The 41,936-nt window shown below is 69.2% G+C and carries 41 protein-coding genes (1 of these 41 cut by a window edge); 21 read left to right on the top strand and 20 right to left on the bottom strand.

Annotated elements, in window-relative coordinates; translation table 11 throughout:
* Window positions 1–341 precede the first annotated feature (341 nt).
* The 5 genes from ACIQF0_RS43250 to ACIQF0_RS43230 form a co-directional block, all read right to left on the bottom strand.
* Entirely contained in the window at window positions 342–1,469 is a 1,128-nt protein-coding gene (locus ACIQF0_RS43250; RefSeq protein WP_401040033.1) for a sensor histidine kinase, read from the bottom strand.
* A 3-nt stretch (window positions 1,470–1,472) separates the two neighbouring features.
* The gene (locus tag ACIQF0_RS43245; protein WP_330277978.1) at window positions 1,473–2,156 is read right to left on the bottom strand and encodes a response regulator transcription factor; all 684 of its coding nucleotides are present in this window, start codon (window positions 2,154–2,156) and stop codon (window positions 1,473–1,475) included.
* 124 nt (window positions 2,157–2,280) lie between these two features.
* A complete protein-coding gene (gene dxs / locus ACIQF0_RS43240; protein WP_360043550.1) occupies window positions 2,281–4,185 on the bottom strand; it encodes a 1-deoxy-D-xylulose-5-phosphate synthase in 1,905 nt (634 codons plus the stop codon).
* Window positions 4,186–4,247: 62 nt separating this feature from the next.
* Complete coding sequence (locus ACIQF0_RS43235) at window positions 4,248–5,453, bottom strand: class I SAM-dependent RNA methyltransferase (RefSeq protein ID WP_401040029.1); 1,206 nt, start codon at window positions 5,451–5,453, stop codon at window positions 4,248–4,250.
* On the bottom strand, window positions 5,450–7,435 hold the full coding sequence (locus tag ACIQF0_RS43230) for an APC family permease (protein WP_401040026.1): 1,986 nt from the start codon (window positions 7,433–7,435) through the stop codon (window positions 5,450–5,452). The genes ACIQF0_RS43235 and ACIQF0_RS43230 overlap by 4 nt, the downstream gene beginning before the upstream one ends.
* 82 nt (window positions 7,436–7,517) lie before the next feature.
* On the opposite strand from ACIQF0_RS43230, the gene ACIQF0_RS43225 reads away from it, so the two are divergent.
* A complete protein-coding gene (locus tag ACIQF0_RS43225) occupies window positions 7,518–8,180 on the top strand; it encodes a TrkA family potassium uptake protein (RefSeq protein ID WP_360043541.1) in 663 nt (220 codons plus the stop codon).
* A complete protein-coding gene (locus ACIQF0_RS43220) occupies window positions 8,180–8,836 on the top strand; it encodes a TrkA family potassium uptake protein (protein ID WP_093599449.1) in 657 nt (218 codons plus the stop codon). Before ACIQF0_RS43225 ends, ACIQF0_RS43220 begins: the two co-directional genes overlap by 1 nt.
* On the opposite strand, the gene ACIQF0_RS43215 is transcribed toward ACIQF0_RS43220, so the two are convergent.
* Window positions 8,833–9,327, bottom strand: coding sequence for an RICIN domain-containing protein (locus tag ACIQF0_RS43215; RefSeq protein ID WP_360043537.1), 495 nt, complete (start codon window positions 9,325–9,327; stop codon window positions 8,833–8,835). The two genes, ACIQF0_RS43220 and ACIQF0_RS43215, sit on opposite strands and share 4 nt — an antisense overlap.
* 89 nt (window positions 9,328–9,416) lie before the next feature.
* Here ACIQF0_RS43215 and ACIQF0_RS43210 point away from each other — a divergent pair, with 89 nt between their 5' ends.
* Window positions 9,417–11,963: an AAA family ATPase gene (locus tag ACIQF0_RS43210; RefSeq protein WP_401040022.1), complete on the top strand. Its 2,547-nt coding sequence runs from the start codon at window positions 9,417–9,419 to the stop codon at window positions 11,961–11,963.
* Window positions 11,964–12,006: 43 nt separating this feature from the next.
* Window positions 12,007–14,553 carry a LuxR C-terminal-related transcriptional regulator gene (locus tag ACIQF0_RS43205; RefSeq protein ID WP_401040019.1) on the top strand — a complete coding sequence of 849 codons (2,547 nt, stop codon included), beginning with the start codon at window positions 12,007–12,009 and terminating at the stop codon, window positions 14,551–14,553.
* A 155-nt stretch (window positions 14,554–14,708) separates the two neighbouring features.
* Here ACIQF0_RS43205 and ACIQF0_RS43200 read toward each other — a convergent pair whose 3' ends face one another.
* The 3 genes from ACIQF0_RS43200 to ACIQF0_RS43190 form a co-directional block, all read right to left on the bottom strand.
* Window positions 14,709–15,128: a DUF4259 domain-containing protein gene (locus ACIQF0_RS43200; protein WP_401040017.1), complete on the bottom strand. Its 420-nt coding sequence runs from the start codon at window positions 15,126–15,128 to the stop codon at window positions 14,709–14,711.
* A 102-nt stretch (window positions 15,129–15,230) separates the two neighbouring features.
* Window positions 15,231–15,995 carry a DUF3159 domain-containing protein gene (locus ACIQF0_RS43195; protein WP_401040014.1) on the bottom strand — a complete coding sequence of 255 codons (765 nt, stop codon included), beginning with the start codon at window positions 15,993–15,995 and terminating at the stop codon, window positions 15,231–15,233.
* Entirely contained in the window at window positions 15,992–16,372 is a 381-nt protein-coding gene (locus ACIQF0_RS43190; protein WP_030474780.1) for an OB-fold nucleic acid binding domain-containing protein, read from the bottom strand. The genes ACIQF0_RS43195 and ACIQF0_RS43190 overlap by 4 nt, the downstream gene beginning before the upstream one ends.
* A 69-nt stretch (window positions 16,373–16,441) precedes the next feature.
* On the opposite strand from ACIQF0_RS43190, the gene ACIQF0_RS43185 reads away from it, so the two are divergent.
* Window positions 16,442–17,098, top strand: coding sequence for an alpha/beta fold hydrolase (locus ACIQF0_RS43185; protein WP_401040011.1), 657 nt, complete (start codon window positions 16,442–16,444; stop codon window positions 17,096–17,098).
* On the opposite strand, the gene ACIQF0_RS43180 is transcribed toward ACIQF0_RS43185, so the two are convergent.
* Window positions 17,095–17,712 carry a DUF3710 domain-containing protein gene (locus ACIQF0_RS43180; protein ID WP_360043519.1) on the bottom strand — a complete coding sequence of 206 codons (618 nt, stop codon included), beginning with the start codon at window positions 17,710–17,712 and terminating at the stop codon, window positions 17,095–17,097. The genes ACIQF0_RS43185 and ACIQF0_RS43180 overlap by 4 nt on opposite strands.
* A gap of 4 nt (window positions 17,713–17,716) precedes the next feature.
* The gene (gene dut / locus ACIQF0_RS43175; RefSeq protein WP_319978224.1) at window positions 17,717–18,190 is read right to left on the bottom strand and encodes a dUTP diphosphatase; all 474 of its coding nucleotides are present in this window, start codon (window positions 18,188–18,190) and stop codon (window positions 17,717–17,719) included.
* 24 nt (window positions 18,191–18,214) lie between these two features.
* Between dut and ACIQF0_RS43170 the strand changes: the two genes are divergently transcribed.
* Complete coding sequence (locus tag ACIQF0_RS43170) at window positions 18,215–18,676, top strand: DUF3093 domain-containing protein (RefSeq protein ID WP_401040008.1); 462 nt, start codon at window positions 18,215–18,217, stop codon at window positions 18,674–18,676.
* Window positions 18,677–18,739: 63 nt separating this feature from the next.
* On the opposite strand, the gene ACIQF0_RS43165 is transcribed toward ACIQF0_RS43170, so the two are convergent.
* Window positions 18,740–19,039, bottom strand: a complete 300-nt coding sequence (locus ACIQF0_RS43165) for a DUF4193 domain-containing protein (protein WP_030474775.1) — start codon at window positions 19,037–19,039, stop codon at window positions 18,740–18,742.
* A 422-nt stretch (window positions 19,040–19,461) separates the two neighbouring features.
* On the opposite strand from ACIQF0_RS43165, the gene cei reads away from it, so the two are divergent.
* The gene (cei, locus tag ACIQF0_RS43160) at window positions 19,462–20,187 is read left to right on the top strand and encodes an envelope integrity protein Cei (protein WP_401040006.1); all 726 of its coding nucleotides are present in this window, start codon (window positions 19,462–19,464) and stop codon (window positions 20,185–20,187) included.
* 103 nt (window positions 20,188–20,290) lie between these two features.
* On the opposite strand, the gene ACIQF0_RS43155 is transcribed toward cei, so the two are convergent.
* Window positions 20,291–21,085, bottom strand: a complete 795-nt coding sequence (locus ACIQF0_RS43155) for an inositol monophosphatase family protein (RefSeq protein ID WP_401040004.1) — start codon at window positions 21,083–21,085, stop codon at window positions 20,291–20,293.
* A 115-nt stretch (window positions 21,086–21,200) separates the two neighbouring features.
* Here ACIQF0_RS43155 and ppgK point away from each other — a divergent pair, with 115 nt between their 5' ends.
* The 5 genes from ppgK (at window position 21,201) to ACIQF0_RS43130 (ending at window position 25,452) form a co-directional block, all read left to right on the top strand.
* Window positions 21,201–21,962, top strand: a complete 762-nt coding sequence (ppgK, locus tag ACIQF0_RS43150; RefSeq protein ID WP_401040001.1) for a polyphosphate--glucose phosphotransferase — start codon at window positions 21,201–21,203, stop codon at window positions 21,960–21,962.
* Between the two features lie 218 nt (window positions 21,963–22,180).
* Window positions 22,181–23,503, top strand: coding sequence for an RNA polymerase sigma factor (locus ACIQF0_RS43145; RefSeq protein WP_360043505.1), 1,323 nt, complete (start codon window positions 22,181–22,183; stop codon window positions 23,501–23,503).
* A 68-nt stretch (window positions 23,504–23,571) separates the two neighbouring features.
* A complete protein-coding gene (locus ACIQF0_RS43140; protein WP_401039998.1) occupies window positions 23,572–24,198 on the top strand; it encodes a nucleotidyltransferase family protein in 627 nt (208 codons plus the stop codon).
* A gap of 113 nt (window positions 24,199–24,311) precedes the next feature.
* A complete protein-coding gene (locus ACIQF0_RS43135) occupies window positions 24,312–24,854 on the top strand; it encodes a helix-turn-helix domain-containing protein (RefSeq protein ID WP_401039995.1) in 543 nt (180 codons plus the stop codon).
* 418 nt (window positions 24,855–25,272) lie between these two features.
* Complete coding sequence (locus tag ACIQF0_RS43130) at window positions 25,273–25,452, top strand: hypothetical protein (RefSeq protein WP_231642793.1); 180 nt, start codon at window positions 25,273–25,275, stop codon at window positions 25,450–25,452.
* 71 nt (window positions 25,453–25,523) lie between these two features.
* Here the strand turns inward: ACIQF0_RS43130 and ACIQF0_RS43125 are convergent, their stop codons facing one another.
* From ACIQF0_RS43125 to ACIQF0_RS43110, 4 genes are all read right to left on the bottom strand, one after another.
* On the bottom strand, window positions 25,524–26,678 hold the full coding sequence (locus ACIQF0_RS43125; RefSeq protein ID WP_401039991.1) for an ROK family protein: 1,155 nt from the start codon (window positions 26,676–26,678) through the stop codon (window positions 25,524–25,526).
* A 4-nt stretch (window positions 26,679–26,682) separates the two neighbouring features.
* A complete protein-coding gene (locus tag ACIQF0_RS43120) occupies window positions 26,683–28,110 on the bottom strand; it encodes a sugar ABC transporter permease (RefSeq protein WP_401039989.1) in 1,428 nt (475 codons plus the stop codon).
* Between the two features lie 23 nt (window positions 28,111–28,133).
* Window positions 28,134–28,907: an ATP-binding cassette domain-containing protein gene (locus ACIQF0_RS43115; RefSeq protein ID WP_360043496.1), complete on the bottom strand. Its 774-nt coding sequence runs from the start codon at window positions 28,905–28,907 to the stop codon at window positions 28,134–28,136.
* A 76-nt stretch (window positions 28,908–28,983) separates the two neighbouring features.
* Window positions 28,984–30,108 (bottom strand): substrate-binding domain-containing protein, encoded by a 1,125-nt coding sequence (locus ACIQF0_RS43110; protein ID WP_401039986.1) that lies wholly within the window; start codon window positions 30,106–30,108, stop codon window positions 28,984–28,986.
* A 246-nt stretch (window positions 30,109–30,354) separates the two neighbouring features.
* Between ACIQF0_RS43110 and ACIQF0_RS43105 the strand changes: the two genes are divergently transcribed.
* Window positions 30,355–31,143, top strand: a complete 789-nt coding sequence (locus tag ACIQF0_RS43105; RefSeq protein ID WP_401039983.1) for a class I SAM-dependent methyltransferase — start codon at window positions 30,355–30,357, stop codon at window positions 31,141–31,143.
* A 45-nt stretch (window positions 31,144–31,188) separates the two neighbouring features.
* Here ACIQF0_RS43105 and ACIQF0_RS43100 read toward each other — a convergent pair whose 3' ends face one another.
* Window positions 31,189–32,874 (bottom strand): DEAD/DEAH box helicase, encoded by a 1,686-nt coding sequence (locus ACIQF0_RS43100; RefSeq protein ID WP_401040047.1) that lies wholly within the window; start codon window positions 32,872–32,874, stop codon window positions 31,189–31,191.
* 141 nt (window positions 32,875–33,015) lie between these two features.
* Here ACIQF0_RS43100 and ACIQF0_RS43095 point away from each other — a divergent pair, with 141 nt between their 5' ends.
* The gene (locus ACIQF0_RS43095; protein WP_401039980.1) at window positions 33,016–34,119 is read left to right on the top strand and encodes a YihY/virulence factor BrkB family protein; all 1,104 of its coding nucleotides are present in this window, start codon (window positions 33,016–33,018) and stop codon (window positions 34,117–34,119) included.
* A gap of 76 nt (window positions 34,120–34,195) precedes the next feature.
* Here ACIQF0_RS43095 and ACIQF0_RS43090 read toward each other — a convergent pair whose 3' ends face one another.
* Window positions 34,196–34,447 carry a DUF3039 domain-containing protein gene (locus ACIQF0_RS43090; protein ID WP_090006425.1) on the bottom strand — a complete coding sequence of 84 codons (252 nt, stop codon included), beginning with the start codon at window positions 34,445–34,447 and terminating at the stop codon, window positions 34,196–34,198.
* Window positions 34,448–34,478: 31 nt separating this feature from the next.
* Here ACIQF0_RS43090 and ACIQF0_RS43085 point away from each other — a divergent pair, with 31 nt between their 5' ends.
* Window positions 34,479–35,369 carry a pseudouridine-5'-phosphate glycosidase gene (locus tag ACIQF0_RS43085; protein ID WP_401039976.1) on the top strand — a complete coding sequence of 297 codons (891 nt, stop codon included), beginning with the start codon at window positions 34,479–34,481 and terminating at the stop codon, window positions 35,367–35,369.
* Window positions 35,366–36,244 (top strand): carbohydrate kinase family protein, encoded by an 879-nt coding sequence (locus ACIQF0_RS43080; protein WP_401039974.1) that lies wholly within the window; start codon window positions 35,366–35,368, stop codon window positions 36,242–36,244. The genes ACIQF0_RS43085 and ACIQF0_RS43080 overlap by 4 nt, the downstream gene beginning before the upstream one ends.
* Window positions 36,245–36,526: 282 nt before the next feature.
* Here ACIQF0_RS43080 and ACIQF0_RS43075 read toward each other — a convergent pair whose 3' ends face one another.
* A complete protein-coding gene (locus ACIQF0_RS43075) occupies window positions 36,527–36,841 on the bottom strand; it encodes a DUF3099 domain-containing protein (protein WP_401039972.1) in 315 nt (104 codons plus the stop codon).
* A gap of 77 nt (window positions 36,842–36,918) precedes the next feature.
* Here ACIQF0_RS43075 and ACIQF0_RS43070 point away from each other — a divergent pair, with 77 nt between their 5' ends.
* From ACIQF0_RS43070 to ACIQF0_RS43050, 5 genes are all read left to right on the top strand, one after another.
* Window positions 36,919–38,415, top strand: coding sequence for a PucR family transcriptional regulator (locus tag ACIQF0_RS43070; protein WP_401039969.1), 1,497 nt, complete (start codon window positions 36,919–36,921; stop codon window positions 38,413–38,415).
* A 10-nt stretch (window positions 38,416–38,425) separates the two neighbouring features.
* The gene (locus tag ACIQF0_RS43065) at window positions 38,426–39,913 is read left to right on the top strand and encodes a methyltransferase (protein WP_401039967.1); all 1,488 of its coding nucleotides are present in this window, start codon (window positions 38,426–38,428) and stop codon (window positions 39,911–39,913) included.
* Complete coding sequence (gene dtd / locus ACIQF0_RS43060; protein WP_093599539.1) at window positions 39,910–40,335, top strand: D-aminoacyl-tRNA deacylase; 426 nt, start codon at window positions 39,910–39,912, stop codon at window positions 40,333–40,335. Before ACIQF0_RS43065 ends, dtd begins: the two co-directional genes overlap by 4 nt.
* Window positions 40,336–40,585: 250 nt before the next feature.
* Window positions 40,586–41,575, top strand: a complete 990-nt coding sequence (locus ACIQF0_RS43055) for a sigma-70 family RNA polymerase sigma factor (RefSeq protein WP_090073384.1) — start codon at window positions 40,586–40,588, stop codon at window positions 41,573–41,575.
* Window positions 41,576–41,848: 273 nt separating this feature from the next.
* Window positions 41,849–41,936, top strand: the beginning of a protein-coding gene (locus ACIQF0_RS43050) for a fumarate hydratase (protein WP_401039963.1). It continues 1,577 nt past the right edge of the window; only the first 88 of its 1,665 coding nucleotides appear in the window; its start codon is at window positions 41,849–41,851; its stop codon lies beyond the right edge, outside the window.

Below are 41,936 nucleotides of genomic sequence, written 5' to 3'. Positions count from 1 at the left end.
CAAAGGAACTACCTCGACGAGGAGGTAATTCATATATTACTGGCTGTGTTTCGGCACGCTGTTGAGTTCTCAAAGAACACGCGCACACCGCAGCTCATCTCCGAGGAGAGTCACTTCCGGGGCTGTGTCAGGCTTAGAAGTCTTTCGCCGCACTCCGTTCCGGCTGTGTTTCCCGGCCCGTTCCGTGCTGGCATGGAGAAATTTACACGGGCGCCCCAGGAGATCCAAATCGGGGGTCACTAACGGCGTAACCGCAGGTCAGACACTACGCGGACGGCCCAAACCCGCCAAGATCGACGCACAGTGTGACCGGGGCCACGCCGACAATCTTGGATCCGGCATCAGCGGGGTGCGGCCGGCAGGTGCACGGAGACCGACAGACCACCGGTCGGCACGGCCACTGCCTGCGCAAACCCGCCATGCGCGGCCACCGCGGCACGCACGATCGAGAGCCCGAGCCCCGTGCCGGACTGACTGGTCCGGTCCTTCCCCCCGCGGCGGAACGGCTCGAACAGCTCCTCCACGCGGTCAGGGGGGATCAGCTGACCCGACGACGACACCCGCAGCACCGACCACTGCGGCCCCGTCTCCACCACGGTCTCGATCCATCCGCCGACGTGGTTGTGCCGGATGGCGTTCTCCAGCAGGTTGCCGGCGATGCGCTCCAGCAACGCGGGATCCCCGACCGCCAGCGCCGGCACGCACCGGAACACCGCGCGCAGGTTGCGTGCCTCGGCCTCGGCCCGTGTCGCCTTCCACGCGGACTCGACCACCGCCGACAGGTCGACCGGCTCACGAACAGCGAGCCCGAGGCCGTCCGTGCGCGCGAGCAGCAGCAGCGCCGACACCAACTGTTCGGCACGCTCCCCCGCCGCGCGCACGACACCGGCCATGCGTCGCAGCTCTTCCACGTCAGCGTCCGGATCGGACAGAGTCACGTCGAGCTCTGTGCGCACCACCGAGAGAGGAGTGCGCAGTTCGTGCGATGCGTTCGCCACGAACCGGCGCTGCGAGTCGAAGGCCGCTTCCAGCCGGTCGAGCATGGAGTCGAACGTGTCCGCGAGCTCCGCGACCTCGTCACGCGGGCCCTCCATCCGCAACCGCGACCCCAGCGACTCCGCCGACAACCGGCGGGCGGCACCCGTCACGTCGTGCAGAGGCTTCAGGACACGGCCGGTGAACGTCCACGCCAGGACAGCAGCAGCTACGACCATGCACGCGAACGCGATCAACCCGGCGCGCAGCAGGTCCTCACGCGCGGTGGCCGTCAACGCGTCGGTCAGCACCTTCACGGTGACGTTGACCCCGTCCACCGTGACCTGGGTGTCGGAGGGGAACGACGGTGACGAGTCGAAGACCCGCCCGACCAGCGTCCAGCCGAGGAAGAGCAGGACAGCACTCACCACGGCGACGAGCGCGGTGGTGAGCAGCGTGATCCGGAGACGCAGTCCTGGCCCGCGTCGTCGCACAGGTCAGTCCTCTGCAGAGCCGTTCGAGGCACTGGGGACCCGATAGCCCGAGCCCACGACGGTGTCGATGATGCCCGGCTCGCCCAGCTTCTTGCGCAACGTCATCACGGTGACGCGCACGGTCGTGGTGAACGGATCGGCGTTCTCGTCCCACACACGCTCAAGCAGCTCTTCACTGCTGACGACCGACCCCTTGGCCGCGAGCAGCACTTCGAGGACCCCGAACTCCTTGCGGGTCAGCTCGATCGGCTGCCCGCCGCGCGACACGGTGCGCCGCGCCGGGTCCAGTTCCACGTCCTGAGCGGCGAGCACGGGCGGCGTCGCCGGGGTCGCCCGTCGGGCCAGCGCCCGCACCCGCGCGACCAGTTCGGGGAACGCGAACGGCTTCGCGAGGTAGTCGTCCGCGCCGAGCGACAGGCCGGACACGCGGTCCTCGATGGACCCGCTCGCCGTCAGCATCATGACCCTGGTGAGCGCGCCGGAGCTGAGGATCTCCTTGCACAGCTCGTCGCCTGACATCCCGGGGAGGTCGCGGTCGAGCACGACCACGTCGTACCGCGTGACGGTCGACTTCTCGTGCCCGGTCTCGCCGTCATAGGCGACGTCCACGGCCATGCCTTCGCGCCTCAGGCCGCGAGCGATCGCGTCGGCCAGAGGCGCCTCGTCCTCGACTACCAGAATCCGCACGCCTCAAAGGTGCCACATTCACCTGAGAAGGCGCTTAACGACACCTTCACAAGCTGTTTTGACCACGTCCGGACGCACGACGACCCCGGTCGCCAGGCGGCCGGGGTCGTCGTGTTCAGCCGAACTACTTCTCCGCGGGAGCGTCGATCTCGACGGGCAGGCATTCCAGGCGAGCGGCCCACTCCGTCACGCGCCGTGCGACGTCCTGCGCGGTGATGCCGCACAACGCCAGCACCTCGCCACGGTCACCGTGGTCGTGGAAGCGTTGCGGCAGAGCGATGTCGCGCAACGGCACCTCGACGTCGGCATCGCGCAGCGCGGCCGCGAGAGAGGAACCGAAGCCACCGTGGCGGCCACCGTCCTCGACCGTCACGACGAGCTTGTGCGACGCGGCCATCTCCACGAGGTCCACCGACATCGGGTAGATCCACCGCGGGTCGACGACCGTCACGCCGATGCCCTGGTCCTCCAGCCGTTGCGCGGCCTCGAGACCAAGCCCGCCCAACGCGCCTACGGTCACCAGCAGAACGTCGTTGCCCGAGCGCCGAAGCACGTCCACGGAACCCACGCGCTCCAACGCGGGCAGGTCCGGGCCGACCGAGGCCTTCGGGTAGCGGATCACCGACGGCGCGTCCGAGATCGCCACGGCCTCACGCAGCTCCTCGACCAGCGTGCCGGCGTCACGCGGCGCCGCCACGTGGACGCCGGGGATGACGCCGAGGATCGACATGTCCCACATGCCGTGGTGCGACGCGCCGTCCGGGCCGGTGACACCGGCACGGTCCAGCACGACCGTCACGCCCTGCTTGTGCAGCGCGACGTCCATCAGCAACTGGTCGAACGCGCGGTTGAGGAACGTCGCGTAGACGGCCACGACCGGATGCAGACCACCGATCGCCAGCCCGGCGGCGGAGGTCAGCGCGTGCTGCTCGGCGATGCCGACGTCGAAGAACCGCTCCGGGTACGCCTTGGCGAACGGGTCGAGGCCGGTCGGCCCCTGCATCGCGGCGGTGATCGCCACGATGTCGGAACGCTCGCGGCCGACCTGCACCAACGCGTCGGAGAACACGTGCGTCCAGGTCCGGCTGGACGGTTTGACGTCCTCGCCGGTGATCGGGTCGATGACGCCGGTGGCGTGCATCTGGTCGGCCTCGTGGTTCTCGGCCGGCGCGAACCCCATGCCCTTGCGGGTGACCGCGTGCACGATCACCGGGCCGCCGAACGACTTCGCGCGCTGCAGTGCGGACTCCAGCGTCGCGATGTCGTGGCCGTCGACCGGGCCGATGTACTTGAGGCCGAGGTCCTCGAACATCGCCTGCGGCGCCAGCGCGTCCTTGATGCCGCGCTTGGCGGCGTGCAGCGCGGCGTAGAGGGGCTTGCCGAAGAACGGCGTCTGCTGCAGCGCGCTCTTGCCCTTCTCCAGCACGCGCTCGTAGCCGGGGCGCAGGCGCAGGGACGACAGGTGGTCCGCGAGACCACCGATCGTCGGCGAGTAGGAGCGGCCGTTGTCGTTGACGACGATCACGACGGGACGGGTCTTGTCCGCCGCGATGTTGTTCAACGCCTCCCAGCACATGCCGCCGGTCAGCGCGCCGTCACCGACGACCGCGACCACGTGGCCGTGAGCGCCGTTGATCTGCTTCGCCTTCGCCAGGCCGTCGGCGTAGGACAGTGCCGTCGAGGCGTGCGAGCTCTCCTGCACGTCGTGCTCGGACTCCGACCGCGACGGGTAGCCCGACATCCCGCCCTGCTTGCGCAGCCGGTCGAAGCCGTCGCGGCGGCCCGTGACGATCTTGTGGACGTACGACTGGTGACCGGTGTCGAACACGATCGGGTCCTGCGGCGAGTCGAAGACCCGGTGCAGTGCCACGGTCAGCTCGACGACACCCAGGTTCGGGCCCAGGTGCCCGCCCGTCTTGGACACCTTGTCGACCAGGAAACGCCGGATCTCCTCACACAGGCGCGACAGCTGCGCCTCGTCCATCCGTTTCAGATCAGCTGGTCCGTGCACGGACTCCAGCAGGGTCACCACGCCCACCTCACTCCTGAAGACTTCGGCTCAGTCTACGGAGACGCGACTGAGACGCTGCCTCAGCTCGTCTCAGGCACGAGCAGGGCGATGCACTCCACGTGATGGGTCATGGGGAACGCGTCGAACGCCCGCAACTCCGCGAGCCGGTACCCCTGAACTGTGAATTCGGCCAGGTCGCGGGCCAGGGCGGCGGGGTCGCAGGCGACGTAGACGACCCGCTGCGGACGGCGTCGTGCGACTTCAGCCACAACGACCTTGCCCGCACCCTTGCGAGGGGGGTCCAGCACCACGACGTGAGGGTTCTCGACGGGCAGTTTGCGCGTCACGGCGAGCTCGACCTTGTCCGCCACCCACTCCACCTGGGACATGCGGCGGAGGTTGCGCCGGCCGTCCTCCACGGCACCGGGGAAAGACTCCACGACCAGCACGGATCCGTTTTCGCCGACCTGCCGTCCGAGCACGGACGCGAACAGCCCCGCACCGCCGTAGAGGTCCCACGCGCGTTGCCCCGGCTCGGCCGCGGCCCACTCCCCCACGACGGACGCGAACGTGTCCGCGGCGGCCGGGTGGACCTGCCAGAAACCATCCGCCGAAACTCGCCACTTTCGTTGGGCGGCGGTCTCGACGGCCGTACCGGTTCCGGCGCGTCGCGTGGTGTGTCGGCCACGCACCTCACCCACATGACGGTTGCCGTCACCGTCCTGGACGATCGTGAGCTCCTGTGCCCGCCACTTTCGGTCGGTCACCGCCTCGACCATGCCCGGCTTGGAGATCACACAGTGGTCGATCGGGATCACATCGTGGGAACGCAGGCCGCGGAAGCCCGGCCTTCCGTCGCGGCCGACGGCCATCCGGATCCGGGTCCGCCACTCCAGCGGACCGCCCGGCAGCGCCTCCACGACCACGTCGCGTTCGATCTTGGCGAGCCTCGTCAACTGCTCGCGGACGACCTCGGCCTTCAGTTCCCGTTGCGCGTCCCACGAGACGTGCTGGAAGTCGCAGCCGCCGCACAGCCCTGGTCCGCTGAACGGGCACGGCGCCTCGACGCGGTCGGGTGACGCCTCCAGGATCTCCACGGCGTCCGCACGGCAGAACGAGCCGCCGTTGTCCTCGTACACCGACACCACAACGCGTTCGCCGGGCAGCGCGTGACGCACGAACAGAACGCGCCCCTCGTGCCGTGCGACGAAGTGCCCGCCGTGAGCGACAGGCCCCACTTCTACTTCGAACTTGCGTCCGGTCCAGTCTTCCTTGGTGGTGCTCATCGGTCGTCAAGTCCCCTTCGGACAGCGCCGGGCGCGATGACGTCCTTGTCCTTGACCTTCACCGAGGATTCGAGCTGCCACGGGACACTGGTCACCATCACACCCGGCTGGAAAAGCAGCCTTCCCTTGAGCCGCAACGCGCTCTGGTTGTGCAGCAGCTGCTCCCACCAGTGGCCGACCACGTACTCGGGAATGAACACGGTAACAACGTCGCGCGGGTTGTCCGACTTGACGCGCTTGACGTAGTCGAGAACGGGCTTGGTGATCTCCCGGTAGGGCGACTCGATCACCTTGAGCGGGATCTTGAAGTTCTCCTTCTCCCACTCCGCGACGAGCCGGCGCGTGTCGCCGTCGTCGACGTTGACCGTGACGGCCTCCAGCACGTCCGGGCGCACGGCCTTGGCGTAGGACAACGCCCTGAGAGTCGGCATGTGCAGTTTGGACACCAGCACCATCGCGTGGTTGCGCGCGGGCATCGTGCGCACGCGCTCCTGCTTGCGGAGCTCCTCGGCGACGGTGTCGTAGTGCTTGCGGATCGCGGTCATCAACGCGTAGATGGCGGCCATCGCGGCGATGGCGATCCACGCGCCCTTGGTGAACTTGGTGATCAGCACGATGATCAGCACGGTCGCGGTCAGGGCGAGACCGAACGTGTTGATCGCCTGCGAGCGCCGCATCCGCCTGCGCGCCTGCTCGTCGGTCTCGGTCTTGAGCAGCCGGTGCCAGTGCTTGATCATGCCGAGCTGGCTCAGCGTGAACGACACGAACACACCGACGATGTAGAGCTGGATCAGCCGGGTGACCTCGGCGTCGAACGCGATCACCAGCACGACCGCAAACCCGGCCAGGAAGAGGATGCCGTTGGAGAACGCCAGCCGGTCGCCGCGGGTGTGCAACTGACGCGGCAGGTAGCGGTCCTGGGCGAGGATCGAGCCGAGCACCGGGAACCCGTTGAACGCGGTGTTCGCGGCGAGCACCAGGATCAGCGCCGTGACGCCGGCGATGAAGTAGAAGCCGGGCGGGAAGTTGTCGAACACGGCGTGCGCGACCTGCGCGACCATCGTCTTCTGCTCGTAGCCCGCCGGGGCGTTGGTGATCTGGTCCTGCGGGAACTCCGCCATCCGCACGTCGGTCAGCTGGGCGAGGATGATCAGGCCCATCAGCATGACGACCGAGATGGTGCCCATCAGCAGCAACGTCGTCGCGGCGTTGCGGGACTTGGGCTTGCGGAACGCGGGCACGCCGTTGCTGATCGCCTCGACGCCGGTGAGGGCGGCGCAGCCGGACGAGAACGCCCGCAGCACCAGGAACACGAACGCGAGGCCCATCAGGTGGTCCTGCTCGGCGTGGATCTCGAGGCCCGAGCTCTCGGCCCGCATGTCGTCGCCCAGCACGAAGCCGCGGAACAGGCCCCAGCCGATCAGGCCGAAGACACCGATCATGAACGCGTAGACCGGGACGGCGAACGCGCTGCCGGACTCGCGGATGCCGCGCAGGTTCACCGCCGTCAGCAGCACGATGGCCGTGACCGCGAACTCCGCCTTGTGGGTGGCGACGAACGGGATCGCGGAGCCGATGTTCGCCATCGCCGCCGAGATCGACACCGCGACCGTGAGGATGTAGTCGACGAGCAGGGCGCTCGCCACCGTGAGTCCCGCTCTGCGCCCGAGGTTGACGGTCGCGACCTCGTAGTCGCCGCCGCCGGACGGGTAGGCGTGCACGTTCTGCCGGTAGCTGGCCACCACGGTGAGCATCACCACGACGACCGCGACCCCAACCCACGGCGCCATGGCGTAGGCGCTCAGGCCCGCCACCGACAGCATCAGGAAGATCTCCTCCGGCGCGTACGCGACCGACGACATGGCGTCGGAGGCGAACACCGGCAAGGCGATGCGTTTGGGCAGGAGGGTGTGCGCGAGGCGATCACTGCGGAACGGCCGTCCTACCAGGAGGCGTTTGGCAGCGGTGGCGAGCTTGGACACGGCCAGAGCGTAAGGGGTCCACTCACCGGGACGGGCTAATGCTCGGTAGGTTCTGCGGAGAGTTCGCCTGAGGAGGCATGTCGTGCACGTGGTGATCATGGGGTGTGGCCGGGTGGGGGCGTCCCTGGCCAGGGCTCTGGAGCGACTCGAACACCAGGTCGCCGTGATCGACAAGGACCCGCAGTCGTTCCGCAGGCTGGGCAGCGACTTCCACGGGCAGCAGGTCGTCGGCAACGGTTTCGACCGCAATGTCCTGATCGAGGCGGGGGTCGAGCGCGCGGGCGCGTTCGCCGCGGTCTCCAGCGGTGACAACTCGAACATCATCTCGGCGCGGGTGGCGCGCGAGACGTTCGGTGTCGAGCACGTCGTCGCGCGCATCTACGACCACAAGCGCGCGGCTGTGTACGAGCGGCTGGGAATCCCGACCGTGGCGACGGTGCCGTGGTCGACCGACCGGTTCCTGCGGATGTTGTTGCCCGAAGGCGCGGCGACGGCGTGGCGCGACCCGTCCGGGACCGTCGCGGTGCTGCCGATCGAGGTCGCCGAGGAGTGGGTCGGGCGGCCGGTGCGCGAGCTCGAGGAGGCGATCCGGGCGCGCGTGGCGTTCGTGATGCGCTTCGGCACGGGTGTGCTGCCGGACGCGAAGACCGTCGTGCAGGCCGACGACACCATTTACGTGGCGGCGCTGTCCGGCACGATCACCGACGTCGCGGCGGCGGCGCTGCAGGCACCGGAGGAGAGCTGATGCGGATCGCGATCGCTGGTGCGGGAGCGGTGGGGCGGTCCATCGCGCAGGAGCTCGTCTCGGACGGGCACCAGGTCATGCTCATCGAGCGCGACCGCAAGCACTTCGACCCGAACTCGGTCGAGCAGGCCGAGTGGGTGCAGGCCGACGCGTGCGAGCTGTCCTCTTTGGAGGACGCGGGCATGCACCTGTGCGACGTGGTGATCGCCGCGACCGGTGACGACAAGGTCAACCTCGTGGTGTCGCTTCTGGCCAAGACGGAGTTCGCGGTCCGACGCGTCATCGCGCGCGTGAACGACCCGACGAACGAATGGCTCTTCACCGAGTCGTGGGGTGTCGACGTCGCCGTGTCGACGCCACGGCTGTTGGCCGCCATGGTCGAGGAGTCCGTGACGATCGGTGACGTCGTACGGCTGATGACGTTGCGTCAGGGCCAGGCGAACCTCGTGGAGATCACGCTCGACGAGTCGACGCCGTTCGCCGGCCGTGCGGTCTCGGAGCTGACGTTGCCCCGTGACGCCGCTCTGGTGACGATCCTGCGCGGCGGGCGGGTCATCGTGCCGCAGCCGGACGACACGCTCGAAGGCGGCGATGAGCTGTTGTTCGTGACCACCGCCGCCGTCGAGCAGGACATCAAGACCGCGCTGGGGTATTAGGCCCAGAAGTACTGGTGCCCGCCTCCGTGGCAGTCCCAGAGCTGCACGGAGGCGCCCTGCCACCAGTTCGCGCCCGCGATCTCGACGCACCGGTTGCCGCCGAGCCAGGACCGGATCCGCCCGATCTCCGCGTTCGTGGAGGCGGGGCGGTAGAACATCTGGTTGGCGTTGTTGCCCGGCTGGCAGTCGTACATCTGCAGGTGGCCGCCGTTGTCCCCGTTGCCCCAGGCGGCGGTGAGACATCTGCCGCCGTCAGCGTTGCGCAGTTTCAGCCCGTCCCAGTACCAGCGCTGGGTGAGGGCGTTCTGGCAGTCGACCATGATGACGCCGGCGCCGTTCTGCCCGGTCGACGCGGTCACGCACCTGCCGTTGAACTTCGACTGGACGTAGATGGTGTTCTGCGCCTGCGCCACCGAGGACGTGACGAGGACGCCGCCGGCGACGAGGGTCAGTGCGGCCAGGATCGCGGCCTTGCGCTTGAGAAGGTTCATGGCCTTTCGACGCCTGCCGCTCACCGCCTGATACACGGCATGCTCGCCTTGTCCGGTATCTGCGCATCGGAAGCGAGCACTTACTACCTGTGAGCGATCAGCTGCCCCTGGTCGGGCGCGAGAGAGAGCTACGGACCGCTTTGCGGGCGTTGGCCGTGGACGGCGCGGTGCTGCTGTCCGGCCCTCCGGGCGTGGGCAAGACACGTCTGGCCGCTGAGGTACTCGCCGCTGTGCCGCATCCGGTGGTGCGTTGTTACGCCACAGTCGCCACGTCCCGGATTCCACTCGGCGCGCTCGCGTCGCTCGTGCCCACCGACCTGCCTGCCTCGCGGGGATCGATCCTGCCGTCGTCGTCCGTGCGCGCGGCCGCCGAACATCTCTCTCGTGGCGGGCGGCGGGTGTTGTCGGTCGATGACGCGCATCTGCTCGATGACACGTCGTTGTTGGTGTTGCAGCATCTTGTGCGCCACCGGCTGACACGGATCATCTGCACCGCACGGCCCGGTTGGGGCATGAACGGGTTGGCCGTTGTCGGGGTGGACGCGCTGGACCAGGAACGCGCGGACACGTTGCTGGCGACGGCTCTCGGCGGACCGGCCAACGCCTCGACGCGGCACCTGGTGTGGGCGAACAGCCAGGGCAATCCGTTGTACCTCAAGGAACTCGTCGCCGCGGGACGGCATTCGGGCGCGCTGGCCGAGACCGTGGGCGGGTGGAACTGGAGCGGGCCGCTGGAGCTGTCCGGGCGGCTCGCCGAGCTCGTCGACCTGACACTGGGACGGCTCGCGGAACCGCAGCGGCGGGCGATGGAGCTGCTCGCGTACGGCGAACCACTCGAACCCAGGTTGTTGCCCGTTCCTCAAGACCTCGTGGACATGGGGTTCGTGCGCATCGGTGATGACGGACGCGCACGCGTCGCGCATCCGCTCTACAGCGCGCGCCTGCGGGCCACGTGCCCGACTTTGCGGGCACGGGCGCATCGCCGTGCGTTGGCTGATCGGCTGGAAGCGGAAGGCGCGGACCGGCCCGGCGACGCGGTGCGCGTCGCGACGTGGCGGCTCGACAGCGGGACGGCCGAGTCGCCGGACGTGCTGGCGCGGGCGGCCGAGCAGGCACTGTCCGCTCAGGACTGGGAGCTCGCGGAACGGCTCTCGCGCGCGGCCATGGCGCGTGGGGCGACATCACGCGTGGGGCTCGTGCTGGGTCTTGTGCTGATGTACCAACGTCAGTGCGCACAGGCCGAGGAAGTGCTCGCCGAGACCATGGCTGCGGGCGGCGACGTGCTGACGGTGATCCAGGTCGGCTGTACGCGCGCGTTCAACCTGTTCTTCGGCCTCGGTGACGAGGACGCCGCCGTGGCCGTGCTGGATCTCGTCACCGCACGGGAGTTGCCGGCCGAGCTGGAGCACGCGGTGCTGTTCTTCGCGCTGACGTTCGCGCTGGAGGCCGCGCCGCTGGGAATCGCGCGACTCGGCGGTGAGCTGCTGATCGCCGAGGGCGGCTGGGCGGAGACGGCGGGACGGCAGGTGCTGGCGTTCGCCGACCAGTTCGCGGGCCGCTACATCGATGCCATCGCACGGGTCGAGGACAACCATGAGGCCGTGGTAGCGACAGCGGGACGGTTCCCGTCGTTGATGAGCGCGGCGAACGGTGTGCGCAACGAGAGTGCTCTGCGGTGCGGTGATCTCGTGGGGGCGGAGAAGCGGGGCGCGCAGGCACTGGCCGAGCTGATCGAGGAGGACCGCTGGTCGGTCACGCAGGTGCCGCCGCGGGTGTTGCTGAGTCAGAGCGCCCGGTTGCGCGGGAAGGCCGCCGCGGCGGTGCGGATCACCGCCGAGGGCGTTCCGGACCCGGCCACGCTGCCGATGATGTGGGACGTGCTGCTGCTGGCCGAGTTCGCGGCCGGTGCGGCGCTGCAGGGGCAGACGGATCGCGCTTTCCGTGCCCTGGCTCGCGCGGAAGTAGGGTTGCGACCCTCGTGGCGTATCGCGCAGTTCGCCGTGGGAGCCGCACGGTCGTGGGTGCTCGCGGGCGCTGGACGCGTCAACGAGGCGATGCAGGCCGCTCTGGACAACGCCACCTTGGCTCGCGCACATGGCGCGCACTCCGAGGAGATCGGATCGCTGCACGACGCCGCACGGTTCGGTGCGGACACCTCGCCACGCCTTCTGGAGCTCGCGAAGTCGCGCAAGGATCCGCTCACGACCGCGTACGCCTCGCACGCCCAGGCGCGCGCGTTGCGTGACCCGGCGGGGCTGGAGGAGGTGGCGGCGGCGTTCGCGGCGTGCGGTGCCACGTTGTACGCGGCCGAGGCGCTCGCGGAGGCCAGCAGGCTGTCGCGGTTGCACGACCGGCCCCGTGACGCGGACCGGTTGGAACGGCAGGCGGCGGCGCTCGCGGAGTCGTTCGACGGCGCGACCACGCCCGGTCTGGTGGTGACGAGCACGCTCGCCGCGTTGACGCCACGTCAGCTGGAAATCGCGCGTCTGGCCGTGGCCGGGCTGACGAACGTGGAGATCGCCGAACGGCTGGCGATCGCCAAACGCACCGTGGACAACCATCTGCACACGACGTACGCGGCGGTGGGCGTGACGGGACGGGGTGGCTTGCGCGCGTTGTTCGGTCAAGGGGCGTAAATCGATGTGCGCGGTGAGCCGAACCTTCGGCACACTGCGAGCTGTGTGGCCGTTCGTGGGCAGAGTGCGGGAGCTCGGAGACGTGATGTCCGCGCTCACCGAAGCCGACGAAAAGGGCGCCGCGCTCGTCGGCCCCGCCGGTGTGGGCAAGACCCGGCTCACGGACGAGGTCGTGACACGGCTGGAGCGCACCGGTCGGACCGTGCAGCGCTGTTACGCGACGGTGGCGACGTCGACGATCCCGTTCGGGGCGATGGCCGCGATGCTGCCCGCCGACATGCGCACGGCGAACCCGCTCGGTCGCGCCGTGGAGCACCTGCTGGCTTCGCCGCGGCCGTTGACGATCGTGGTGGACGACGCGCATCTGCTCGATGACGCCTCCATCGCGTTGCTGCATCACATGATCCGGCACGGGCACGCACGGGTGCTGGTGACCTCACGGCCCGGTGAGCGCACCGAACTGTGGCAGGAGGGGTTGCTGCGGCGCTATCCGCTGGGCGACCTGTCGCGGACCGAGTCCGACCTCCTGCTCGAACGCGCGCTGGACGGGCCGATCGACACCCGGTCGGCGTCGCTGCTGTGGTCGGGCAGCGCGGGAAATCCCTTGTACCTCAGGGAACTCGTCGTGTCGGGCCGTGCGGTGGGGGCGTTGCGCGCGGAGGACGGCATCTGGTCGTGGCACGGCGCGATCGAGCTCGGCGGGCGGCTCGCGGAACTCGTGCAGGCCAACCTCGGCCGGCTGGAACCGGCGCACCGGCACGCGCTGGAGCTGCTCGCGTATTCCGAGCCGGTGGAACTGGACCTGCTGGCGTCTCTGGTGCGGGAGGAGGCACTCGACGACCTGGAGACACGTGGGTTGATCCGTGTCGTGCCGTCGGGACGTCGCACGGTCGTGCGGCTCGGGCATCCGTTGTACGGCAGTCTGCTTCGTACGACGTGCCCTACGTTGCGCGCGCAGTCGCACCAACGCGCGTTGGCCACCGCTCTGGAAGCAACGGGCGCACGCCGCCGTGAAGACCTGATGCGCATCGCCACGTGGCGACTGGACAGCGGTTCACCCATCTCGGTGAACCTGCTGGCCGCGGCCGCCGAACAGGCCTGGGCCGCACAGGACGTGGCGCTCGCCGAACGCCTCTGCCGCGGCGCCGTCGAGGCGGGCGGGCTCAACCGCGTCGGGCACGTGTTCGGCCAGGTCCTGATGCACGGCCGCGCACCGGACCAGGCCGAGGCGACGCTGGCGGACGTGATGGCGGGCCCGCTGTCGGCGGAGGACCTGAGCCGCCTCGGCGCCACCCGATCGATGAACCTCCACTTCGGTCTGGGCGACGCGGACGCCGCCGCCGCGGTGCTCGACCGCGTCGACGTGCCCGGCCTCCCCGCGGACCTGCGCGACTGGCTTCAGGTGGTCCGGGTGATCGAGGCCGCACAACACGGCCACGTGACGACGGTGCTGGAGAGTACCTATCAGCCCGTGGCGCCGCATCTGACCGTCCATTTGCGACGCACCAGAGCGTTGTGCCTCCTGCACGCGGGCCGCTATCGCGAGGTTTTGGAGGAGATCGCCGTCTACGAGGCGTTGGAGGACCTGTCCGAGCCCGACGACGGCGCACTGCGCATGCGTTGCTTCGCGCTGGCGTTCGCGGGCAACCTCGCCGAGGCCGAAGCCCTCGCGCTCACAATGCACAACAGGACATTCGACGAGCTGGCTTTCACCGGCGCAACATCGCTCTACAGCCTGCTGTCGTTCTGCGCGCGCATGCGAGGCCACGGCTCCCACGCCCTGCGCCTGGCCCGCGAGGGCAGCCCGAAAACCCCTTCGCGTCCCTTGATCTTCGACTCCATCGCGCTGGCGAACCTGGCCGGCTCCGCGGCGATCTGCGGCGACACCACCCTGGCCCAGGAGGCCCTCGCTCGCGCCGAGAAGGCCCGCCGCCCGGCCTGGCGCCTGACCGGCACCACGGTCTCGGTGACCCGTTCCCAGGTGCTCGCGTGCACCGGCGACCTGCGCGCCGCCGCCGACGCCGCGATGGCCGCCGCCGACGAATGCGCCGAACTGGGCGCGCACGGCAACGAAGCCATGGCCCTGCACAACGCCGCCCGTTTCGGCGTGGACACGTCCCAACGCCTAACGGCCCTCACGTCCACGATGGACGACCCGATGACAGCGGCCTACACGGCACACGCGACCGCCCTCGCGCACGCCGCACCGACCGCGCTGGAGGCCACGGCAACGGACTTCCAGCGCTTCGGCGCCACCCTCTACGCCGCCGAGGCCCTGGCCGCCGCCACCCGCCTGCACCGAGCCCAGGGCAACGCCCGCGCCGCCTCCCAGGCCTCCGCCCGCCAGGCCCTCCTGATGCGCGACTTCGACGGCGTCCGCACCCCGGCCCTGTGCGCCGACGACCTGCCCCACCTGACCCGGCGCCAAGCCGAAGTCGCCCGCCTCGCCACGTCCGGGCTCACCAACCAGCAGATCGCCGAACGGCTCCACACGTCCAAGCGCACGGTCGACAACCACCTGCACGCGATCTACGGGATTCTCGGCGTGACGGGGCGCGACGAACTCCGAACCGTGCTCGGCCCGTCCTGACGCCTCGCTAACACCGATATCCGATATATCGCGCCCTCGCCCTGCCTGCAGGCGTGCGCCCACCCTTCGCGACACCTTTGCAATGAGTCGTTTGCGGACGTCCGCAAACGTTTTTTGCATCCGGGAGGGTGGCGGAGTTGCAACGGCAGGGAGGTTCAGCCAGCCGCGGACAGCACCTCGGCCAGTCGCCGCGCGGTCTCCTCGGCGGCGACGGCGTCGTCGGGCGAGGTCCAGTCCCGGCCCCACGGCTCGGCGACGATCGCCAGCACGGCCGTCGCCGCCGGCACCAACCGGATCAGGTCCGGGATGGGCAGAACCGCGGCGGCCTTCCCCGCGACTTCGTCCCACCACGGCTCGCCGGCGCGACGCCCGGCGAGTCCGGACGCGACCACGGCGACCGCCGCGACGACTTCGTCCGCGAACACCTCGCGGCCGATGCTGTCCGGGTCGGCGATCGGCCGGCCGAGCAGGGCGGCGAGCACGTCGGCGCGGCTGTCCGCCGGTCGGGCGGCGAGGTCGTCCAGCAGGTCCAGTGCTCCGTCGCTGTCGAACGGACCGGTGCCGAAGGTGCCCATGACTCCGTCTTCTCCTTGCGTTGTGGCCGACCGTGTCACGCCCAGAACAAACGCGGCCGGCGCCCCGAAAGGAGGCGCCGGCCGCGTTCGAAGTGGAGCGGGTCAGTCTCTGGACTTGTCGCGGGACTCGGCGTCGACGACGCGCTTGAGCTCGTCCATGTCCGGGGTGAGCAGGTCGTCGGCCGTACGTGCGAGCACGTCCTCCGCGTCGGCCTCCGCCTTGACCTTGGCCTCGGCGGCCTCCTCGGCCGCCTTGAGGCGCTTGTCCGCGCGGCGGACCGCCCAGACCGTGGCGAGCAGGGCGATGGCCATCAACGGGTAGCCCATGCCGAGGCGGGCCACGGCGAGCCAGCCGACCTGGTCCTCGTCGTAGAGCCAGCGCTGGACCACGAAGCGGGCGAAGAAGACGAGGGCCCACACGAAGGTCGCGATGTCGTAGTCGCGGACCGAGGCCTTGTCGTCGCGCCAGGAGCGGTCTCTGCCGTTGAGGAACGTCCAGATCACGCCGGCGAGCGGCCAGCGCACGATGATCGACAGCAGGAACGCGCTGCCGTACACGACGCTCTGCCAGATGCCGAAGAGGAAGAACCCCTTGGCCTCGCCTGTCTTGTAGGCGATGAACGCCGCGATGCCCACGCCGAAGACGGCGGAGATCGCGGGCTGGATGGTGCCCTTGCGCACGGCCAGGACCACGCCGATGACGACGGCGGCGGCGAGCGAGCCGATGATCGCGGCCATCAGGTTCTTGGTCGCGAAGTTGATGATCACGAAGACCAGGACGGGCAGCGACGAGTAGAGCATTCCGCTCACGCCGCCCATCTGCTCTAGGACGGTGGGCTGCTTTTCTTCGGTCTCAGCTGAGGTCATGAAGCGTTCTGCAACTCGTAATAGGGGTTGTAGAGCACCTTGCGCCCGTCGCGCACGGCGATGCGGCCCCGGGCCTTGATCGTCCGACCAGGCTCGATTCCCGCGATGCGACGGCGGCCGAGCCAGACGAGCGTGACGCCCTCGGTGCCGTCGTAGAGCTCGGCTTCCAGGGTGGCGGCCGCGTCCCGGGGGCAGAGCTCCACGCTGCGGAGCCTTCCGAGGACGGTGACCTCCTCACCGGACTTGCAGTCGCAGGCCTTCACCGCGCCGACGGCCTCCGCTTTTCGCGAGAGGTCGTCCGCGTCGAGCTCGGTGACGTCGCTGGTCAAGCGACGCACCAAGCGGCGCCAATAGCCGCTCATCCCCGACTCCTGCATTGCTCTGGTGGCCCCGTGGTGTGGGCCGTCTGACAGTGAGGGTACGCACGGGCAACGACAATCTCGGGTGTGCCTGCCGAGACCGTCCTCCTGCTGCCCGGAACCGCCTCCGACGAGGTGTTCGTCCGATCTGTCTTCACCGAGCCGTTGTCGCAGGTCGGTGCCGTTCTTGACGCACCAAGCGTTCGCACACTCAGTGAACGGTTGACGGCCCTCGAAAATGCCCCGGCAGGCCACCCGATCGTGGTAGGCGGCGTCTCACTCGGCGCGCACGTCGCCGCGCGGTGGGCCGTGGCCAACCCGGACCGGTGCGCGGGGCTGGTCCTGGCGCTGCCCGCGTGGACCGGAGCACCGGACGAGGCACCGGCGGCGCTCGCGGCCAGGGCCAGCGCGGAGATCGTCCGCACGCAGGGACTGACGACGGCGCTCGCCGGCACGACCGGCTGGCTGCACGACGAGCTGAACCGGGCCTGGCGCGGCTACGGCGACCAGCTCGTGCCGCACCTCGAAGAGGCCGCCGAGTCGCTCGCGCCGACGCTGGACGAGCTGAAGTCGCTGGACGTGCCGACGGGAATCGTCGGGTGCACAGATGACCCGGTGCACCCGATCGCGGTCGCGCGGGCTTGGGCGGATGCCATCCCACGCGCCGTGCTCGTCACAACGACGCTGAACGCCTACCCGCACGCACTGGGGCGTGCGGTGCAGGCGTGGCAGCGGGCTCGTTAGCCCTCTTGCTGCTGGATGTGCCGGGCGATCGCCTCCGGCAGCTCGACCGGCAGCGGGGTGCGGGGCGGCATCGGCTGCTCGCCGCGCACGACCACGGTGCCGCGCAGCATCTCGCGCAGCGCCTGCGAGTTCTGCTCGAAGTGCTCCTCGGGACCGGCCGCGACGCCGCGCAGCATCCAGCGCGGGCCGTCGACGCCGACGAAGAGGATCTGCACGCCCTGGTTGCGCGCGGTGATCTCCTCGCCCCACTCGCCGTTCTCGCGGTTGATTCGGGCGCCGTCCTCCTTGAGGCCGTCGATCAGCTCGGCGCCGACCTCACGCCAGAGACCGCCCGACTTCGGCGCGGCGAACGCGCTGACCGTCAGCTGGCCGACGGACGTGAGGACGTGCACGGCGCGCACGGAGCCGTTCTGCTGGTCCATCTCGACCTGCAACTGGGCCTCGTCCGGCATCGGCAGTTGCACAGATCCCAGGTCGAGCCGCTCCACGTCGTCCTGGGGCGCGACCGTCGAGTCCCACGGGCCGTCGACGTCGTCGAAGACCTCGTCGTGCTCAGGACCGGTGTCGACCGCCCCCGAGGAGTGACGACCGCGCTTGCGGCGCCTTCCGAACATGCCCCTACCCCTCCGCCTTCATCCGGGCGAGCACCACGTGCCCGCCGGTCGAGCCATAGCCTCCCGCACCGCGTTCCGTTTCCGGCAACTCGGTGACTTCACGGAACACCGCGTGCTCGACGCGTTGCACGACGAGCTGGGCGATCCGGTCGCCACGCGACAGCGCGATCGGCTCACGGAGATCATGGTTCACGAGGCAAACGCGGATCTCACCGCGGTAGCCGGAGTCGATCGTGCCCGGCGTGTTCACCACGCTCAGGCCGACCCGCGCGGCCAGTCCGGACCGCGGGTGCACGAACCCGGCGAACCCGTCGGGCAGCGCGATGGCGACACCGGTGCCGACCACGGCGCGCTCACCTGGTGGAATGACCACGTCCGACGTGGTGACCAGATCAGCGCCCGCGTCGCCATGACGGGCGTAGGCGGGCACGGGAACCCCCGGATCGAGCCGGGTCAGCAACACCTCGACGCTGGACACGGCGGCCGAGATTACCCTGACGACGTGAGTGAGACTGCCGTGACCGCCACTACGACCTTCCGCGAACGCCTGTACGTGACGTGGTGGATCTGGCCGCTGCCGCTGCTCGCGGCCGCGTTGCTGGCCGCCGAGGTGCACATGGGCTTCCCCGGCGTCCGTTCCTGGCTGCCGTACGTGATCCTGCTGCCGCTGACGATCGTGCTGATCGTGCGGATGGGATCGACGAAGGTGGAGGTCGCGGACGGCGAACTGCGCGCGGGTGACGCGCACATCCCGCTGGAGCTGCTCGGCAACGTCGAGATCATCGCCGCCGAGGACCGCCGCAGGGTCATGGGCCGCGAACTCGACCCGGCGGCGTTCGTCGTGCACCGCGGCTGGGTCAAGCCGCTCGTGCGGGTCCGCGTGACCGACCCCGAGGACCCGACGCCCTACTGGGTGATCAGCACGCGGCATCCGAACGAGCTCGCCGCCGCGATCAAGTCCTGAAAGAACACAACTGGGCGCCACCCGTGAGGGTGAGCGCCCAGTTCTTTCTTCGGCGGACTGAACTCAGGCGCAGTCCCGGCAGATGTACGTGCCGCCGTTGTCCTCGGCGAGCCTGCTGCGGTGGTGCACCAGGAAGCACTTCGAGCACGTGAACTCGTCGGCCTGCTTGGGCAGGACCTTGAACGTGAGCTCCTCACCGGACAGGTCGGCGCCCGGAAGCTCGAAGTTCTCCGCGCTCGCGTCCTCGTCGACGTCGACGACGCCGGACTGCGTCTCGTTCCGCCGGGCTTTCAACTCCTCGAGGGAGTCCTCAGCGAGTTCGTCCGCCTCGCTGCGACGCGGCGCGTCGTAGTCGGTCGCCATCTTCTTCACCCCTGCGGTCTACGGAGACTGTTCGTGTCGCTGGTTAACGCTCCAGCGACCTCTTTTGTGCCCCACGTCAAGGTGACGTAGGTCTCGCACACCCGGCGGGCAAGCCAACCCCCTTGACGTGACCGTCGGCTTGATCGAAATGTGTGCGGAGCGCGCAGAGGGTAGCTCATTGCCCAGGTGGCTCGTCATCGGGTTACCCCTTACCGACCGGACGGGTGACACAACCTTTCTACGCTGGACCGATACCCTGTGCGGGAGCACGCGCACTCTGGCGTGCAACCTGGCGCCGGGCCGGTACCGTCCTGACTGTGAGCAATCAGGCCGGTGCGGTCGGTCACGCACGTCGGGGCGCGCAACAGCCGGGCAGGGCCTAGGCTGATCTCAGGGGACGGATCACGGGGAGGGCTTCGAACGTGGGATCCGCATCGGGAAGCTTGACGCCTTACAAGAGGCGTCGGCCCGTGCCCGCGCTCGTCCTGTTCGCGGTGCTGTTGGTCAGTTCCGTGTTCGTGTGGGTGAAGGTGCTCGGCAACGCGGGCGACGTGGACGCGGCCATCAAGTGCAACGCACCCGGCAACGTCGCGACGACGACCTCGGCTGTCGCGGGGGCCGATCCGGCCGCCGATTCGACGGCACCGCCACCGCCGCTGGGCACCGTCCTGGAACACGACGCGCTCGACCGCACGAACCCGGTGCCGGTCGGCGAGGTCAACTTCAAGGTCGTCAACGCCTCGACGCAGCGCAACCACGCCAAGGCCGTCGCGACGATGTTCACCGAGCTCGGCCTGAAGCAGGCGGCCGACCCCGGCAACGACCTGGTCTACCCGGCGGGCGACATGAACTGCCGCGGCCAGATCCGCTTCGGCGCGCCCGGAGCGTCGGCCGCGAGGACGCTGTCGCTGCTGGAACCGTGCCTGGAACTCGTGCGCGACGACCGCCAGGACGCGACCCTCGACATCGCGATCGGCAAGAAGTTCGACGAGGTCAAGCCGAACAGCGACGCCCGCAAGGTGCTCGACCAGCTCAAGGAGTGGGCCGAGCAGCAGCCGGAGCAGCAGGGCGGTCAGGTGGCCGCGGCCGCCCCGCCGACGCTGAGCGCCGACAGCCTGGCCGGCGCGCGCGACGTAACCTGCTCCTGATCTTCAAGCACCGACACCACTGGCTCTTCATGCAAAGAACGTTTGCGGATGTCCGCAAACGTTCTTTGCACAACCAATATATTAGCGCTGTGACCTGCGGTTCTCAGACCTCGCCGTAGCCGGATTCGGCGAGCGCGGTGTACAGCTCGTCGGCGATCCCGGGCGTGGCGGCGAACGTCGCGTCCTCCCCCAGCTCGGGAGAAGAACCAGGCAGCCGCACGACCGCACCGGCCTCCGCGGCGATCAGCCCGCCGGCCGCCCAGTCCCACCGGCCGAGGGCGTGCTCCGTGTAGGCGTCGAGCCGGCCGGCGGCCACCGAGCAGAGGTCGAGCGACGCCGCACCGGCCCGGCGCAGGTCGCGCACCCGAGTCGACATCCGCGCCCACGCGTCGGCCTGCCGCTGACGCCGCTCCGGCCGGTAGGCGAACCCGTACCCGAGCAACGAGAGAGACAGGTCGGTCGTCGCGGAGACGCGCAACGGCGCACCGTCCAAGAAGGAGCCGTACCCGCGTGCGGCGGTCCACACGCGGCCGGTCGCCGGTTCCACCACGGCGCCCGCGACGGACTCGCCGTCGAGCTGCGCTGCGATCGACACCGAGTACCAGGGGATTCCGTAGAGGTAGTTGACGGTGCCGTCGATGGGGTCGACCACCCAGGTCAGGCCTTCGACGACGGTTCCGCCCTCCTCCTCGCCGAGCACCGGCTCGCCGGGGCGCAACTCGGAAAGACGCGTCCGGACGAGTTGTTCTGAGGCGCGGTCCGCGGCGGTCACCACGTCCGTCGAAGTGCTCTTGGTGTCGAACGAGACGACGGCGGAAGCACGCATGCGCTGAACAAGTGCGCCCGCTTCCTGTCCGATGGCCGTCGCGATGTCGACGAGTGGCCGGGGATCGAACACGACCGGTTCCCTCCTGCGTCACTAGCACGGGACTATCGGAGACCGTCAGGCTAATGTCTGCGCACCACAGGTACTGAATCGAAGCAAGCAGGATCGAGTAGGAAGGACCACGGGGATGGGCATCACCCGCGGGTTCGGTGTGGACATCGGCGGCTCCGGCGTCAAGGGCGGCCTGGTCGACCTCGAGGCAGGAACACTGGACGGCGAACGCATGCGGATCCCCACGCCCCAGCCTTCGACACCGGAGGCGGTGGCGGAGGTCGTCGCGGAGATCGTCGAGAAGTTCCAGTGGGACGGCCCGGTCGGCGTCACGCTGCCGTGCGTGGTCAAGCACGGTGTCGCCCTCAGTGCCGCGAACGTGGACAAGGGCTGGATCAACTGCGACGCCCAGCAGCTCTTCGCGGAGCGCCTCAAGCGCAAGCCCGAGGACATCGTCGTGATGAACGACGCGGACGCCGCCGGCATCGCGGAGATGTCGTTCGGCGCGGGCGTCGGCAAGAACGGGACCGTGGTGCTGCTGACGTTCGGCACGGGCATCGGCAGCGCGGTGTTCCTCGACGGCAAGCTCGTCCCGAACACCGAGTTCGGTCACCTCCAGGTCGACGGGCACGACGCGGAATCGCGCGCGGCCGCCTCCGTGAAGGAGGACAAGGGCCTGTCCTGGGAGGAGTGGACGCCCAGGGTGACCCGCTACATCAACGTGCTCGAGGACCTCATCTGGCCCGACCTCGTCATCGCGGGCGGTGGCGTGAGCAAGAAGGCGCACAAGTGGTTGCCGTTGCTCGAGGTCCGCACCGAGGTCGTCGCGGCCGCGCTCAAGAACGACGCGGGCATCGTCGGTGCCGCGTGGGCCGCCGCGCACGGCGTCAGGCCTTGAGAAGCGTTCGACACCGAAACGTGTCCGACTCGATCTAGCTGCGAGAACGCAGGTGAGAGCGCCTCGAAGCACCTCGGGGCGCAACACCGAGTCACGGACGTCGTTACAATGGAACGCACACCCGCCAAGCAAGATCGGCGGGGAGATCCCCCGAACTCTGGCGACCGAGGTTTCGCGCCCTCTGGTTTGCCTTGAACGACCGTCGCGAAAGGGCGTACGTGGCAGCCGCAGAATCCGCAACCCGACGCTCCAGCTCCGCCGCGAGCGCCGCCAGGACCACCAAGGCGACCGCGGCCGGCGAGGCCGAGGAGAAGCCGAAGCGCAAGACGACCGCTGCGGCAGCGAAGAAGCCCGCAGCCGCCGCCAAGGCCCCGCGCAAGACGGCCGGCAAGGCCGATCCTGCCGCGAAGGGCACCGCCAAGAGCGGCGACGAGCCCGAGGACATGGAAGGCGCCCCCGGCGCCGAGGACTTGGTCGAGGACGTCGAGATCGTCGACGAGCCCGTCGTGGACGAGCCCGAGGAGGCGGAGGACACCGCCGACAGCAAGACGGGCGACTTCGTCTGGGACGAGGAGGAGTCCGAGGCCCTGCGCCAGGCGCGCAAGGACGCGGAACTCACCGCCTCGGCCGACTCGGTCCGCGCCTACCTCAAGCAGATCGGCAAGGTCGCCCTCCTCAACGCAGAGGAGGAGGTCGAGCTCGCCAAGCGCATCGAGGCGGGTCTCTACGCCGCCGAGCGCGTGCGCCGCTCCGAGGAGGACGCGGAGAAGCTCACCCCGCAGCTGCGCCGCGACCTGCGCTGGATCGTCCGTGACGGCGAGCGCGCCAAGAACCACCTGCTCGAGGCGAACCTCCGTCTCGTCGTGTCGCTGGCCAAGCGCTACACCGGCCGCGGCATGGCGTTCCTGGACCTGATCCAGGAGGGCAACCTGGGTCTGATCCGCGCCGTCGAGAAGTTCGACTACACCAAGGGCTACAAGTTCTCCACGTACGCCACCTGGTGGATCCGTCAGGCGATCACCCGCGCGATGGCCGACCAGGCCCGCACCATCCGCATCCCGGTGCACATGGTCGAGGTCATCAACAAGCTCGGTCGCATCCAGCGCGAACTGCTCCAGGACCTGGGCCGCGAGCCCACCCCGGAGGAGCTCGCCAAGGAAATGGACATCACGCCCGAGAAGGTGCTGGAGATCCAGCAGTACGCGCGTGAGCCCATCTCGCTGGACCAGACGATCGGCGACGAGGGCGACAGCCAGCTCGGTGACTTCATCGAGGACTCCGAGGCCGTCGTCGCTGTCGACGCCGTCTCGTTCACGCTGCTGCAGGACCAGCTCCAGTCCGTGCTCGCGACGCTGTCCGAGCGCGAGGCGGGCGTCGTCCGGCTGCGCTTCGGTCTCACCGACGGCCAGCCGCGCACGCTGGACGAGATCGGTCAGGTCTACGGCGTCACGCGTGAGCGCATCCGCCAGATCGAGTCCAAGACGATGTCGAAGCTGCGTCACCCGTCGCGTTCGCAGGTTCTGCGCGACTACCTCGACTAGGTCTTACCCAGTCATACGCACACAGCCCCGCACCGGTTCGGTGCGGGGCTGTTGTGTTTTGCTGCGGCATGATCCTCGGCCGGCTCCCGGTGGACGAACAGGTCGACGCGTTGCGCGCGATCCTCGCTCGCAACGACGTCCTGATGGAGGTCCTGCGCGGCGCCGCCGGACTGAACCTCCCGGGGTGGTACCTGACCGCCGGGTGTCTGTTCCAGACGGTGTGGAACGTGGTCACCGGCCGCCCGCCGGCCGAGGGCATCAGGGACTACGACCTGTTCTACTTCGACGACTCCGATCTCGGCTGGGACGCCGAGAACGAGGTCATCCAGGCCGGTGGACGCGCGTTCGCCGAGCTGCCCGCGGTCGTCGAGATCCGCAACGAAGCGCGGGTGCACCTCTGGTACGAGGATCATTTCGGGGTTCCGTGCGCGCCCTACACGTCGACCGAGGCGGCCATCGACTCGTTCGCGGCGACCACGTGCTGTCTGGGCGTCCGCCTTGAGACCAACGGCAAGTGGCGTGTCTACGCGCCGCACGGTCTCGCTGACGTGTTCAACCTCGTCGTCCGCCCCAACCCCGTGCTCGCTCCCCGCGCCGTCTACGAGGCCAAGACCACGCGCTGGCGTGGGCAGTGGCCGGAGCTCACCGTGCTGCCCTGGCCTGAGCAGCCGAGATCGAACGCATCCGAAAGATGAGTACCCCTGTACTCATGTGCCGCCTATGCATCCGCGACAGCATCAAGTGTGCAGCTGTGCCGGAGGGGTGCACAGGGACAGTTCCGGACAACGGAACGAGGGGGCGGGAAAACATGGGCAGGTCGGTACTCGAAGGGGCTTTCTCACTGCTGGACAAGCTGATGGACGAGGGTGAGCTGGGGCTCACGCGGCTCGCCGATCGCTGCGACATGCCGAAGACGACGGTGCACAGGCTTCTGGAGCAGATGGAGGACCTGGGCGCGGTGGAGAACGTGCGCGGCCGCTATCGCATCGGCGCGCAGATGTTCCGGTTCGGGCAGGCCTGGGAACCTGCTCCCGGCATCCTGCGGGTGGCCCGGCAGCCGTTGCGGGCGTTGTCCGCGACGATCAGGACGTCGACGATCCTCACGGTGCCGCGGCGGGACCGGGTGCTGGTCGCGGCGGCGAGCATCGTGCGGGCCGAGGACGTCGCACGGTTGCGGCCGGGGGCGACGGTGCCGGCGGGCATGGAGTTCGTCAGCGCTCCGGTGCGCACGCCGTCCAGCAGCGTCATCGGCACGGTGTCCGCGGTGCTCGACAACGGACGCAGCGCCACGGCCCTGAGGGAGGCCGTGGGGCACGCCGCACGAGCGATCAGCGCGGCCCTCGCGAGCTGATCGGACAGGGCCCGAACAAGCGCTCGACCGGGAGTTTGATCACGGTTCCGCGTCCGAATCGTGGGACGTTCGTGACCTGTTCGCGGAGGGCGGACAAGGGCAACCGATATCACACTCCCGGCCGCACGCAACCGACCGGATGGCCCGAACGTGCTGCTCCACCAGCGGGTTTCTGGTTGCTCAGCGTGCGTGTCAAGACTGTGAACCGGTGGCAAACACATGTGTAGGTCTGCTGCAGCCGGGTAAATCGGATAGTGACGCGAGTCGCCACGTACACGGGAACACTGACTATCGCCGAAACGTCTGTCAGAGTGGAGCCAGCGAGCACCGCGCACCTGCCAGGGGCGCTGTGGTCGCAGCTTGGTAAGAGGGCACCGGAACACCTCAGTTCCGTTGCCGGGACGGAGGGAGATTCATCATGACTGCAGCACTCACCCGCCCCGAGTTGACCGCTGCCGACCGCTGCGACCGCTGCGGGGCTGCTGCCCAGGTTCGCGCTTTGCTCCCGTCCGGGGGCGAGCTGCTGTTCTGCGGGCACCACGCCCGGGCGCACAGTGAGAAATTGCGCGAACTCGCTGCTGAAATTCAGCAGGGCTGACTTCCACCCCACCTAGCCGCTCGGGGCGGAGATCCTCCAGGGATCTCCGCCCCCTTCGCTTTTCCAGGCTCTTACAGGGCGTCCAGGACGGGTTCGAAGGCCAGTTCGGCCGCTCCGACGAGCTTCGCGTCCCTGCCCAGCGGTGAGGTCACGACCTGGGTTCCGCCGACCGCGCGGGAGACCAGGCTGCGCACCTGCACGGCCGCGCTCACCGAGTCGACCACCGACGGCGGCAGCGCCGTGTACAGGTCGCCGAGCACGACGAGCTCCGGGCCGAGGACGTTGACGATGTTCGCGAGCCCCAGTGCGAGCCAGCCGGCGAACTCGTCGAGCACCGACGGGTCGTCGAGCGCCCGCAGTGCCGCGACGACGGCGCCGCGCGGTGCGTCGTCGGGAAGCCCCAGAGCCCGGCACAGCGCCGGTTCGCCCACCTCGGTCTCCCAGCAGCCGTCGCAGCCGCAGTAGCACCGCAGGCCGCGCGGGTTGACCACCATGTGCCCGAGTTCGCCGACGTAGCCGCCGGAGCCGCGCAACGGCTGCCCGGACAGGATCACTCCCCCGCCGACGCCGACGTCCGCGGAGATGTAGACCATGTCCGCCGACTCCCGCGCCGCACCGCGCACGTGCTCCGCGAGTGCGCCGAGCTCCGCGTCGTTGCCGACCTGGACCGGCAGCTTCAGCACCGCCTCCAGGCGTTTGCCGAGTGCCACACCGGTCCAGTGCAGGTTGGGTGCCTCGTGCACGTGCCCGTCGGCGCGTCGCACGACGCCGGGCACCGAGACGCCCACCCCTACCGCGGTGGCGTCGAGGTCGTCGGCCATGAGGCGCGCCGACTCGACGATGTGCGTGATGACCTCCCCCGGATCACGCGTCCGGTGCAGGTTCCAGCTGTCCCGCCCGAGGATCTCCCCACCGAGGCCGACGAACCCCATCGCCACGTGCTCCACCCGCACGTCGATCGCGATGACGACGGCGGCGTGCGGCTGGGGCAGCACCAGAAGGGAGGGGCGGCCCGCTCCGCTGCGCAGAGCGGGCACGCGTTCGGCGACCACACCGGCTTCGGCGAGGCCGTCCACCAGGGCCTTGATCGTGCTGCGGTTGAGACCGAGCTCAGCCGCGAGCGACGCCCTGGTGGACGGTCCGTCGATGTGCAGGCGACGCAGCAGCGCCGTCCTGTTGTGCCTGCGGATCTCGTCGGGACGAGTGCCGGACGTAGGTCCAGTCACCTCGTCAGCGAACCGCGGTGGCCGCCCGGCGGCGGGACAACGCGTCGACGCTCGCGGCGAGCAGCAGGACGAGACCGGTCACCATGAACACGACGGCGGAGGGCTGCTTGAGCAGGCCCATGCCGTTCGCGATGACCGCCAGCACCGCACCACCGATGACGGCGTCACGCAGCCGGCCCTTGCCGCCGAACAGCGACGTGCCACCGATGACGGCCGCACCGACCGACATCAGCAGGGTGTTGCCGCCACCGGCGTTCGGGTCGACGGAGCCGACCTTGGAGGAGTAGACGATGGCACCGATCGCCGCCGCCGAGGAGGCGATGACGAAGACGCTCATCCGGATCTTCTCCACGTTGATGCCGGCGCGGCGCGCGGCCTCCTTGTTGCCGCCGACCGCGTAGAGGTGACGGCCGTAGCTGGTGCGGTCGAGCACGAACGTGCCGATCACCAGCAGGACGAGCACCAGCGGCACGACGTACGGCACGCCCGCGATCACCACGAGGGTGCTGGGCGACCGGTTCTGCGTCAGCGCGAACGTGGCGACCGCGGCCAGCAGCGCGAGGCCGCCGATCTTGGTCAGCACCAGCGCCGTCGGCTGGGCGACGAGTCCCTTGCGCAGCCGGGTGAAGTGCCGGTTGAGCACGAGGGCCGCGTAGCCGCCGACCGCGACCACGCACAGGATCCACGACCCGGCGGTGCCGATGTTGCCGTTGGCGACCTGGAAGATCGTGTCGTCGCGCAGGCCGAGCGTGCCGCCCTGGCCGATGAACTGCAGCACCACACCGCTCCACACGAGGAACAGCGCCAGGGTCACGACGAACGACGGGATGCCGACCTTCGCGACCAGGTAGCCGGTGATGCAGCCGATCGACGCGCCGACGCAGATCGCCAGCAGCATGCCGATCCACGCGTTCGCGGGCACGCCGAGCAGAGCGATGACCAGCGCGATGCCGGACAGCGCGACGCCGGTCCACAGGCGCATCAGCAGCGAGAGGCCGACCGCGAGGACCAGCCAGCCGCAGAAGACGTAGAAGACCCCGTCGCTCATGCCGCCGAGCAGGTTGCCGCCGTGGATCAGGTCCAGCGCCATCACCGAGGCCGTCACACCGGACGCGGTGCCGGCGGACAGGTCGATCTCGCCGAGCAGCAGCACGAACACCAGGCCCATCGCGATGATGGTGATGCTGGCGCCCTGCTGGAGCAGGTTGGCGAGGTTGCCGAGGGTGAAGAACGAGTCGGACAGCGAGCTGAACACGATGAGCAGCACGATCAGTCCGAGCAGAGCGGGCAGTGAGCCGAGCTCGCCGCCGCGGACACTGGACCAGTAGTCCCTGATGGCCTCGCCGGTGGAACGGGAGGTCGTGTCGATGCCGAAGTCGGAGATGGCGCCCTGCGGGGCCTCCGCCTCGTTCGTTTCGGTGGTGTCGGTCATGCTGCTCGCCTCTTCGGTACTCATCAGATCGTCGCCGCCTCGGGGCGCGCGATGCCCAGGTCACCGGAACGGCCGGCGGTGATCAGCTCGACCACCTGTCCGTGCGTGACGTCCTTCGTCGACACGACGGCGGCCATGCGGCCGAGGTAGAGGCACGCGATCTTGTCGGCGACCTCGAACACGTCGTTCATGTTGTGGCTGATCAGGACGACGCCCAGGCCCTGCTCCGCGAGGCGGCGGACCAGGTCGAGGACCTGGCGCGTCTGCGCGACGCCGAGTGCGGCGGTGGGCTCGTCGAGCAGCACGACCTTGCTGTTCCACAGCACGGCCTTGGCGATCGCCACGGTCTGGCGCTGACCACCGGACAGCGACGAGACCTGCGTGCGGACGGACTTGACCGTGCGCACCGACAGCGACGCCAGCGTCTTGCGCGCCGCCTGTTCCATGTCGGACTCGTCGAGCAGACCAGCCTTGGTGCGCTCACGGCCGAGGAACATGTTCTGGACGATGTCGAGGTTGTCGGCCAGAGCGAGGTCCTGGTAGACGACCTCGATACCGAGCTCGGCGGCCTCACGCGGGCCCTTGATGTGGACCGGCTGGCCCTCGAACAGGACCTCACCCGAATCGGTCGGGTGGATGCCCGCGATGCACTTGACCAGCGTCGACTTGCCCGCGCCGTTGTCGCCGACGAGGGCAGTGACCTCGCCTGGGTTGACGTCGAGGTCGATGTCGTGCAGGACGTGCACGGGACCGAAGCTCTTGTTGATGCCGCGCAGCTCGAGAATCGGCTCGCTCACTGGGTTTCCTCCGGGGTAACACGCGGCGAGAGGCGGGGTGCGACAGACGCGCACCCCGCCCTCGTCACGAGCGGTCCTACTTGATGCCGAGCTCGGTGCAGGCAGCCTGGGTGGCGGCCACGCAGACCTCGGAGGCCTTGACGAAGCCGGAGTCCACGACGACCTTGACCTTGTCGCGGGTGATCAGCTGCGACGTGAGGAGAACGGACTTGACGTCGCGGCTCGCCTTGGTGTCCTTGGTGACGCCGGAGGCCAGCTTGTCAGCGCCCGCGGTGTCGCCCTTGGCGAGGAAACCGGCCAGCTTGGCAGCCGCCTCGGCCTCTTCCTTGATCGGCTTGAAGACGGTCATGTACTGGTCCTTGAGCAGAACGGCCTGCAGGCCGTCCGGGGTCGCGTCCTGACCCGTGACCGGCACCTTGCCGTTGAGGCCGACCTTCTTCAGCACGGTGATGATCGCGCCGGCGAGACCGTCGTTCGCGGCGACGACGCCGTCCACCTTGCCGCCGTTGCCGGTCAGGATCTGCTCGAAGACCTGACCACCCTTCTGGTTGTCCCAGTCGTCGATCGGCTGCGACTGGACGAGCTTGAGCTTGCCCGAGTCGTACAGCGGCTTGAGGATCTTCTTCTGGCCGTCCGCGAAGAGGGTCGCGTTGTTGTCCGTCGGCGCGCCCTCGATCTCGATGACGTTCGCGCCCTGCGGGGCGTCCTTGAGCGCGTCGGCCATGCCCTGGCCCTGCAGCTCGCCGACCTTCACGTTGTCGAACGACACGTAGTACGACGAGGAGCCACCGGTGTTCAGGCGGTCGTAGTCGATGACCTGAATGCCCTGGGCCTGCGCCTTCTTGGCGACGGAGGCACCGACCTCGCTGTTGGGCGTGGCGATGATCAGGACCTTGACGCCGTTGTTGATCATGCCGTCGGCGAGGGTGCTGAACTTCTGGACGTCACCCTGGGCGTTCTGGATGTCGGGGTCGAGACCCTCGGCCTTCAGAGCGGCCTCGAGGAGGGGCTTGTCGAAGCCCTCCCAGCGGGCGGAGGTCTTGGTCTCGGGCAGGATCACGCCGACCTTCGCGCCCGTGCCGCTGCCAGTCTTCGTTTCGGTGCTTCCTCCGGTGCTGGAGGACGTGTTGGCGCCGCACGCCGTAACCGCCAGGGCGAGGCCCGCGGTAACAGCGATGGAAGCGAGAGTCTTGCTGCGCATCCGCCATCCCTTTCACTGCGCTGTGTCACAGAGAATGTTGTGGCGCACAACGTATGCCTGACATATGCGTGACCGGAACCACACTGGATCGATTAAGTCGCAACGATGCGGTAACCCTGGCGAAATTTAGTCACTGAGAGTCGTGAGAGCGTTACCACCACGCTACTGATTCCAGCGGCGATATATCGGATATCGCCCGCGGCGAACACTCGCCTGTCACCTCCCGGACACCCCTAGGTTGGGTGCATGACCGTCGACAAGGAAGCCGCCGAAAGGCTGGCGAACTCGTTCGGTGCCGACGCGGCTCGCTACGACCGCACCCGTCCGACCTACCCGGACGAGTTGGTGCGGAAGATCATCGAGGTCAGTCCTGGCCCCCGCGTCGTCGACGTCGGCTGCGGCACCGGTGTCCTGTCCCGCCCCTTGCGTGCGACCGGGTGCGAGGTGCTCGGCGTGGAGCACGACGAGCGGATGGCCGAGTTCGCCCGTGGCACCGGCGTTCCCGTCGAGGTGTCGAAGTTCGAGACCTGGGATCCCGCCGGCCGCGAGTTCGACGCCGTCGTCGCCGGGCAGGCGTGGCACTGGGTCGATGCCGAGGCCGGTCCACGGCAGGTCGCACGGGTGTTGCGGCCCGGCGGGGTGTTCGTGGCGCTCTGGCACGTGTTCGCGCCGCCCGAGCCGATCGCCCAGGCCTTCATGGACGCCTACCGGAAGGCGGCGCCGGACATCCCGTTCCGCGTCGGCCAGAGCCGCGAGGAGGCGTTCGAGGCCTATCAGGCTGGCTGCGTGCGCACGGGTGAGGCGTTCGTCGCCACCGGGGCGTTCTCCTACGCCGACCAGTGGCGCGCGAGCTGGGAGCAGACCTACACGACCGCCGAGTACCTCGACCTCATGCTCACCATGGGCCCGATGGCCCTGCTCAGCGCGGAGCAGGTCACCGGGCTCCTCGACGCCGTCGGCGGCGCGATCGACGCGATCGGCGGCCACTTCACGACGCACTACGACACGCTGGCCGTCGCCGTCACCCGCAGCTGATATATCGGATATCAGCTGCGGGACTCTGGCTCTACCAGGAGCGCCCTACCAGGAACGCAGGGTCGAGATCCGCTCTTCGAGCTGTTCGATGGTGGCCATCGCGGTCGGCGGTCCACCGCAGTACTCGCGCAGCTGGTTGTGGATCTTGCCGTGCGGCTTCTTCGTGCGGTGGTGGTGCATCGCGACGAGGGTGTTGAGCTCCTTGCGCAGCGACGCGAGGCGTTCCTGCACGCCGACGGGCCTCGCCTCCCGCACCGCGACCTCGGGCTTGGGGCGCTTGGCGGCCGTCGCCATCTGCTCCTCCTGCCGCTGCAGCAGCAGGGTGCGCACCTGGTCGGGCTCCAGCAGCCCCGGCAGGCCGAGGTACTCCTGCTCCTCCTCAGAGCCCGCGAGGGTCGGGGCGCCGAATGACGAGCCGTCGAAGATCACCTGGTCGAGCTCGGCGGTGGTGCCCAGGGCCGTGAAGGCGCGTTCGTCCTCACCGGGTTCGTCCTTGGCCTGGTTGGCCGCCGCCATCAGCTCGTCGTCCCAGCCGTCCTTCTCGCGGTGCGGCTTGCCCAGGACGTGGTCGCGTTCGGCCTCCAGCTCGGACGCGAGCTGCAACAGCACCGGCACCGAAGGCAGGAACACCGAGGCGGTCTCGCCGGGCTTCCGGTTGCGCACGAAGCGGCCGATGGCCTGGGCGAAGAACAACGGCGTCGACGACGACGTGGCGTAGACGCCGACGGCGAGGCGTGGCACGTCGACGCCCTCGGACACCATGCGGACGGCGATCATCCAGCGTTCGGTGGTCGCGGCGAACTCGGCGATCTTGCCGGACGCCTTCGGGTCGTCGGAGAGGACGAGCGTGGGGATGTGGCCCGTGACGCGCTGGAGCACCTGCGCGTAGGCCTTCGCGACGGTCTGGTCGGTCGCGATCACCAGGCCGCCCGCGTCGGGCAAGCCGTTCTCGCGCTTCTGGGTGAGTCTTTGATCGGCAGCGCGCAGGACGGACGCCACCCAGTCGCCGGCCGGGTCCAGGGCGGTGCGCCACGCCCGCGCGGTCTGTTCCTGCGTCAGCGGTTCGCCCAGGCGTGCGGTGAACTCCTCGCCCGCGCTGGTCCGCCACGACGCCTCACCGGAGTACGCCAGGAACAGCACGGGCCGCACCACGCCGTCGCGCAACGCGTCGGAGTACCCGTAAGTGTGATCCGCCTTGGACGTCTTGAAGCCGCCGTTGCTCTCCTCGTACTGCACGAACGGGATCGGCGAGTCGTCGGAGCGGAACGGCGTGCCGGTCAGGCAGAGGCGGCGCACGGCGGGCGTGAACGCCTCACGGATCGCGTCACCCCACGACTTGGCATCGCCGCCGTGGTGCACCTCGTCGAGCAGCACGAGCGTCTTGCGGTTCTCGGTGCGCACCCGGTGCAACGTCGGATGGGCGGCGACCTGCGCGTAAGTGACGGCCACGCCGTGGTAGTCGCGGGAGGTCATCGCGTTGGTGTTGCGGAAGTTCGAGTCGATGTGGATGCCCTGTTCGGCAGCCGCTTTCGCCCACTGGTGCTTGAGGTGCTCGGTGGGGGTCACGATCGTGACGGCCTCGATCGTCCGATCGGCCAGCAGCTCCGCGGCGACACGCAGTCCGAACGTCGTCTTTCCCGCGCCCGGCGTGGCGACGGCGAGGAAGTCCTTCGGCTTCACGGCCAGGTACTTGGTCAGCGCGCGGCGCTGCCATGCCCGCAGCGGTCGCATTGCTGCTGTCGCTGTCACAGACGTGTTTCTCCTCATTTATGCAGGTCAAACAAGGCAATACCCTCAGGCGGACGGTGGCCGAGGGCACCGCGACTGTACCTGTTCCGAGCGTCGATGCCGCGAAACGTGGCGGTATGCACCATGCTTGTCACTGCGATGGGTTCGCCTTCCGACAACGACGCACGCAGGTCCGGCCGCAAGGGGCCGCTGCGTCTACTCGCGCGCACGCTGTCGAAGGCGTGGCAGGGCAACATCTTCTCAGAAGCCGCCGAGGCCGCGTTCTGGCAGACGCTGTCGTTCCCGCCACTACTGCTCGGCGTGCTGGGTTCGATGGGCTGGATCGGCACCTGGTTCGGCCCCGAGATCGTCCTCTCCGTCCAGGAGAAGATCATCGGATTCACCCGGACGATCTTCAGCGCGGACGTCGTCAACGGCGTGATCCAGCCGACCGTCGCGGAGATCCTCTCGACCGGCAAGGGCGAGATCGTCTCCATCGGCTTCCTGATCTCGCTGTGGGCGGGGTCGTCGGCCATGTCGTCGTTCGTCGACGCGATCACGGTCGCCCACGGCCAGTACGGCGTGCGCAACGAGCTGTGGCAGCGGATCTTCGCCCTGCTGCTCTACATGATCTCCCTGGTGGCACTGGTGATCGGCCTGCCGGTGCTGGCGCTGGGCCCGGACGTCCTGCCGCAGTTCTTCCCGACGTCCTGGCAGCCGTACATCGCGACGTGGGTCGGCCGGTTCTACTACCCCGGCGTGGCGCTGCTGCTGGTGCTGTCGCTGTCGCTGCTCTACAAGGTCGCGTTGCCGCGAAGGCTGCCGTACCACCGCGTGCTGCCCGGCGCGATCCTCGCGATGGCGGTGTTCATCCTGTCGTCCATCGGGCTGCGCCTGTACATCCAATGGATCACCACCACCGGCTACACCTACGGCGCGCTGGCGACACCGATCGCGTTCCTGCTGTTCGTGTTCTTCATCGGCCTGGCCATCACGATCGGCGCGTACTTCAACAGCGCCATCCAGGACATGTGGCCCGCCCGCATGACCCGCCGCCAGCGCCGCCGCTGGCGCAGGCTCGAGATGGAACGCGCGGCGTCCCGCATCCGCGAGGAGACCGCGCGACCCAAATCGGAAGCGAACGACACGGTCTACTCCGCGCCGTCCCCCGCCGACACGCAGCTGACGACGCCGCTCAAGATCCAGGAGCAGCGGTCCCACTCGGAGGAGGAGAAGCAGCGGGGCTAGCGGGCACGAGAACAGCAGCGCCCGACGTCTCGAGTCGACTCGAGGCGCCGGGCGTGTGAGGTTCTGGGGCCGAGGCTCAGTCGCCGTCTCCGCCGGGAGGCAGGTTCTCGTAGATCTTCTTGCAGTCCGGGCACACCGGCGAACCGGGCTTCGGCGACCGCGTGACCGGGAAGACCTCGCCACACAGCGCGACCACGTGCGTGCCCATCACGGCGCTCTCGGCGATCTTCGCCTTGCGCACGTAGTGGAACATCTTCGGCGTGTCGTCCGAAGACTGGTCGGTCTCGTCCGGCCGTACGTCGACCTCAGGAAGAGTCTGGGTGCTCACGCGCCCAGGGTACCTGGGATGATGTCCCCTCGTGACCACGCTGCACATCGCCGATGAAGTTGCCGCCGCACTGGCCGAGAACCGGCCCGTCGTCGCTCTTGAGAGCACCATCCTGTCCCACGGCCTGCCCGCGCCGCGCAATCTGGCCGTCGCCGCACGCCTGGAGAAGGTCGTGCGGGAGGCCGGCGCCGTGCCCGCGACGATCGCGGTGCTCGACGGCGTGCCCCACGTCGGCCTCACCTCCGCCGAGCTCGACCGCGTCTGCAACGCGGGCGACCTCGTGAAGCTCTCGTTGCGCGACCTGGGCCCCGCCTACGCCCTGGGCCGCAGCGGCGCGACGACCGTGGCCTCGACCACGGCCCTGGCCCACCAGGCGGGCATCCGCGTCTTCGCGACCGGCGGTCTCGGCGGCGTGCACCGCGGCGCGCGCGAGACGTGGGACGTGTCGGCCGACCTCGACGTGGTGGCGACGACGCCGGTGCTGATCGTCTGCTCGGGCGTGAAGTCGATCCTGGACATGGGCGCCACCCTGGAGGTCCTCGAGACCCGTTCGGTGCCGGTCGTCGGCTACCAGACCTCGCGCTTCCCCGCCTTCTACCGCCGCGAGTCGGAGTTCGACGTCCCGTGGCGCGTCGAGACCACTGCCGAGGCCGCCGCCGTCTTCGCGGCCGGTGGTCGCGGCATGCTGCTCGCGAACCCGATCCCCGCCGCGTTCGAGATGGACACCGCCCTGCACGACCGCCTGCTCGCCGAGGGTCTGCGGAAGCTCGTCGACGGGGACGTGCGCGGCAAGGACGTCACGCCCGTCCTGCTGGAGCACTTCCACACCGCCAGCGAGGGCGTCAGCCTCGACGCCAACGAGGAACTCGTCGTCAACAACGCCTCGGTCGCCGCCGCTGTCGCCGTTGAGCTGTTCCGATGAGGCCGATCGTGGTCGTCGGTGACGCGGGCCTCGACGTGGTCGCCCGCCACTCCGGCCCCATCGCCCACGGCGGCGACGTGCGCGCGAAAGTCACCATCGAGCCCGGCGGCGCCGGCGCCAACACGGCCGTGTGGCTGGCCGCGTGCGGCGCCTCACCGGTCCTGGTGGCCCGCGTGGGCGCCGACTCGGCCGGACGCCAGGTCCACGCCGAACTCACCCACGCTGGCGTCCAGTGCGCCTTCGCTGTGGACCAGGACCTGGCGACGTGCTGCGTAGTCGTCCTGGTCGACGAGAACGGCCAGCGCTCGATGCTGCCCGACCGCGGCGCGAACGCCCGCTTCTCCCCCGCCGATCTCGACCCGGGCCTGCTCACCGGCACCGACGGCCACCTGCACCTGTCCGGCTACGTGCTGCTCGACGCAACCTCACGCCCCGCCGGCCTGGCCGTGCTCGAAGCCGCCCGCACGGCGGGCTGGACGACGTCCGTGGACCCCCAGGCAGCCGTCCTGATCCACTCGGCCGAGGCGTTCCTCGAGGACGTGCGCGGCGTCGACTTCCTGCTCCCCAACGCCGACGAACTCCTCGCCCTCACCGGCTCCTCCGAACCGGCCGCGGCGAAGTCCCTGCTGTCCCACGTCGGCGCCGTCGTGGTCACCTCGGGCCCTGACGGAGCGGCGTGGGTCGACGCCGACGAGCTGATCTCAGTCCCCGCTGAAGTCACCGAGTGCGTCGACTCGACCGGCGCGGGCGACGCCTTCGACGCGGGCTTCCTCGCGGCCTGGCTGTCCGGCGCGTCCAAGCGCGACGCACTCCTCGGCGGTGTCCGGGCAGGCTCTCGCGCGGTCAGCGTCGTGGGCGCCCAACCGCCCCGTTAGCCCTTGGGTCCAGCCGGTATATCAGCTCACCGCTGATATACCGGTGCCCCTTCGCGCGCCCCGCCACCCTCACCGCCGGGGCCATCGGCCCAGTTCGCGGCGTCCTCCTCGGCCAGCCGGATGCAAAAAACGTTTGCGGACGTCCGCAAAAGACTCATTGCAAAGGTGAGGCGAGCAGGGGCTAGCCCTAGCAATGAGACGTTTGCGGACGAAGTCCAAAGAGTCATTGCAAAGGAGCGGGCGGCGTTCGGCGACGGCCTGGTCGTGCGGATTCGGCGGCGGTCAGCCGTCGATGACGGTGGTGCTCTTCTGGGTGATGGCGCGGCGCTCGACCTCGTAGCGGTTGGCCTTCTCGGTCTTGCGCGGCGGCCTGTCGTTCGCGATCAGCACTGCCATCCACGGCAGCGGCACGGACAGCACGATGAAGAACAGGGCGAGCCACCAGATGTGAGCGAACAACGCCGCGAGGATGAGGCACGGGAAGCGCAGGCTCATCATGATCGCGTACTTGCGGCGCCGAGCGGCGTGCTGTTCCTCGTAGGACGGGGCCGCCTCGGTGATCAACACCGGGGTGTCGTTCCGGTCGGGACTGCTCACGACACCACCTCCACGTGTCTCATGCTCCCACGTCCGAGTGACCGCCGGGACACCCGGTCGGCGGTTAACATCCGCGGGTGGTCGCCCTTGATCGCCTCGTGGACGTGCTCGGCAGTCTGGGCACGCATCTGGCCTGCGCGCCGAGGGGCCGTGACGCCGAACTGCGCGGGGTGGCCCTGCACGATCCGGCGGAGAACACGCCGGCCGCGGCGGGCGACGTGCTTCTCGGGCTGGGCACGCCATCAGTGGCCGCCGCGGCGCGTCTGGTGTCCTCCACCGCGGCTTCCGCCGTCGTGTTGCACGGGAGGCCGCCGCTCGACGAACGGGTGATCGCCGCGGCCAAGAAGTCCGGCGCGGCGGTGTTGCTCGTGGATCCGTCCGTGCCGTGGGGACAGCTCGCGAACGTCACGCAGACGCTGGTCAACGGCGGTACGCGGACCGGCGACCTGTTCGGTCTGGCCGACGTCATCGCGGGTGTCGTGGGCGGGCCGGTGACGATCGAGGACCAGCAGTCGCGGGTGCTCGCCTACTCCTACCGGCAGGAGGACGTCGACCCCGTTCGCGTGCAGACCATCCTCGGGCGGCGCGTTCCGGAGGAGGCGCGGCGGGCGTTGGACGAGTTCGGCGTGTTCACGCACCTCGCGTCGTCGGACGAGCCGATCTTCGTACCCAAGCTGACCCCGCAGCTGGGCAACCGGCTCGTCGCCGCGGTGCGGGCGGGTCGTGAGCTGCTCGGGTCCGTCTGGGTCGAGGTGACGGGGCCGGTCGACGCCGCCCGGAGTGCCGCGCTGGTCGACGGGGCGCGCACGGCGGCGTTGCACCTGCTGCGGTCGCGGGCGTCGACCGACCTCGAACGCCAGGCCGAGGCGGACCTGGTGATCAGGCTGCTCGAACACCCGGAGTCCGCCGACGTCGTGCGCCTCGGCCTGCCGTCCGCAGACCTGCGGGTGATCGCGGTCCAGGCCCACGCGGGCGAGGGCGAGCACGGGGCCGCGGTGCTCGCGTTCCAACGGGCCACCGCGGGCTTCGGCTGGTCGCGGCCTGGGCGCAGCGCGCTGTTCGGCAACGTGCTCTACACCGTCATCCCGGCCGCCGACGACGCCGCCGGATGGGTGCGCTCGCTGGTGCGCGAACTGCCCGCCGAGGCGACGGTGCTGGCCGGCATCGGCGGTCCGGCCGAGGCGACACAGCTGCCGACGTCACGGCAGGAAGCGGATGAATGCCTCGCGCTCTCCACCGGTACACCCGTTGTGTACGACGACGCGTGGGCGCGGGTCCTGCTGCACCGGCTCGCCGCCGTCGCCGAGGCTGGACGACTGCCTACCCGCGGGCCGATATCCAATATATTGCGGTACGACGCCGAGTACGGAACTCAGTACGCGACGACGTTGAGGGCGTGGCTCGCGGCTCAGGGCGACGTGCGGGCGGCGGCGAAGGAGCTCAACGTGCACCCGAACACGTTGCGGTATCGCATGCAGAAGATGTCCGAGGTGACGCCGCTCCCCCTCGACGATCCCGATCAGCGCCTCGCGATGGCCATCGCCCTCCAGATCACCCTCCACAACTCACGGTGACCTGGGCGGCGTGAAAGCATCTCCACCCGTGCACCCCGATCTTTCTGTTGACCTCTGCGCCCGTTTGCGCGGGGCGTTCGAGACCGCCGGCTACACCGCGGACGGCGTAGTGGAGGCGCTCGGCGCCCAGGCCCACTCCGCGCTCGGCCGCGGTGAGCCCGAACCCGCCCGCCGCGCGAGCAAGGACGCCGGGACGCTCGGCACGCTGATCCGCCTCTTCCTGCTGGGCGACCACGAGCCGGAGCAGGACGTCCGCAAGGCGCTCGACGGCGTCGGCCTCGACGACCTCGTCGCCAACGAAGTCCTGGCCCCCGCCCTCGACGCGGCGAGCCTGAAGGCCGGACTGGACGTGCGGCCGTACGAGGACAACTGGTGGGTCATCGCCGACCTCGACTCCGACCTGCGCGGCAGCGCGGTCCCCGAGGACCACGTGCTCGGCGTCGGGCACGCGTCCATCAGCCTCGCCCGCGCGACCAAGCGCACGCCGGTCGGCACGCTGCTCGACCTCGGCACCGGTTGCGGCGTCCAGGCGCTGCACGCGAGCACGCACGCCGAGCGCATCACCGCGACCGACCTGTCCGAGCGCGCGCTGAGGCTCGCGCAGGGCACGTTCCGGATCAACGGGCTCGACGTGGAGACGGTGCAGGGCGAGTGGTTCGGCCCGGTCCGCAACCGTCGGTTCGACCAGGTCGTGTGCAACCCGCCGTTCGTCGTCGGCCCGCCACGCGTGGACTTCGTCTACCGCGACTCCGGTCTCGGCGGCGACGACGCGTCGGCGCTGGTCATCCGGCAGCTGCCCGCGTTCCTCAACGAGGGCGGCGTCGGCCAGCTGCTCGCGTCGTGGGTGCACCGCAGGGGTGAGGACTGGGAGGAGCGCGTCTCCGGCTGGCTGCCTCGCGGCGGCATCGACGCGTGGTTCGTGCAGCGCGACATCGCGGAGCCCGCCCTGTACGTCGGCACGTGGCTCAAGGACGCGGGCGTCGACCCGCGCAGCCCCGAGGGACGGCAGAAGGCCGCGGCGTGGCTGGACTGGTTCGAGGAGAACGACGTCCAGGGCGTCGGCTTCGGCTACGTGACGCTGCGACGCACCGACGAGATGCACTCCCAGGTCATCTGCGAAGACCTGCGCCACGCCTACGACGACCCGCTGGGGCCGGAGGCGGCACGCTGGCTCGACAACGTCGCGTGGCTGCGCGCGAACCCCGATCTGCTGAGCCGGCGGTTCCGGGTCGCCGACACCGTTCTGCTCGAAGAGGTGTCCGAGCCGGGCGACGAGGGCTGGCGCAAGGTCGTCGCGCGCCTGCACCGCACGGACGGGCCCGGCTGGCAGCACGAGGTCGACGAGGCGACCGCGAAGCTCGTCGCCGGTTGCAACGGCTCACTGCCGTTGGAGGACCTGCTCGCGCTGCTCGAGTTCGCTTACGGAGAAATCGATGCGGAAGCGGCCTTGCCGATCGTTCGTGATCTCATCCGGCACGGAATGTTGATTCCCGCGTGAAAGCAGTTGTGGCGCGCGTCACAGAAGCGAGTGTCGAAGTCGAAGGGGCCATCGTCGGCGCGATCGACGAGCCCGGATTGCTGGTGCTGCTCGGCGTCCATCACGACGACACGGCCGAGCACGCTCGCAAAATGGCACAGAAGCTGCACGGTCTGCGCATCCTCGACGACGAGCAGTCGTGTGAGTCGACCGGTGCTCCGTTGCTGGTCGTCAGCCAGTTCACGCTCTACGGGGACACTCGCAAGGGCCGCCGTCCGTCCTGGACGGCGGCCGCCCGGCCCGAGCACGCGGAACCGTTGGTGAACGCCGTCGTGCAGGAACTACGCCAAAAGGGCGCGCGCGTCGAAACGGGACGATTCAGAGCCGAGATGAAGGTACGGAGCGTGAACGACGGTCCGTTCACGGTGATCGTCGAGCTCTGACTAAACGGTTCTCAGCCAATCCTCAGATTAGTCGCGCAACCGCTGTGACAGCGATGACGTCTTCAGGTCATGGAAGTCGGGAACGAATTCGGAATCGTCTTCGTTACCCAGGTATCAGCCAGCTAGCGATGGGATCCCGAGCGGGCCCGCCGCAACCGGCAACCAGGGCGCAGCGCCGCGCCGCCTTGACCGCCACGCGCGACTGTCCTGACCGACAGCAGCGTCGCCCGCACCAGGGGGAGGGAGATCCATGACCGTCACGAGGATCTCCGACCGTGAAGTCGGAGAGAACACGCCCACCGTCGTCGAGCACGAACTCGACGCGCAAGGACCAGCAGCCGACCTCGTTCGAGTCTACCTGAACGGAATCGGCAAGACCGCGCTCCTCACCGCTGAGGAGGAGGTGGAGCTCGCGAAGCGCATCGAGGCAGGTGTGTTCGCGCAGCACGTCCTGGAGACGGCCAAGCGCCTCACCCCCACCCGCCGCGACGAGATGGGGGCGCTCGTCCGCGACGGCCGCCGCGCCAAGGACCACCTGCTCAAGGCCAACCTGCGCCTCGTCGTGTCGCTGGCCAAGCGCTACACGGGCCGTGGCATGCCGCTGCTGGACCTGATCCAGGAAGGCAACCTGGGCCTGATCCGCGCGGTCGAGAAGTTCGACTACACCAAGGGCTTCAAGTTCTCGACCTACGCGACGTGGTGGATCCGCCAGGCCATCACCCGCGGCATGGCCGACCAGGGCCGCACCATCCGCCTCCCCGTCCACCTCGTCGAGCAGGTGAACAAGCTCGCGCGGATCAAGCGCGACCTGCACCAGACGCTCGGCCGCGAGGCGACGAACGAGGAGCTCGCGAAGGAGGCCGGTCTCAACCCGGACAAGGTCGCCGACCTGCTCGACCACGCGCGTGACCCGGTATCGCTCGACATGCCGGTCGGCACGGAGGAGGACGCTCCCCTCGGTGACTTCATCGAGGACTCGGACGCCACCGACGCCGAGAGCGCCGTCATCTCCGGGCTGCTGCAGGACGACCTGCGCCGCGTTCTCGCGACACTGGAGCCGCGCGAGCAGGCCGTGATCCGGCTGCGCTACGGCCTCGAGGACGGCCAGCCGCGCACGCTCGACCAGATCGGCAAGCGGTTCGGCCTGTCGCGCGAGCGGGTGCGTCAGATCGAGCGCGAGGTCATGTCCAAGCTCCGTCAGGGCGAACGCGCCGCGAAGCTGCGGGCCTACGCCTCGTAGTCCCGGAGTCGTCACGGTCGGGTCTCACCCGACCAGCAGTATTGACTTGTGACTCAACTCACGGCACGGTCGGGCGTTACCAGAGCCACGCGACGCCCGTCGTGAGTCGGGTTAGCACGCGAAGGAAGGTCGGGACGGCCGGGGGCCGCCTCGGCCTTCCGCGTTTGCGGGTCTCGCGAGGACCACGGTTGCGAAGAACACGGTGGACGGGGACCAGTACGTCCCTTTGATGGCGGTACGGTTTTCTGATCCGAACTGCACACCGTTGGAGTTGTGTACCCCGTGCCCACCACATTCGAGTACACCGACGTCCTCCCCCTCGCGAAGGACACCGAGACCGAGTACCGCCTCGTCACCTCCG

The organism is Lentzea sp. NPDC092896, assembly GCF_044754905.1.
In the GTDB taxonomy this organism is placed as follows: Bacteria; Actinomycetota; Actinomycetes; order Mycobacteriales; family Pseudonocardiaceae; genus Lentzea.
This window is presented reverse-complemented; position numbering and strand designations above follow the sequence as displayed.

What these genes read in the sequence shown, in the direction of transcription:
- ACIQF0_RS43235 (WP_401040029.1), bottom strand. Translation starts at nt 5,453, where the DNA reads ATGAGCACCACCAAGGAAGACTGGACCGGACGCAAGTTCGAAGTAGAA.
- ACIQF0_RS43220 (WP_093599449.1), top strand. Translation starts at nt 8,180, where the DNA reads ATGCGGATCGCGATCGCTGGTGCGGGAGCGGTGGGGCGGTCCATCGCG.
- ACIQF0_RS43215 (WP_360043537.1), bottom strand. Translation starts at nt 9,327, where the DNA reads ATGAACCTTCTCAAGCGCAAGGCCGCGATCCTGGCCGCACTGACCCTC.
- ACIQF0_RS43200 (WP_401040017.1), bottom strand. Translation starts at nt 15,128, where the DNA reads ATGGGCACCTTCGGCACCGGTCCGTTCGACAGCGACGGAGCACTGGAC.
- ACIQF0_RS43195 (WP_401040014.1), bottom strand. Translation starts at nt 15,995, where the DNA reads ATGACCTCAGCTGAGACCGAAGAAAAGCAGCCCACCGTCCTAGAGCAG.
- ACIQF0_RS43190 (WP_030474780.1), bottom strand. Translation starts at nt 16,372, where the DNA reads ATGCAGGAGTCGGGGATGAGCGGCTATTGGCGCCGCTTGGTGCGTCGC.
- ACIQF0_RS43180 (WP_360043519.1), bottom strand. Translation starts at nt 17,712, where the DNA reads ATGTTCGGAAGGCGCCGCAAGCGCGGTCGTCACTCCTCGGGGGCGGTC.
- ACIQF0_RS43165 (WP_030474775.1), bottom strand. Translation starts at nt 19,039, where the DNA reads ATGGCGACCGACTACGACGCGCCGCGTCGCAGCGAGGCGGACGAACTC.
- ppgK (WP_401040001.1), top strand. Translation starts at nt 21,201, where the DNA reads ATGGGCATCACCCGCGGGTTCGGTGTGGACATCGGCGGCTCCGGCGTC.
- ACIQF0_RS43140 (WP_401039998.1), top strand. Translation starts at nt 23,572, where the DNA reads ATGATCCTCGGCCGGCTCCCGGTGGACGAACAGGTCGACGCGTTGCGC.
- ACIQF0_RS43135 (WP_401039995.1), top strand. Translation starts at nt 24,312, where the DNA reads ATGGGCAGGTCGGTACTCGAAGGGGCTTTCTCACTGCTGGACAAGCTG.
- ACIQF0_RS43130 (WP_231642793.1), top strand. Translation starts at nt 25,273, where the DNA reads ATGACTGCAGCACTCACCCGCCCCGAGTTGACCGCTGCCGACCGCTGC.
- ACIQF0_RS43120 (WP_401039989.1), bottom strand. Translation starts at nt 28,110, where the DNA reads ATGACCGACACCACCGAAACGAACGAGGCGGAGGCCCCGCAGGGCGCC.
- ACIQF0_RS43110 (WP_401039986.1), bottom strand. Translation starts at nt 30,108, where the DNA reads ATGCGCAGCAAGACTCTCGCTTCCATCGCTGTTACCGCGGGCCTCGCC.
- ACIQF0_RS43105 (WP_401039983.1), top strand. Translation starts at nt 30,355, where the DNA reads ATGACCGTCGACAAGGAAGCCGCCGAAAGGCTGGCGAACTCGTTCGGT.
- ACIQF0_RS43100 (WP_401040047.1), bottom strand. Translation starts at nt 32,874, where the DNA reads ATGCGACCGCTGCGGGCATGGCAGCGCCGCGCGCTGACCAAGTACCTG.
- ACIQF0_RS43095 (WP_401039980.1), top strand. Translation starts at nt 33,016, where the DNA reads ATGCTTGTCACTGCGATGGGTTCGCCTTCCGACAACGACGCACGCAGG.
- ACIQF0_RS43080 (WP_401039974.1), top strand. Translation starts at nt 35,366, where the DNA reads ATGAGGCCGATCGTGGTCGTCGGTGACGCGGGCCTCGACGTGGTCGCC.
- ACIQF0_RS43055 (WP_090073384.1), top strand. Translation starts at nt 40,586, where the DNA reads ATGACCGTCACGAGGATCTCCGACCGTGAAGTCGGAGAGAACACGCCC.